Raw genomic sequence first — 56,452 nt, 5'->3', positions numbered from 1 at the left:
GGCGCCACGGGCGGCTCGGCACCGATCACCCCGGCGAACTTGTCGCCGAGCTCGGACAGCACCCGCCGGGCCTCGTCCGCCAGCGCCTGCTGCTGGGCGTCCGCGCTCTCCCTGGCCCGGATCACCCCCATCCCGACATCGATGGCGGCCATCCGGGCGTTGGCGGTGTTCTCCACCTCCTGGAAGTTCTCACCGAGTTCGAAGGCCCGCTCGGCGGCCTGGGCGGACGCCTCCGCCGCCCAGGAGAGTTGTTCGGAGATCTGTCGTGCCGCGGCCCCCGCGCCCTCGGCCCAACTGCTGGTCTCGTCGATCCGGTCGGCGAGTTCGAGCAACCCGATACCCGGTGCGTCGGCCGCCTCGGCCGCCGTGCCGGCCAGCGCGCCGCTCTCCTCACCGGCCGCCCGTACCAGGGCGGACCAGGCGTCGGCAGCGGCCCGCATGGCGATGTAGTTGGGGCTGATGATCTTGTCGACCACGGCCCTGAACGGGGTATAGGTGTCCGGCATCCGCGATCACCCCACCCGGCCGACGTTGTCGGGGCTCCGACTCACCGCGGACCTCCCGCGCTCTCGTAATCCGGTCCCATCCACTGGTCGAACCCCTTGGAGTCGACCGCCGGCCTCAGCAGTTCACGCCGTGCCGCGTCGTCCGACTCCAGCGCGATGGCCGTGGTGTTCTCCGCGCTGGCCCGGATGTCCTCCACGGTGACCCCGGCCCGCTCCAGCTCGCGCAGCATCGCCCACGCCGCTCCGCGCAGCGCGGCGGACGCCGCCGCGGCGTTCGGCACATCGCCGAACATCCGCTCGTCCGAGGCGATCGCCGCGAAGGACCGCCGCATCGTGGCGAGGCCCACGCGCTTGCCGGTGCCGCCGGCGGCCTTCTCCAGGCCATCGACGTTCATGATCCCCATGGACCGTCTTCCCTTCCTTGGCCGATGTGCCGGACGGACGGTCAGCGGCCACCCATGGCGGCACGGACCATGGCCTGGCCACCGTCGATGCCGATGTTCTGCACATTGCGCATCGCGGTGTTCTGCGCGGTGACGTCCTCGTCGAAACCGGCGCTCTCCCGACGGAACTGCTCGTCGCGTATCCGCAGCGCCTCGCTGATCTGGGCGTCCACGAGCTGCTGGTCGATCAGATTCTGGAGCTGGGTGCGGACGTTGTTCCAGATCTCCTCGTACTGCTCCTTCTGACCGGCGGTCTGCGACTGGATGGTGGTCAGACCCTCGTTGCCGAACCGGATCATTCCGTCGTTCATGGCTCCTGTGTCCTTTCCTGCTGTTCTGCTGGGGAGTCGGGGGATCGGGGGATCGGGGGTGAGAAGTGCGGGGCCTCAGATGGCGGCGGCGATGCCCTGGTCGGGTGCCACGCCGGAGGAGGCACCGGCGTTCACCGCGCGGAGGGCGGCGTCGTCGGTCTCGCGGCCGGTGTCGGAGGTCAGCCCGAGGTCCTGGGACAGGCCCTCCAGCACATTCGCCAGCGCCTGACCGGACTTGCCCAGCGTCTCGTACGTCTCCATGGCGGTGGCGGTACCGGCACCGTTGTACGCGGTGGAGACGTTGCCGCCGTGGGCACCGATGCCGCGGGCGACCTCCTCCATGTCGGTGTACGCCTCGTTGATAATGCCCATCACCCGGTCGACCTCGGCGGGCGAAAGCTTGATCTCGTTCTGGTCCATGACCTGGTCAGCTCCTTCTCGGCTCACTGTGGCGGCGCCAGGGGCACCACCCAAGTCTTCGTGTGCGCCTGTCAATACTCCGACACATCTGCGGCCACTCGGGTGGCATCTCGTACCAGTTTTGTCCCAAGGATTCGATCGGACGGTCTCAAGAGGCCAGTTCGCGGTCGCAATCCACCGATACGCCCGCTCTGCACCCGAGTTCAAGAAGATCGCGAGCGCAAAAACTGGCAAGAAATTGTCAGGGCGCGAAGGGGCGCACGGCCCGGTTCGTCAGGGGTGCGCGCGGGACGGCGGCGCGTGTGGTCAGCACAGCGGTAGGGCCGGTGGCGCGGGAGCGCCACCGGCCCTGGTGTCCGTCAAGAGGGAGCGAGCCGCGACCGGCGGGGAACGACTCCCCCGATCGTTACGAGCGTTGCCCGTTTGCTTTCGCAGCGGTGCACTCGTCGCAGGTGCCGAAGATTTCCACCGTGTGGCCGACATCCGTGAAGCCGTGGTCGCGGGCCACCGCCTCGGCCCATTTCTCCACCGCCGGGCCCTCGACCTCCACGGCCTTCCCGCACAGCCGGCACACCAGGTGGTGATGGTGGTCATCGGTGCTGCACCGGCGGTAGACGGCCTCGCCGTCGCTGGTGCGCAGCACATCGACCTCGCCGGCGTCCGCCAGCGATTGCAGAGTGCGGTAGACGGTGGTCAGACCGACCGAGTCGCCGCGGTGCTTGAGCATGTCGTGCAGCTCCTGAGCGCTGCGGAACTCGTCCACCTCGGCCAGCGCCGCCGCCACCGCCGCGCGCTGGCGGGTCGACCGGCCACGGACCGGCGGTCCTGGCGTGTCCACGTCTACCACTGCTCCCTGCTGATGCTGCCGCGTCCCTGTGCAAGCTCGTGTGCGCCCCAAGGGTAGCCGCTCCGCTACGGCCGGGCCGCCAGCGCGCTCTCGGTCGCCGGGGACGGTCGCGCGGCCCGCCGGGCGCGCCTGCGGGCCAGCGGCAGCGCCAGCAGCGACACCACCACAAACAGGCCGAGCGCGATCAGCACGATCGTCGCACCGGGCGGTACGTCCGCGTGGTACGAGGTCACCGTCCCCGAGACCGACACCAGGACGCCCGCCCCCATCGACAGGCTCAGCGTCGCCGCGAAGCCACGGGTGACCGCCTGCGCCGTCACCACCGGGATCACCATCAGCGCGCTCACCAGCAGCAGCCCCACCACCCGCATCGCGACCGTCACGGTGGCCGCCGCCGTCACCGCGAGCAGCAGATTCAGGGCCCGCACCGGCAGCCCGGTGACCCGCGCGAACTCCTCGTCCTGGCAGACCGCGAACAGCTGCCTGCGCAGCCCCAGCGCCACGCACAGCACGAACGCCGACAGCACACAGATCGCCGTGATGTCGGACGGCGAGACCGTGGTGATCGAGCCCCACAGATAGCTGGTCAGATTGGCCGTCGAGCCGCCCGGCGCCAGATTGATGATCATCACGCCGCCCGCCATGCCGCCGTAGAACAGCATCGCCAGCGCGATGTCCCCGCGCGCCCGCCCCGACGAGCGCAGCAGCTCCATCGCCACCGCGCCCACCGACGACACCAGCACCGCCATCCACACCGGGTTGGTCTGGAGCAGAAACCCCAGCGCCACCCCGGTCAGCGCCACATGCCCGATGCCGTCACCCATCAGCGCCTGCCGGCGCTGCACGAGATAGATCCCCACCGCCGGCGCCGACACCCCGATCAGCAGCGCGGCCAGCAGCGCCCGCTGCATAAAGGCGTAGTCCAGAATCTCCAGCATCACAGGATCCCCGATTCCAGCTCGTGCGGATGGCAGGCGTTGGTGGCCTCCACCAGGCCCGCCGACAGGGACACCGAGCGGGTGATCAGCGACTCCAGCGGGCCCAGCTCGTGCAGCACCACCAGGGTGGACACCCCCTGCGCCAGCTGGCTGCGCAGCGTGTCGGCCAGGATTCGCTGGCTGGCCAGGTCCACCCCGGCCAGCGGCTCGTCCATGATCAGCAGCTCCGGCTCACCGGCCAGCGCCCGCGCGATCAGCACCCGCTGGTGCTGGCCCCCGGACAGCGCGTCCACCGGATCCCGCGCCCGGTCCGCCAGCCCCACCAGCTCCAGGGCCCGCTCCACCGCCGCCCGGTCCGCGCGCCCCAGCGGGCGCAGCCGGCGCCGCGCGAGCCGGCCGGCGGACACCACTTCCCGTACGGTCGCGGGCACCCCGCCCGCCGACGTCGAACGCTGCGGTACGTACCCCACCCGCCGCCAGTCGCGGAACCGGCGCACCGGGGTGCCGAACAGCGCCAGCTCGCCGGCGCCGACCGGCACCTGGCCGACGGCCGCCCGCACCGCCGTGGACTTGCCGGAGCCGTTCGCACCGAGCAGGGCGACCACCTCGCCACGGCCCACGGTCAGATCGATGCCGCGCAGCACGGGCCGGCCACCCAGCTCGGCGTGCACGCCGCGCAGGGTCAGGGGTATCGCGGAGTCCGGGTCCGATGCCATCCGGGTGCTTCCCTTCCCGTCTTCTAGGACGTCGCGCCGAGGGCCTGGCGCAGGGCCGCCAGATTGGCGCGCATGACCTCCAGGTAGTCAGCGCCGGCGGACCGGTCGGTGATTCCCTCCAGCGGATCGAGTACGGCGGTGACCAGCCCCAGATCGTCGGCGAGGGTACGGGCGGTGGTGTCGCTGGCGAGGGTCTCGAAGAAGACGGTGGAGACGTTCTCCCGCTGGGCGACGTCGTGCAGGTCGCGCAGCCGGGCGGCGCTGGGCTCCGACTCGGGGTCGATGCCGGAGATGGCCTCCTCGTGCAGGCCGTAGCGCTCGGCGAGGTAGCCGAAGGCGGCGTGGGTGGTGATGAAGGTCTTGGTCCCGGTGTCGGCCAGCCCGGCGGTGAACTCCTCGTCGAGGGTGGTGAGGTCGGCGACCAGCGCCTCGGTGTTGGCCCGGTAGTCGGCGGCGTGCTCCGGGTCGGCCTCGGCCAGCGCCGTACCGACACCCTGCGCGACCTCGGCGTACTTCACCGGGTCCAGCCAGATGTGCGGGTCCTCGGCGCCGTGGTCGTGGTCGTCGTCCGCGTGATCGTGGTCGGTGTGGTCCTCGTCGGTCCCGTGCGTCTCCAGGGAGGTGAACGAGGTGGCCTCGGCGATGTGCTCCACGCCGGACTGGGCGACGGTCTCGTCGATGGCTGGCTGGAGCCCCTTGAGATAGACGATGACGTCCGCCTCGGTCAGCCGGGCCGTCTCCTTGGGGGAGAGGTCGAAGTCGTGGGGCTCGGTGCCGGGCGGGGTGAGCGTGGTGACGGTGACGTGCTCGCCGCCGATCCGCTCGGCCAGGAATTCCATCGGATAGAACGACGCCACCACGTCCAGCGTGCCGTCCGCCCCGCCGCTCTTGCCGGTCCCGCTGTCGCTCCCGCAGGCGGTCAGGGCCAGCAGCCCGAGGGCCGCGGCACCGGCGGCCAGGGCGCGGGCGGGGGATATCCGGGGGCGGCGTCGTCTGCTCATGACAGCCATTTTCAAGTGGTATGGAAACCATTGTCAAACGTCTGGGCGGCTATGTGACCGGTACCTCCCGATACCCCGGATACCTGCCCGTGATCCGGCCATCACGATTTGCTGCTGCCCCCTCGTACGCCGGTAATCTGGGGCCACTCCATCGTCGTCCTGAAGAGAGCACCGTGGCCGCCGACAAGATCGACACTATCGTCAGCCTCAGCAAGCGCCGTGGCTTTGTCTACCCGTGCAGTGAGATTTACGGCGGGCAGCGCGCCGCCTGGGACTACGGTCCGCTGGGCGTGGAGCTGAAGGAGAACATCAAGCGCCAGTGGTGGCGCTCGATGGTCACCTCGCGCGACGACGTGGTCGGAATCGACTCCTCCGTCATCCTGGCCACCGAGGTGTGGGAGGCGTCCGGTCACGTCGCCACCTTCACCGACCCGCTCACCGAGTGCACCTCCTGCCACAAGCGGTACCGCGCCGACCACCTGGAGGAGGCGTACGAGGCCAAGCACGGCCACCTGCCCGCCAACGGCCTGACCGACCTGAACTGCCCCAACTGCGGCAACAAGGGCACCTTCACCGAGCCCAAGCAGTTCTCCGGCCTGCTCTCCACCCACCTCGGCCCGACTCAGGACTCGGGCTCGGTGGCGTACCTGCGGCCGGAGACCGCGCAGGGCATCTTCACCAACTTCGCCTCCGTGCAGCAGACCTCGCGCCGCAAGCCGCCGTTCGGCATCGCCCAGATGGGCAAGTCGTTCCGCAACGAGATCACCCCCGGCAACTTCATCTTCCGCACCCGCGAGTTCGAGCAGATGGAGATGGAGTTCTTCGTCAAGCCCGGCGAGGACGAGCAGTGGCAGATCTACTGGATGGAGCAGCGCTGGAACTGGTACCGCGGCCTCGGCATGCGCGAGGAGAACATGCGGTGGTTCGAGCACCCGAAGGAGAAGCTGTCGCACTACTCCAAGCGCACCGCCGACATCGAGTACCGCTTCAACTTCGGCGGCTCGGAGTTCGGTGAGCTGGAGGGCGTGGCCAACCGCACGGACTACGACCTGAACGCCCACTCCAAGGCGTCCGGCCAGGACCTGAGCTACTTCGACCAGGAGGCCGGCGAGCGCTGGACCCCCTACGTCATCGAGCCGGCCGCCGGTGTCGGCCGCGCGATGCTGGCGTTCATGCTCGACGCCTACGTCGAGGACGAGGCGCCCAACGCCAAGGGCAAGCTGGAGAAGCGCGTCGTCATGCGCTTCGACCCGCGCCTGGCCCCGGTGAAGGTCGCGGTGCTGCCGCTGTCCCGCAACCCGGAGCTGTCCCCGAAGGCGAAGGGGCTGGCCGCCGCGCTGCGCCAGCACTGGAACATCGAGTTCGACGACGCGGGCGCCATCGGCCGCCGTTACCGCCGCCAGGACGAGATCGGCACCCCGTTCTGCGTCACCGTCGACTTCGACACCCTGGAGGACAACGCGGTGACCGTGCGCGAGCGCGACACCATGAAGCAGGAGCGGGTCTCCCTGGACCAGATCGAGTCCTACCTGGCCAGCCGCCTGATCGGCTGCTGACCCCACACCCGCAAACCGTGGCCCGGCCCCCGTCACGGGGGCCGGGCCACGGCCGTGGTGGGCTACTTCTCCCAGCCCGAGGTGTCCAGCTTGCAGTCGAATGGCTGGGGGACGGTGAAGCTGTCGCCGAAGAGCACGGTGTTGTGCCTCCGGTACCCCGAGTCATCCGGGGAGCTGTACACCGTGACGGTGGATTCCAGCATGTCCACCAGCAGATACACCGGGACGCCCGCGCTGCCGTACGCCCTGACCTTGTCGACCCGGTCGATGTCGGCGGTGGCGGCCGAGGTCAGTTCGGCTACCAGGGAGAGCGTTTCACCGGGGAGACGGATGCTGTCGATCAGGGTCGCCGCCTCGTCCGACACATGGATGTCGGGACCGTACGCGCGGCCCTGGCCGGCGAAGGTGAACAGGTGCGGGCTGGTGTCGACGACATGACCCTCGGGCTCATGGCCGGACAACTGCTGGACGATGCTCCGCATCACCGGGCGATAGGTGCCCTTCGACCACGGCGACACGACGATCTTCCCCTCGATGATCTCGGCCTGGAAGCCGTCGGGCAGCTCCATCTGCTCCAGCATCCGGCACAGTTCGTCGAACGATGCCGGGGTGCGGGCCCCTATCGATTCCCGTCGCTCCATCACCATCGTCATGATGCACCTCTTCGCACAGTCGGGCCAGTAACCACACAAAGTGTAGAGGCGGCTACTGACAGCGTTACTTCTCGCTGTCCAGGTGGGCCATCTGTTCCGCCGGGTAGCGGTCGCCCGCCGCGGCGTCCGGTGGGATCGCCGTTTCGATGGCGGCCAGGTCAGCGGCGTCGAGCCGGATGTCCAGCGCGCCCAGCGCCTCGCTCAGCCGCTTCCTGGTGCGCGAGCCCACCAGCGGCACGATGTCCTCGCCCCGCGCCAGCACCCAGGCGATCGCCAGCTGGGCGACCGAGACGCCGCGCTCCTCGGCCACCGCCCGCAGGGTTTCCACCAGCCCGAGGTTGTGCCGCAGGTTCTCGCCCTGGAAGCGCGGGGTGGCGCCCCGGAAGTCGTGGGCGTCCAGCTTGCGGTCCGGCCGCCAGTGGCCGCTGATCAGGCCGCGCGAGAGCACCCCGTACGCCGTGACGCCGATGCCCAGCTCCCGGCACACCGGCAGGATCTCCGCCTCGATGCCGCGCGAGATGAGCGAGTACTCGATCTGGACATCGGTGATCGGCGCGGTCGCGGCGGCACGCCGGATGGTGTCGGGGCCCACCTCCGACAGACCGATGTGCCGTACGTGCCCGGCCTCGACCAGCCCGGCGATGGCCCCGACGGTCTCCTCGATGGGGACGTCCGGGTCCACGCGCGCGATGCGGTAGATGTCGATGTGGCCGGTGCCGAGCCGCTGGAGGGAGTACGCGGCGAAGTTCTGCACGGCGGCCGGCCGCCCGTCGTACCCCAGGAAGCCCCCCTCCACGCCGCGCAGGGCCCCGAACTTGACGCTGGTCAGGGCGCGCTCGCGCAGGTCCGCGGGGAGCGCCCGCAGCGCCTCGCCGATCAGCAGTTCGTTGTGGCCCATGGCGTAGAAGTCGCCGGTGTCCAGCAGGGTGACGCCGGCCTCCAGCGCGGAGCGGATCGTGGCGACGGACTCTTCGCGGTCGGTGGCGCCGTACACCGCGGACATGCCCATGCAGCCGAGACCGATGGCGGAGACCGGCACCCCGGGCGCGGTGCCGAGGGTCCGGGTGGGGATCGTGGGGGTGGTCATGGGGCGAGCGTGGCACGCGGCCCGGCGCGCCGCACGTTCCGCGAGCCGTGGGCGCGCCACGGTGCCGCGCGCACGGGCCGGGCCGGGCGGGGCGGGTGGAGCGGGACGGGTGCGGGACAATGGGCGGATGACCGCACCGCCCCTCCAGATCGGACCGCACACCGTCGACCCGCCCGTGGTGCTCGCCCCCATGGCCGGGATCACGAACGCGCCGTTCCGTACCCTGTGCCGCGAGTTCTCCGGCGGGCGCGGGCTGTTCGTCAGCGAGATGATCACCACCCGCGCCCTGGTCGAGCGCAACGAGAAGACCATGCAGCTCGTCCACTTCGACGACAGCGAGAAGCCGCGCTCCATCCAGCTGTACGGGGTCGACCCGGCCACCGTCGGCCGGGCGGTGCGCATGATCGCCGACGAGAACCTGGCCGACCACATCGACCTGAACTTCGGCTGCCCCGTCCCCAAGGTCACCCGGCGCGGCGGCGGCTCGGCGCTCCCGTACAAGCGGCCCCTGCTGCGCGCCATCCTGCGCGAGGCGGTCCGGCACGCGGGCGCGCTGCCGGTCACCATGAAGATGCGCAAGGGCATCGACGACGATCATCTGACGTACCTGGACGCGGGACGGATCGCCGTCGAGGAGGGCGTCACGGCGATCGCGCTGCACGGCCGGACGGCGGCGCAGCACTATGGCGGGCAGGCCGACTGGTCGGCGATCGCCCGGCTGAAGGAGACCGTGCCCGAGATCCCGGTACTGGGCAACGGCGACATCTGGACGGCCGACGACGCGGTACGCATGATGCGCGAGACCGGCTGCGACGGGGTGGTGGTGGGGCGCGGCTGCCTGGGGCGGCCGTGGCTGTTCGGCGACCTGGTGGCGGCCTTCGACGGGCGGGGCCCGGCGGCGTACGCGCGGCCCGCGCTGGCCGAGGTCGCCGAGGTGATGGTGCGGCACGCGCGGCTGCTGGGGGAGTGGCTGGGGGACGAGGCGCGCGGGGTGATCGACTTCCGCAAGCATGTCGCCTGGTACACCAAGGGCTTCTCGGTCGGCTCCGAGGCCCGGCGGAGGCTGGCGGTGGCCGGTTCGCTGGACGAACTGGCCGCGCTGCTCGGCGAGCTGGACCTGACCCAGGAGTGGCCCCCGGGGGCGGACGGCCCCCGGGGACGCACCTCCGGCCGCAACCGGGTCGCCCTGCCGGATGGCTGGCTGGGCGACCCCTACGACTGCGCGGGCGTCGCGGCCGACGCCGAGCTGGACACCTCGGGCGGTTAGGCCCTCTCTTTCGGATCTTCGCGGGGCCGGGCCGCCGGCTACCGGTGGCGAACCTCGCCGCGTTGCCGGACTCCCCGAAGGACAGCGTCCCAAGGGCACGTGGGCGCCTTGCGGCGCACCGCATCCGACAACGCGGCCTGATCCACGAGAATCCACAAGAGACGACCCAGCCCGCTCCGGCCGGCCGGCCGGGAAACCGGCGCCGCTGTCCTGGTCAGTCGGCCGGTACGGCGGCGGGCGCCGGTGCCGCCGGCCCGCCGGTACGGGCCCGGGCGGCCGTCGCGGCGGCCAGGGCCGCCGTCAGCAGGGCCACGGCGACCAGTGCGGCGCTCAGCCACAGCGGGGAACGCAGCCCAAGACCGGCCGCGATCGTGACCCCGCCGAGCCAGGGGCCGGCCGCCGCGCCCACGTTCAGGCAGGCGGTGGCGAAACTGCCCGCCAGCGTCGGGGCGTCGGCCGCCGCGTACAGCACCTGGGAGATCAGCGTGCTGCCCACCGCGAACGACAGCGTGCCCTGCACCAGCGCCAGCACGATCACCGCCGCCGGGTGGGCGGCGGTCAGCGCGAACACCGCCCAGCCGGCCGCCAGCGCGGCGCCGCCGCCGGTGAGCAGCGGCAGCGGGCGGGAGTCGGCGAACCGGCCGCCGATCCGTACCCCGGCGAACGAGCCGATCCCGAACAGCGCCAGCAGCCCCGGCACCGCGCCGCTGCCCAGCCCGGCGACGTCCGTGATGACCGGCGCCAGGTAGGTGAAGGAGCAGAACGTCGCCCCGTTGACCAGCGCGCCCAGCAGCAGCGTCACCAGCAGCCGGGGCCGGCGCAGCGCGCGCAGCTCGCCGCGCGCGCCGGTGTCCGGCGCCCCGGCCCCGCCGGCCCCGCCCGGCACGGACCTCAGTACCGCCACGATCGCCGGCAGCGACACCAGCGCGACCGCCCAGAACGCGGCCCGCCACCCCCACACCGCGCCGAGCAGCGCCCCGCCGGGCACCCCGGCCACGCAGGCGAGGGTGGTGCCGCCGAGCAGCACCGCCAGGGCCCGGCCCTTGGCGTCGGCCGGGACCAGCGCGGTGGCGGTGGTCAGCCCGACCGCCATGAACCCGGCGTTCGCCAGCGCCCCGACGACCCGGGTGGCCAGCAGCACCCCGAAGCTGTCGGTCAGCGCGCCGACGACATGCACCAGGACGAAGACCGCGAGAAACCCGGCGAGCGTCGCCCGGCGCGGCCAGCGCCGGCTGAGCAGCGCCATCAGCGGCGCGCCGGCCGCCATGCCGATGGCGAAGGCGGAGGTGAGCAGCCCCGCGTCGGAGAGGGTGACGCCGAGATCGGCGGCGATGTCCGGCACCAGGCCGGCCAGCATGAACTCGGATGTGCCCTGGGCGAAGACCGCCAGCGCGAGCAGATAGACCGCCAGGGGCATGGCGGCGTTCCTGGGTTTGGTGCCAGGCATGGAGAAGCTCCGTGAGTGATCGGTGGAAACCGGATGAGGTCACGGCACCGGTCGATCGGGCGCGGCACGGAACGGAAGAGCGATCAGACCGGCACGGAGCGTGCCGGAGCGCGGGAAACCGTCGAGGATGGCTCAACCAGCGCCACCGGATGACCGGTGGCTAGCTTCTGGATGCCTCGGGACTCGACATGCCCGCCAGGTTAGCAGCGGGGCGAGGCCGGCACCGCTGGTTTTCCCCCAGGGCGATGCGGTCATCGGATACCGCGCGCCGGTAGCGGCTCAGCTGCGGGGTGAGCGCGCCGAGCGCCGGGAGCGCGGCCTCCCGTTTCCGTCCCAGGTCGGGCAGCGCCGGGGCCGGGAAAGCGCTGATCTCGTCCGCCGGCTGCCCGTGCCCCGCCGCCCGTTCGGTGGTCAGCAGCGCCACGCTCGGCTCGGCCCGGCGCAGATCGCGCAGGCTGCCGGCGTACGGGATCACGGCCGCCACCCGGTGCTCACCGGCGAGTCCGGCTGCTTCCGCCTCGCCGTCGGTGGCGTCATGGGCGGAGGCCGGCTCGGAGAGCGCACGGGGGGCGTCGTCCGGACGTTCGGCGGCCGGGGCGGCCATCCGCGCCACGAAGGCGGCGGGTTCGAGGCCGTCGAAGGCGTCCCACAGCGCCGCCACGCGCCCGTCCCAGTCATCGTTCGTCATGGCGGCATGAGCGCGGACCACCGCCCCGGCCGTCATCCGGTGTGGACCGCGGCGGCCGGCTCCCGGACGTCCGACCCCGACCCCGACCCCGACCCGGCCACCGCCGCGCGCAGGGCCAGCGGGGCCGCCGCCGACCATGCCTGCGGCGAGCAGGCGTGGGGGTACGGCACCGGGCCCAGGCGGTCCTCGCGGTCGTAGCCGGCGATCACCTCCGCCAGCCGCCACCCGCTGCGCGCCGCCACATCGACGACCGCGCCCGCCACCGTACGGGCCTGGTCGTGCAGCCCGTACCGGGCGAGACCCAGCGCCGCGATGGCGTTGTCGTGCGGCCAGACGCCGCCCCGGTGGTAGGAGAGCGGGTGGTAGGCGCCCTGGCCGGCCGCCACGGTGCGGATGCCCCAGCCGGAGAAGAACGCCGGGGACAGCAGCCGGCGGGCGACGGCCTCGGCCCGGTCCTGGTCGAGGATTCCCGACCACAGCAGATGGCCCGCGTCCGAGCCGTGCGCGTCCGCGCGGCGGCCGATGCCGTCCAGGGCGAGGGCCGGGAAGCGGTCGGCGGGCAGCCAGAAGTCGTTGAGAAAACGGTTCCGCAGCTGTGCGGACAGCTCGTCCAGCCGGTCCGCGAAGCCGGCGTCGCCCCACACCGTACGGGCGAGGCGCGCGGTACGGGTCAGCGCGTCGTACGCGTACCCCTGGGCGGTGGCCGCGCTGATCACGCCCTTGGCGGGGGAGCCGTCGGCGAAGCAGATGGCGCGGGCGGAGTCCTTCCAGCTCTGGTTGGCGAGGCCGCCCTCGTCCGCGCGGTAGCGCAGATAGCCGTGCTCCTCCAGGCCGCCGTCCGTCAGCATCCAGCGCACCGCCGCCCGGGCGTGCGGCTCCAGCCGGTCGGCCAGCTCGTCGCCGTGCTCGGCGGTGTACGCGTCGAGCAGCACCAGGAAGAGCGGGGTGCTGTCCACGGAGCCGTAGTAGCGGTCGTACGGCACCTGCCGGAAGTGCGCCAGTTCGCCGTGCCGTACCTCGTGGACGATCTTGCCCGGCTGCGCGATCCGCGCGGGGTCGGCCTCGCGGGCCTGGGCGGCGGCGAGGGCGAGGAGGGTGCCACGGGCCAGCCCGGGCCGCTCCCGCAGGGCGAAGAGGGAGGTGATCAGGGCGTGCCGGCCCAGCAGGGTCAGAAACCAGGGGACCCCGGCGGCCGGTACGTGAACCGTTTCTCCATCAAGGCCGCCGGCCGCCATCCGCAGCCCGTCGAGGTCGGCCAGCCCGCGTTCGCAGGCCCGGTCCAGCTCCGGCCAGCCGGAGGCGGCGGCCGGCGCCGGTACGCTGCCGGGCCCGATGTCGGACTCGGGCTTGGGATCGGGTGCCCCGTGCGGATGGGCGGTGACCCGCAGCAGCAGTTCGGCGGTGCCGTGCGGCGGGAGCCGCAGCACCCAGCACAGCCGCCGCGCCCCGCTGCCGGTCTCCTCGACGGCGTCCGGGGCCGGCTCGGCGGTGACCACCGTACGGGCCACCCAGTCCCGCCGCCGGTAGCCGAACTCGACGCCGTCCGGCAGCAGGTGCCGGGTGCGCACCGCGTGCGGCTTCTCGTACCAGCGGTGATCGGAGCGCAGCTCGAACTGGTCGGCGAAGTCGGCGTCCACGGTGAGCGCCAGCAGCACGGTGGATTCCTCGCCCCGGTTGCTGCGCAGCCGCAGCCGTTCGGTCAGGGCGCCGCAGGTGACGGTCTGCTGCCGGAACACGGTGTGTGCCGGTGCCTCCGCCCGGCTGCCCGGGCGGGTGACCACGGTGGTGGCGGTGGCGGTCAGCTCGTCGGAGGCCGGGACTAAGACGGTCGGGGTGCTGCCGTCGATCGTCAGCTGCCAGCGGCTGAGGTGCCGGGCGTCGCGCGCGAACAGGCCGTCCGGCCAGGCCCCGCGCTCGCCGGTGATGTCCCCGGAGGGTCCCACCGCCGCGAAGGTCCCGTCATGGACGAGCTGTTTGTGGTGCGTGGTGGTGGTCACGAAGCCCCCCTGCGGCCTGTGGCTCGGTAGTTTCGGTGGTGGGTGTCACCGCTGCGGTTGTCGCGCCCTGGGCCAGCAGATCGATGGTGAGCGCGGCCGTCCAGCCGAAGTCGCGGCTGCCGCGCGCCGCGCCGGTGTACGGGTCCACGTACTCGGCGAAGTCCGACGCCGTGGCGGCCCGCAGCATGGCGGCGCGCAGGGCGGCGGCCCGGCGCGGCTGCCCGTACCGTCGCAGGCCGCGCTCCAGCAGCCAGTTGACGTTGAACCAGGCGGGACCGCGCCAGTAGCGGCTGGCGTCGAAGGCGGCGCCGGTGAGCGCGTAACTGGGCACCAGGGCGGTGGCCTCGCCGAGGCCGAAGTGCGGCCCGGTGAGGGTGTCGATGAGCGCCGCGCTGATGGCGGCGGGGAGCCCGGGCACGATCAGCGGGACGAGCCCGGCGGCGCTGCGTTCGCGCACCAGCGACCCGGCCCGTACGTCAAAGCTGAAGAACTGCCCGGCGTCCTCGTCCCACAGCCGCTTGCGCATTGCGGTGGTGCCCTGCTCGGCGCGCACCAGGTGGTCGGAGGGGTCCTCGCCGATCTCCATCGCGATCTCGGCGAGCGCGTGCTCGGAGGCGATGAGGAGCGCGTTGAAGGCCGGGTCCTCGACGGCGAACGGGTGCGGGGCGAGATCGTCGCGGTAGCCGTGGTCGCGGTAGTCCAGCGCGAGCCGTACGTACTTTCCGTAGTCGAGATCGGTCGGCCGGTCGCAGGGCGCGCCGTGCGCGAGGTCGGCGCGGGTGAAGGAGCCGGGGGCGGCGGCCGGGACGGCGGCGAGTGGCCGGTCCCAGCTGGGGCTGTTGTCCATGCCGGATTCCCAGGGATGGACGATGGAGGCCAGCCCGTGGCCGCCGAGGTCGCGGCGCTCGGTGAGGTAGCGCTGCCAGGCGACCAGCTTGGGGTGGACGCGCACCAGGAAGCCGCGCCGCCGCGAGGTGTCGGGGTCGGCCTGGTGCACCAGCCAGGCGGCGAGCGCGTGGACGGGCGGCTGGACGATGCCGGAGGTCTCGGTGCGGGCGGGTGCTCCGGCGCCCGCGCCGCGCCCGGCGGTGGTGCTGTGCCAGAAGTCCGGGCTGGGGAAGTAGGCGGCGAGCGGCACCTCGGGATTGAACACGATGTGCGGGATCCGGCCGTCCCCCCACTGGGCGGTGAGGAGGGTTTCCAGCTCCTGCTGGGCGCGCAGCGGGGACAGGTGGCGCTGACCGATGGCGATGAAGCCGGAGTCCCAGCTCCACTGGTGCGGGTAGAGGCCGCGGGAGGGCACGGTGGAGGAGCCGGTCCAGTTGTCGAGGAGTACGTGGCAGGCACCGTCGTACGCGCTGATCGCGTCGGTGGTGAGGGGGTGGAGGGTGCTGGTCTGGTCGGCTCGTTCCACGTGAACTCCGGAGCAGGTTCGGGGTCACCGTTTTTGTCGAGGACACCGTAGAGTTACGTCTACTTAACACGCAAAAGTAGCGCTGTAATATCTCCATCACAAGATGAAGTGGCGAACGTCATCAGATCGCGACTGGAGATGGAGCCCGTGTCCACACACCAGTCCCAGGCGAGCGCCGGCCATCTGCTGCGGCTGATCCGGCGGGGGCAGGCGGGCACCAGGGGCGAGCTCCAGCGGATCACGGGGCTGTCCCGTTCCACCGTCTCGGCCCGGCTCGACCAGCTCTTCCGGGCCGGCTGGGTACGCGAGCACGCCGGTGATCCGGTGGCCGATCCCACGGGTGGGCGGCCGGCGGTCAGGCTGGAGTTCGACGGGTCACACGCGGTCGTGCTGGTTGCCGACCTGGAGACCCGGCACGCGCGGGCGGCCGTCCTCGACCTGGCCGGCGAGGTGCTCGCCGAGCACTCCGGGCGGCTGCTCATCGACGACGGGCCGGCGGTGGTGCTCGACCGGCTCGGCGCCTGGTTCGCGGAACTGCTGACCAAGGCCGGCACCGGCGTGGACATGGTGGGCGGGGTCGGCCTTTCCGTGCCGGGGCCGGTCGATTTCGGCTCCGGGGAGATCGTTCAGCCGCCGATGATGCCCGGCTGGGACGGCTATCCGGTACGGGACGTGCTGCGGGCGGCGCTGCTGCGCCATATGGGCGACGCGGGGGAGCACGGGGCCGCCGCCGAGGGGCTGCCGCTGCCGGTGCTGATAGAGAACGACGCCAATGTGATGGCCTACGCCGAGCAGCGCCTGGGATACCCCGACTGTTCGGCGTTTTTGCTGGTCAAGGTGTCCACCGGGATCGGTGCCGGGGTGGTGGTGGGCGGTGAGATGTACCGGGGGATCGACGGGGGCGCGGGCGACATCGGGCACATCCGGCTGAGCGGGTTCCCGGACGCGCTGTGCCGGTGCGGTTCGTACGGCTGTCTGGCGGCGGTGGCCAGCGGGCGGGCACTGGCGGAGCAGCTGACGGCGGCCGGGGTGCCGACGGCGTCGGGGTCCGGGGTGCGCGATCAGCTGGCGATCGGGCAGCCGGACGCGGTGCGGCTGGCGCGGGCGGCGGGGCGGCAGGTGGGGGAGGTGCTGGCCACGGTGGTGACGCTGCTGAACCCCGGGGTGCTGGTGATCGCCGGGGATCTGGCGGGGGCGCCGTTTCTGACCGGGGTGCGGGAGCTGCTGTACCAGCGGGCGATGCCGCGTACGACGGCGGAGCTCCAGGTGGTGACGGGCCGGCTGGGGGACCGGGCCGGGCTGGTGGGGGCCGGGGCGATGGTCGTGGAGTACCTGTACGCGCCGGACCGCGCGGACGCGCGGCTGGCGGCCGTACCGGCGAGCTGACGCCGCCCCGCCCCGCCCTTTACCGAATCTTTCCCCTTCTTCCGGGGGCTTTTCGTACCTCTTGCCGACGGATATTCACCTTTTGTGCGCGTGCAGCGGCCCACGTATGATGGAGATGACGCTCAGATGAGCGTTTGCCGGGGTACTCTCCCGCTGTCAGGGCAGACAGCACCACCCCCCGGGTCCCGTCCGGGGGTCCCGCAGAGGAGTCGAGTCTCGTGACGCAGACCGTGGAACCACCCTCCATATCTCCACCGTCCGTCCCACCCACCCAGCCGGCGAAGCTCGTCTACGACTTCACCGAAGGCAACAAGGACTTGAAGGACCTGCTCGGCGGAAAGGGCGCCAACCTCGCCGAGATGACCCGCATCGGACTGCCCGTCCCGCCCGGATTCACCATCACCACCCAGGCATGCCGGGCCTACCTGGAGTCGGGAGCCGAGCCGGCCGGCCTGCGCGAGGAGGTGAGTGCGCACCTGGACGCGCTGGAGCGCCGGATGGGCAAGCGGCTCGGGCAGGGCGCCGATCCGCTGCTGGTGTCGGTGCGTTCGGGCGCGAAGTTCTCGATGCCCGGGATGATGGACACCGTCCTCAACATCGGCCTGTCGGACGCCTCGGTGGGCGCGCTGGCCGCGCAGGCGGGGGATGAACGTTTCGCCTGGGACTCGTACCGGCGCCTCATCCAGATGTTCGGCAAGACGGTGCTCGGTATCGACGGCGAACTCTTCGAGGAAGCCCTCGAAGCCGCCCGCCACACGGCGGGCGCGGCCACCGACGTGGAGCTGGGCGCGGCCGAACTTCAGTCCCTGGTGCGTGAGTTCAAAGAGATCGTGCAGCGGGAAACCGGCCGGGACTTCTCGCAGGACCCCCGCGAACAGATGGACCTGGCCATCCGCGCCGTCTTCGCCTCCTGGAACGGCGACCGGGCCCGCCTCTACCGCCGCCAGGAACGCATCCCCGCCGGCCTCGGCACCGCCGTCAACATCTGCGCCATGGTCTTCGGCAACCTCGGCCCCGACTCCGGCACCGGCGTCGCCTTCACCCGCGACCCGGCCACCGGCCACCAGGGCGTGTACGGCGACTACCTCCCCAACGCCCAGGGCGAGGACGTGGTGGCCGGCATCCGCAACACGGTGCCGCTCGCCGACCTCGAACGGCTCGACCCGGCCTCGTACACCGAACTGCTGCGCATCATGGAGGTCCTGGAGAACCACTATCTCGACCTGTGCGACATCGAGTTCACGATCGAGCGCGGCACCCTGTGGATGCTCCAGACCCGGGTCGGCAAGCGCACGGCGGCGGCAGCCTTCCGGATCGCCACCCAACTCCTCGACCAGGGCCTCATCGACGAGCGCGAGGCACTGCGCCGGGTGACCGGGAACCAGCTGGCCCAGCTGATGTTCCCGCGCTTCGACGCGTCCGGGGTGCACGCCGACACGCTCGGCAAGGGCCTGGCGGCCTCCCCCGGCGCGGCGGTCGGCGCGGCGGTCTTCGACTCCGCCACGGCCGTGGAGTGGGCGGCGCGCGGCGAGGCGGTCATCCTCGTGCGGCGCGAGACCAACCCCGATGACCTGGACGGCATGCTGGCGGCCCAGGGCATCCTGACCTCGCGCGGCGGCAAGACCTCGCACGCGGCGGTGGTCGCGCGCGGCATGGGCAAGACGTGCGTGTGCGGCGCCGAGGGCCTGGACGTCGACACCAAGCGGCGCCGGTTCACCACGGCGGACGGTCAGGTCATCGAGGAGGGCGAACTCCTCTCGATCGACGGCACGAGCGGCACCGTCTACCGCGGCCGGGTCCCGGTCGTACCGTCCGCCGTCGTCGACTACTTCGAGCACGGTACGGGGGCGGACGACGACGACCTGGTCCGCTCGGTGGACCGGGTGATGCGGTACGCGGACCGGGTGCGGCGGCTCGGCGTCCGCGCCAACGCCGACACCACCGACGACGCGGCCCGCGCCCGGCGATTCGGCGCGGAGGGCATCGGCCTGTGCCGTACCGAGCACATGTTCCTGGGCGACCGCAGGGAACTGGTGGAACGCCTGATCCTGGCGGAGACGGACGCGGCCCGGGAATCGGCCCTGGCCGCCCTGCTCCCCCTGCAACGGGCGGACTTCGCGGACCTCTTCGAGGCGATGGACGGCCTGCCGGTGACGGTACGGCTGCTGGACCCGCCCCTGCACGAGTTCCTGCCGGACCTGACGGAACTGTCGGTACGGGTGGCGACGGGCGACGACCCGCGCGACCGGGCCCTCCTCCCGGCGGTCCAGCGCCTGCACGAGCAGAACCCGATGCTCGGCCTGCGCGGCGTACGTCTGGGCCTGGTGGTCCCCGGCCTGTTCACGATGCAGGTCCGCGCCATCGCGGAAGCCGCCGCCGACCGCAGGGCGGCCGGCGGGGACCCGCGCGGGGAGATCATGATCCCGCTGGTGGGCACCGTCCAGGAACTGGAGATCGTGCGCGACGAGGTGGAACGCGAGATCGCGGAGGTGGAGAAGGCCACCGGCGTAAGCCTCGGGCTGTCCCTGGGCACGATGATCGAACTCCCCAGGGCGGCACTCACGGCGGGTCAGATCGCCGAATCCGCCGACTTCTTCTCCTTCGGCACCAATGATCTGACCCAGACGGTCTGGGGCTTCTCGCGCGACGACGTCGAAGCGAGCTTCTTCTCCGCCTACCTGGAGAAGGGCATCTTCGGCGTCTCGCCGTTCGAAACCATCGACAAGGACGGCGTCGGCGCACTCGTCCGCGCCGCCGCCCGCGCCGGCCGGGCTGCCCGCCCGGACCTGAAACTCGGGGTCTGCGGCGAACACGGCGGCGACCCCGAGTCGGTGCACTTCTTCGACGAGGTGGGCCTGGACTACGTGTCCTGCTCGCCCTTCCGCATCCCCGTGGCCCGGCTGGAAGCAGGCCGGGCGGCGACGGCGCGCGGCGACTAGCGCGCCCGAGCCACCGGGATTGCCGCCACCCCGACCCTCACCCGGCGGACATCCCGGCCCCACCACGGGGACCCGAGGGGGCGGCGCCTGTGCGGAGGCGCCGCCCCCACCACCAACAGCCCGTCAGCGGACGGCCCCTCCCTCCTCCCCCCCCCCGCACAGGGATTGCGTACAGGAAGGATCCGGGCCGGGTGGCTGTTCCTGTACCGCGTGCGTTCTTCGCTCGCGCCCATCCGTAACGGTCCTTCGGGCAAGGGAAGGTGACGTTGCCAAGGGTCCACTGCCCGAGCCGGCCGAGGTGCGGCGGGTGATGGTCCGGGTGACGCCCCCCTGTCCGGGTGACGCCCCTGAAGGTCACCGGGTTCTCCGTCTGAGACCGGTGGGTTTGTGAGCCCGGCGCTGTCGGGGGTTGCCGCTGAGGAAGGCGGCTTGGTCAGCAGCGGAAGCCGCTCATGGCCGTTCGCTGATCCCCCCGTCCCCCGAGGCGCCGAGCACCCCTACCTTCGCGGACGGAGCGCCGGTGCGGCCAATGATTTCGGCGTACGCTGAAAAACCATGGTCACACGCCTGGGAGGTGCTCGTTGCTGCGCATCCATGTCACGGGGGAGGACTTGGCACGGATACGCCTGGCGGACCGGCCGGATCCGATGTGGGAGACCGTGCTCAGCTCGCTGCGCTTCCGGGACCGGCGCGGTCCGGCCTCGTACGGGCGGTGGCGGAGTCAGGCGCGGGCGCGGTTACGCGCGTTGCCGCAGACGATGCGGGCGCTCATTCCGCTGGGGGGCTACTTCCCGGACTTCCTGACCCCGGTTTCCGCCGGCGGCGACTGGGAGGAGCGGGTCGATCTGCTGCGTTCCACGTCCCAGCGGCAGTTGCGCACCGAGATGCTCACCCTGGACGCCGAGTCGGCCACGGCCCTGCCCGGCTGGGTGCGCGCTCTCGCCGGTGGCGAGCGGGAGACGCTCGACAAGGTCGCCGGGGATATGGACCGTTACTACCGGGCCGCCATCGCCCCGGCCGCCGTCTGGTCGGTCATCCAGGCCCAGGTGGACGCCGACCGGGCCATCCGGATCCGGCATCTGACCTCCGGCGGCATCGAGGGGCTGCTGCACGGGCTGCGGCCCGTACTGCGCTGGGAGGCCCCCGTCCTGGAGGCCGACTACCCGGTGCCGCGCGATCTGCGGCTCAACGGGCGGGGGTTGCTGCTCATCCCGTCCTTCTTCTGCTGGCGGTACCCGGTGACCTTCTACGACGACGGGCCGAACCCGGTGCTGGTGTACCCGATCCAGCACATCGCCCCGCCGCCCCCCGGCGGCGCCGCGCTCGGGCGGCTGATCGGGGGGACCCGGGCCCGGGTGCTGCGCTGCGTCGGGCTCGGCGCCACCACCGGCGAACTGGCCCGCCGCGCCGGGATCTCCGCCGCCTCCGCCAGCGAGCACGCCGGTGTCCTGCGCGAGGCCGGTCTGCTGGTCTCGGTGCGGCGCGGCAACGAGGTGCTGCACTCACTGACCCCGCTCGGTGCCGAGCTGCTGCCCGTTCACTCGCTGGGCGTCGCCCAGTGGTAGCGGCGTTCCGGCCGGCCGGTGGCCCCGTACCGCAGCCGTACCCCCACCTGCCGGGTGGAGACGAAGTATTCGAGGTAGCGGCGTGCGCTCACCCGTGACAGGCCGCTGCGGTTGGCGCATTCGGCGGCCGACAGGTCCGCGGCCGGGTCGAGCGCGGCGAGGGTGTCGCGGATGAGCTGTGCGGTCTGTTCGGACAGCCCCTTGGGCAGCCGGGGCGGGGTACGGGGCGCCCCGCCGCCGAACACCCGGTCCACGTCGTCCTGTCCGGGTACGGCGATGGCGGCCAGTTGCTGTGCGCGCCGCGCGTAGTCGCGCAGCCGCTCGGCGAGCACCGGAGGGTCGAACGGCTTGATGATGTAGTGCACCGCCCCGCCGCGCAGCGCGCCGCGGACGGTCTCGGCCTCGCGGGCGGCGGTGATGACGAGTACGTCCACGTCGGAGCCCTCGTCGGCGCGGAGTTCGCGCAGGACGTCCAGGCCGCTCATGTCGGGCAGGTAGACGTCCAGGAGCACCAGGTCGGGGCGTAGCTCGGTGACGAGCGTGAGTGCCTGGGCGCCGGTACGGGCCTCGCCGACGACCGCGAAGCCGGGCACGCGTTCGACCAGCTTGCTGTGCAGCCGCGCCACCATGAAGTCGTCGTCGACGACCAGCACCTTGATCATGACTCCGCTCCTTCGCGGTCGGCGTCGCGGTCGGCGTCCCGCCCCTCGTCCCGCCCCTCGTCGCGCGGCAGCCGGGCGGTGAAGGTCGATCCGTCGACCGTGACGGTGCCGCCGCGCCGGGTGCACACCAGCCGGGTGATGGCCAGGCCCAGGCCACGGGTGGCGTGCTGGGCGGTGGCCTTGGTGGTGAAGCCGTGGCGGAAGATCTCCTCGGTGAGGTCGGGGGCCACACCCGGCCCCGAGTCCCGTACCGTCAGCGAGACCTCCCGCGCCGTCTCCGTCAGGGTGATCTCCACCCAGCCGGCCCGGCCCGAACCCCTCACCGCGTCCAGGGCGTTGTCCACCAGGTTGCCGACGACCGTGACCAGGTCCGAGGCGATCGTCTCGGGGACCGCGCCGAGCGCGCTGTCCGCCGTGACCCGCAGCGTGGCGCCCTGTTCGGCGGCCAGCGACGCCTTGGCGATCAGCAGCGCGGCGAGTGAGGGGTCGGCGATCTTCGAGATGACTTCGGCGGCCCGTTCGGTGTGCGCCCCGCTGACCCCGCGTACGTACCGGGCCACCTCCGGGTATTCGCGCAGTTCGACGAGTCCGGCGATGACGTGGAGGTGGTTGGAGAACTCGTGCGCCTGGGCCCGCAGGGTGTCGGTGGCGCTGCGGGTGGTCTCCAGTTGGTGCTGGAGGGCGGCTATTTCGGTCAGATCGCGCATGGTGGTCACGGAACCGGCGGACTGGCCCCGGGTGATGAGCGGCATCCGGTTGAGGGTCAGCACCCGGTCGGCAGTGAACACTACCTGGTCGTGTGCGGCGGATCGCCCGGTCAGTACGTCGTGCAGCCGCGGCTCGACCCCGAGGTCGGCGAGGGTACGGCCCGGCGCGTCGCCGGGCAGCCGCAGCAGTTCGCGGGCGGTGTCGTTGACCAGGGTGACCCTGCCCTGCCGGTCCAGGCCCAGCACGCCTTCCTTGATGCCGTGCAGCATGGCCTCGCGGTGCTCGGCGAGCGCGGTGATGGCCTCCGGCTCCATCCCCAGGGTCTGCCGTTTGATGCGGCGGGCCAGGAGGTACGAGCCGAGCGCGCCGAGTGCGCTGGCGATACCGAGGTACGCCAGCATCTGCGGGGCGGCGGCGGCGATGCGCTCGGTGAGGCTCTGGTAGTCGCGGCCCGCCGAGACGATGCCGAGGAGGCGGCCGTCCTCGCCGAACACCGGGACGTGGGCCACCAGGGAGGTGTGGCCGCCGGCCGTGGTGATGCCGATCCAGGACCGGCCGCTGAGCACCTGTGAGCCGCCGAGCGGCAGTTCGGTGCCGATCCGGCGCGGGTCGGCGGCGGTGAGGACGACCCGGTCGGTGCCGGTGATCTCCACGGTGGAGGCGCTGGAGACGCTGCGGGCGTTCTCGGCGGCGGTCTGGAGGATGCCCTGGCGGTGGGCGTCGGCCAGCCCGACCCGTACCGCGTCCTGGGCGGCGACGGTTTCGGCGACGCTCAGCAGCCGGCCGCCCTCCGCGCGCCGGAACTCGGCGTCGGCCTGGGCGACGGTGACCGCCGCGATGACGACGAGGACCACCACGATCAGGCCCAGTTGCAGCACCAGGAACTGGCCGGCGAGGGTGAGACGCGGGGTGCGCAGGCGCGGCAGGTGGGGCAGTCGGGGCCGCCAGGGCAGCCGGGACGGGTGGGGCGGCCGATCTCGTACCGGTATCACTCGCTCCGCCTCCCTTCTTCGGACATGCGCTGGTGATGCATCCTAGGTACCTCAATGGCGACGGGTGGAAGGGCGGGCGGTGAGCACCTCACGACGGACCCTGCTGACCGGCGGCACGGGCACCCTCGGCGGCCTGCTGCTTGGCTCCCTGGGTTCGGTAGGCGCCCTGGCCACCGCCGGCTGCGCGCCGAGCGGCCCGGTCCCGCACCACGAGCTGCGGCTGATGGTGCCGAACATCCCGGGCGGCGGATACGACTACACCGCCCGGACGCTCGCCGTCACCCTGAGCGACGCCGAGCTGGTGGACGCGGTGGAGGTCTTCAATCTGACCGGCGGATCCGGCACCGTCGCCCTCACCCGCCTCGTGCACGAGGCGGGCAACGACCGGCTGCTGCTCCAGATGGGCCTGGGCCTGGTGGGCAGCGTCAACACCCACGCGGCGCACAACCCGACCCGCATCGCCGACGCCACCCCGGTGGCCCGGCTGATGGACGAGGCGGAAGCGGTGATCGTCGCGCCGGATTCGCCGTACCGCTCGCTGGCCGAGCTGGTACCGGCCTGGCGGCAGGGCACCCTGCGCGCCGGGATCGGCTCGCGCCCCGGCGGCCCCGACCATCTGGCGCTCATGCTGACCGCCGAGGCGGCCGGGATCGCGCCCCAGGACGTGCGGTCCGCCGTGTACGACGGCGGCGGCGGGCTGCTGGCGGCGCTGCTCAGCCACGGGGTGGACTTCATCATGAGCGGGATCAGCGAGTACCGGCACGCGATCGCCACCGGGGAGCTGCGGGTGCTGGCGGTGACCGGGGAGCAGCCGCTGGACGGCCTGGACGCGCCGACGCTGCGCGCGTGCGGGTTCGATCTGGCGGTCACCAACTGGCGCGGGCTGCTTGCCCCGCCGGGGCTGAGCGAGGGCGAGCTGGCGGGTACGACGGCGGTGCTGGACGCGCTGCACGCCAGCCCGCAGTGGCGGCGGGCGCTGCGCGACAACGGGTGGAGCGACTCGTATCTGACGGGGGAGGGCTTCGGCCGCTTCCTGGCGGCGGAGGACACCCGGGTGGGGCGGCTCCTGGAGCGGCTGCCCTAGGCCGTCTCTTTTGGATCTTCGTGGATCAGGCCGCGTCGTCGGATGCGGTGCGTCGCAAGGCGCCGGGGTGCCCTCCCGGTGGTGTCCTTCGGGCAGTCCGGCAACGCACCGAGGCTCCCCCAGCCTTCGGCCGGGAGGTGCCGCCGGCTACCGAGGTGCCCGATCCACGGAGATCCGAAAGGGCCGGCCTAAGCGGTGCCCTCGCCGTCGTCCGCGTGCCCGCCAACCGGCGGCAGGGCCTCGTACCGTACGCCGGTCAGCTCCTCCGAGCGGCGCCACAGCCGCTCGGCCAGTTCGTCGCGGCGGGTCCACGGGGCGCGCCAGCCGGCGCCCGGGCCGCCGCGCAGCCGCCGTACGCCCATCACGTTCGGGCCGGTGAAGGAGTCCGCCGTGACATCGGGCGCGGTCGCCGCGTACAGGGTGGGGGTGGCGCCGACCTCCGGGTCGGAGGCGAACAGCCGGTTGCCGAGCCGCGCGATACGCCGGCCCGTGCCGCTGCCCGCCAGCCGGGGGCCCTTCTCCTGCAACTCGGTCTCCGCGTACCCGGGGTGGACGGCGGCGGCCAGCAGGTCGGCGCCGGACGCCCGTACCCGGCGGGCCAGTTCGTGGGTGAACAGCAGGTTCGCCGCCTTCGAGCGGCCGTAGGCGCGCCAGCGGCGGTAGTGCCGCTCCTGGCTCTGCGCCTGGCTCCGGGTCTGGACGGCGCTCTGCCGCAGCACCCCGGAGCCGGTCAGGTGCAGCAGGCTGGACACCGTCACCACCCGGGCGCCCGGAGTGGCCAGCAGCTGGTCGAGCAGCAGCCCGGTGAGCGCGAAGTGGCCCAGGTGGTTCACCCCGAACTGGGTCTCGAAGCCGTCGGCGGTCTTCGCGTACGGCACGGCCATCAGCCCGGCGTTGTTGATCAGTACGTCCAGCGGCTGGTCGCCGTAGCCGGCGGCGAAGGCCCGTACCGAGGACAGATCGGCCAGATCCAGCAGCCGCAGCTCGGCGCGCGCCTCCGGCACCTCGGCCAGCAGCCGCTCCAGCGCCTGCGCGCCGCGCCGGCGGTCGCGGCAGGCGAGGATGACGTGTGCGCCGCGCCGGGCCAGTTCACGCGCGGTGACATAGCCCAACCCGCTGTTGGCGCCGGTCACCACCATGGTGCGGCCCTTGAGATCGGGGATGTCGCGTACCGTCCAGCCCATGTCTTCAAGCCTAGGACGGTACGGGCCGGGCGGGCGAACGCCGGGGCGCGCCGTTCAGCGCCTCATCGCGGGATCACCTCCGCCGGGCAGCGCAGCCGCCGGTCGAAGCCGATGACGCGTTCGGGGCCGGTGAGGGTGAGCGGCAGCGCGTGCCGGAGGTCGCCGCTGGAGGCGCCGAGCCGCAGTTCGAGGTCGCCCGGCTCGGTGACGCGGCGGCCGGGGGCCACGGTGTACGCGGCCAGGTCGGCGTGGAAGCCGAACCGCACCCGGGCGCTCGCCCCGGCGGCCAGTTCCACCCGGGCGTAGCCGATCAGCCGGTTGACGGGGCGGACGACGGTGGCGACCGGATCGTGGAGATAGAGCTGGACCACCTCGGTGCCCGCGCGATCACCCGAATTGGTGACGGTGATCTCGATGTCGGCGGCGCCGTCGGTGCCCGTCGTCCGGGTGGACAGCGTGGGGTCGCTCCACTCGAAGGAGGTGTACGACAGTCCGTGCCCGAAGGGGTACAGCGGGGTGGGGTCGATGTTGCTGGCGTCGCCGACCAGGCCGAGCGGCGGGGCGAGGTACGTCCAGGGCTGGCCCCCGGGGTGTACCGGGACGCCGACCGGCAGCCGTCCGCTGGGGCTGATCCGGCCGGAGAGCACACCGGCCACCGCCGGGCCGCCCTCCTCGCCGGGGAAGAATGTCTGCACGACGGCGGCCAGCCGGTCCGTCCAGCGGCCCAGCGCGTACGGGCGGCCGGTGAACAGGACGAGGACCACCGGCGGGCCGCCGCCCGCCTCCGTGGCGGCCAGCAGTTCGTCGAGCAGCGCGCCCTGGCCCTCGGGGAGTTCGAGGTCGGTGGCGTCGCAGCCCTCGCCCGAGGTGCCGCGCCCGAACAGTCCGGAGCGGTCGCCCACCGCGACCACCACCACGTCCGCCCCTGCCACCGCCGCCGCGTCGCCGCCGATCGCCGCGCCCGGGAGTTCGGCGCGCAGCGACTCCAGCAGGGTGGGCACCGCCACGCCGAGCGGCAACTCGGGGTGTTCGACCCCGACATGGCGCGGGAAGCTGTAGCAGCCCAGCATGGCCGCCGCCTCGTCGGCGAACGGGCCGGTCACCGCGATCCGGGCGGTCGGTGCCAGCGGCAGCACGCCGCGCGGGTTGGCCAGCAGGATCACCGACTCCTCGGCGAGTTGCCGGGCCGCCGCGCGCAGCCGGGGCGGGTCCAGATCCACCAGGCCGTCACCGCCATCGCCACCGTCACCCCTGCCGTCACCGGCGAGGGCGGCCGGCTCCGGGGACCAGTCCGGATCCAGCAGCCCCAGTTCGGCCTTCTGCGTCAGCACCCGCAGCACCGCCCGGTCCACCAGCGACTCGGCGACCTCCCCGGACCGTACGGCCTTGAGCAGCGGAATCCCGTACGCCCGTACCGCGGGCAGTTCCACATCCACCCCGGCCGTCAGCGCCAGCACCGCCGCCTCCGCCGGGGAGCCGGCCACCGCGTGCGTGGTCTCCAGGAAGGTGACGCCGAAGTAGTCGGAGACCACGGTCCCGGTGAACCCCCACTCCTCGCGCAGCAGCCGGGTCAGCAGCCAGGTGTCGCCGTGCGCGGGCACCCCGTCCACGTCCACATAGGTGGCCATCACCGAGCGGGCACCGCCCTCGCGCAGCGCCATCTCGAACGGCGGCAGGACCACGTCCGCCAGCTCCCGGGGCCCGATCGAGACGGGCGCGTGGTTGCGGGCGCCGCGCGAGGCCGCGTATCCGGCGAAGTGCTTGAGAGTGGCCACGATGCCCGCCGACTCCAGGCCGCGTACGTACCCGGTGGCGATGGTGGACACCAGGTACGGGTCCTCGCCGATGGTTTCCTCGGTGCGCCCCCAGCGCGGGTCGCGCACCACGTCCAGCACCGGGGACAGGCCCTGGTGGATGCCGACCGCGCGCATGGACTCGCCGATCAGCCGGGCCGCCTCCTCCACCAGTTCGGGGTGGAAGGTGGCGCCCCAGGCCAGCGGGGTGGGCAGCACGGTCGCCTGCCAGGCGGTGAACCCGGTCAGGCACTCCTCGTGCGCGAGCGCCGGGATGCCGTGCCGGTTGGCGGCGGTGATCCGGCGCTGGTCGGCGGCGAGGGTACGGGCCCGGTCGGCCGGCTCCACCGGGTTGGTGCCGAACGGGCGGGTCAACTGGCCCAGGCCGTGCGGCAGCAGGGCGTCGAGATCCAGATCGGGCTCGGTGAGCAAGCCTTGCAGCGGTGCGACATCCTCCCCCTCCCCGTCCGAGCCGGGCCAGATGCTGCTGAGCTGCGCCAGCTTCTCCTCCAGGGTGAGACGGGAGAGCAGATCGGCGGCGCGTTCGGCGGCCGGGCGGGAGGGGTCCTGCCACTGCTGGTGCTGCTCCATGAGGGCTCAGGCTCCTTTACGGGGGAGGGTTCGGCGCGGTGCCGCCACGGCGGGGCCGCGGAGCGGGCCGGGCGCGGGGCGCGGGGGTCAGCGTCCGCCGACGCCCATCAGGCCGTTGATCAGCTGGCGGCGGGCAAAAAGATAGGCGGTGAAGATCGGCAGCATGGACAGCACCACGGCCGCCAGCAGGGCGGGGATGTCCACCCGGAACTCGCCGATGTAGTCGTACAGGCCGAGCGTGAGTACCCGGTTCTCCCGCGACTGGGTGAGGATCAGCGGGAAGAGGAACCCGTTCCAGGCGCCCAGCGCGGAGAACACCCCGACGGTGGAGATGCCGCCCCGGGTCATCGGCACCACCAGCTGCCACAGCACCCGGGCCGGGCCGGCGCCGTCCAGCGCCATCGACTCGTACTGCTCCTCCTCGATGTCGCGCATCGACCCCACCAGGATCAGCACGCTCACCGGGAGCGAGAACGCGGCGGTGGGCAGGATGATCGCCAGCAGCGTGTCGTACAGCTGGAGTTCGGTGATGATCAGATAGACGGGGATGATCACCGCTTGGGAGGGGATGGCCAGGCCCAGCAGGAACAGCTGGAAGATCCGCCGGGACATCCGGGACCGGGTGCGGATGATGCTGTACGCCACGGTCACCGCCAGCACGATCACGATGGCGGCGCAGCAGAGCGTGACGATCAGGGTGTTGAGGAGATAGCGCGGGAAGTCGCCCTCCAGGACCCGGCGGTAGCTGTCCAGGGTGAACTCGGTGGGCAGCGACAGCGGCCCGTTGGCGAGATAGGTGGCCCGGCTCTGCACGGTGGAGGCCACCAGGATGTACAGCGGGACCGCCACGATCACCAGCCACAGGAACGCGGCGAACCCGGCCGGGAGGTTGGCGCGGCGCCAGGCCGCCGGCCTGCGGCTCGTACCTTCGGTGCCGCTCATATCCCCTCCCGGGTGCTGCGCATCCTGCTGAAGCCGGTCAGCCGCACCAGCAGCAGCGAGACGGCGGTGGCGGTGACGACGAGGGCGGTGGCCACCGCGCTGGCGTAGCCGAGGTCGAAGACCTGGAAGCCCGTGCGGTACATCAGGAACGGCACGATCGTCGTCGCGTCGCCCGGCCCGCCCCGGGTGAGGATGAGGATGGTGTCGAAGTAGGTCAGCGCGCCGACCACCATCAACACGGTGGAGGTGACGATGGTGTTGCGCAGCTGGGGGAGGGTGATGGCGAAGAACTGGCGTACGGTGCCGGCGCCGTCGATGGCCGCGGCGTCGTAGAGGGAACGCGGGATCTGGCGGGCACCGCCCTGGTAGATGAGGGTGTGCAGCGGGATGAACTGCCAGGCGGTGACGAAGAGTACGGCGGCGAACGCCCCGTTCGGAGAGCCCAGCAGATCGGCCGAGGAGAGGTTGAGCCAGTCGGCGATCTGGGCGTTGAGCCCCAGGTTCGGGTCGAAGATCGTCTTCCAGAGCAGGGCGAGCGCCACGGAGGAGGCGAGCAGCGGAAGGAAGAAGATCGCGGACAGTACGGCGCGGGTACGCTGCCGGCCGGCCGCCCAGACCCCCAGCAGCAGGGCGATGGGGGTCTGGAACAGCCAGGTGAGCAGGGTCAGCAGCAGGCTCAGGCCGATCGCCCGGCGCATGGCCTCGTCGTTCCACAGCCGGGACCAGTTGTCGGTGCCGCTCCAGGCCGGATCGGACAGGCCGTCCCAGTCGGTGAAGGAGAGATAGCCGACGATGAGCATGGGCGCGGCGGCGAAGAAGACGAAGAACAGCAGGCCGGGGACCGCCCAGGCGATGCCTGGGCGGCCGGTGCGACGGCGCGGGGAGGCGGAGGTCACGGGGGCCGGCCCGCCTACAGATCCCGCATGGCGGCGACGAAGGCGTCGGGGCTCATCTGGCCGCCGAACAGCTTCTCGATGGCCTCGTGCAGGGCGGGCGCCTTGCCGACCGGAAGCGCCTGGTCCCAGGAGAGGGTGAAGGACGGGGCCTCGGCCACCATGTCGTACTGGAAGCGGGCGAACTCCGGGTTGGCGTGCGAGCCGAGCAGGCTCTCGGCGTCGGCGGTGGTGGGGATGTCGCCGTTGTCGATCAGGGCCTGGGCGTACTCGGGGGTCGCGGCCAGCCGCAGGAACTCCAGGGCGGCGTCCAGGCGTTCGCCCTCCACCTCGGCGCTGACCGACCAGTAGTTGGTGGGGTTGCCGACCACCGAGGCCGGGTCGCCGGTGCCGTCCGGGACGGTCGGGAAGGCGGCGAAGCCCAGGTCCTCGGCGGCGAACTCGGGCTGCTGGGCCAGCTGGTTGGCGTACTCCCAGCTGCCCATGAGGTGCATGACGCCGCCGCCCTGGGCGAAGAAGGTGGAGGCGCCGTCGGCGGTGTAGTTGACCGAGCGGAAGTTGTTGCCGAAGGTGCCGGCGTCCACCAGCTCCTTGACGGTGTCGGCCATCCACTGCACGGCCGGGTCCTCCCAGCCGGTGGCGTCGCCGTTGCGGATCCGGTCGAAGATGCCGGCTCCGCCGCGCCGGTCCAGCAGATACTCCAGCCACATCAGTTCGGTCCACGGATCGGCGCCGGCCACGACCGCCGGGACGGTGTCGCGGTCGATGAACACGTCGATGACGTGGAGGAGATCGTCCCAGGTGGCGGGGGGTTCGACGCCGGCCTCGGCGAACGCGGTCTTGTTGTAGAAGAGGATCACCGGCTGGACGCCGCGCATCGGGATGCCGTAGTAGCGGCCGTCGACGGCACCGGCGTCCAGGATGGTGGGGATGAAGGCGTCCTTGAACTCCTGGTCCTCGTCGAGGATCGGGGTGAGGTCCACCAGCATGTCCTGGGCGACGAAGTCGCTGATGCTGCCGCCGCCCCAGTTGAAGAAGATGTCGGGCGCGTTGGGGCTGCCCATGGCGGTGCGCATCCGGTCCGAGTAGTTGTCGCCGGGGACCTGGACGAGGTTGATCTTGATGTCGGAGGTCTCGTTGAACTTCTCGACGAACTCCTCCTGAATGACCGTCGAGCCGTCCTGGTAGACCCACACGGAGAGGCTGTCGCCACCACCGCGTTGGGGTCCGCCGCTGCCGCAGGCCGCCAGGGTGGTCGCGGCGACGGCGCAGGCCGCCGTCGCCGCGAGGACACGCAGGGTACGTATACGCATCGCACACCTTCCGGAAAGTCGCCGAAAATTATCGGGCCAGGTGCCGAAGAAAGCTACGACGGCAGCCGGTTGCCGTCAACGGTTTGCACACACCCGCTTCCCCGCCCGGGCCCGAGGCGGCCCGAGGCGGCCGGCCCGGCCGAGGGCGGCCGAGGGCGGCCGAGGCCCGCGTCCGCGGTAACCCCGGCGCCGCGGAGAGCCCCGGTGAGGTCCTGCTCTTCGCGCAGGGGGGCTCTCTGTCGTGGCTGGAGGTCTGCTCATGGAGCGAGGAGATCGGGGTGACCCTGGCCACCGCCCGGCGTTCCCTTCGTCCGTGGCGGGAATCCGGCGCGGCCCGCGATGTGCTCAAGCCGCCCGGCGTTCCCTCTCCCCGTGCGCCTCCGGCCGGTTACCTGGTCCGGTCCGCGGGAAGCGGGGCCGTGCTGGCGCGGACCACCAGCTCGGTGGCCAGCTCCAGGCGGGGGGAGTCGGGTTCGTCGCCCTGGGCCTGGCGCAGAACCGTCCTGGCCGCCATTTTGCCCATCTCCGCGAGCGGCTGACGCACCGTGGTCAGCGGGGGCGCGGACCAGCGCATCTCGGGCAGGTCGTCGAAGCCGACCACGCTCACGTCCTGCGGGACCCGCAGGCCCTTGCGGCGCAGGGCCTCGATCGCGCCCAGTGCCATCTGGTCGCTCGCCGCGAAAAGCGCGGTGGGCGGCTCGGGGAGGGCCATCAGCCGCTCGCAGCCGGTGAATCCGGACTCGTGGTAGAAGTCGCCGGGCACGATCAGCTCGTCGTCCACCGGCACCCCGGCGCTCTCCAGGGCGGCCCGGTAGCCGTCCAGCCGGGCCCGGCTGCACAGCAGCCGGGGCGGGCCGGCGATCAGGCCGATGCGGCGGTGGCCCAGTTCCAGCAGGTGGCCGGTGGCGGCCATGCCGCCCGCCCAGTTGGTGGCGCCGATCGTGGGCGCGTCCAGGGCGGGGGAGCCGGCCGGGTCGATCACCACCAGGGGTACGCCGAGCCGGTGGAGTTCCTTGTGCAGCACCGGCTCCAGCGCGCTGGTCACCAGGATCACGCCGTCCGAGGCGCGGGCCCGCAGGTTCTTCATCCACTGGCGGGCGGCGCCGGCCCGGTCGTGGATGGCGGAGACGACGGTGCCGACCCCGGCGGCGTGCGCGACCTCCTCCACGCCCCGGATGATCTCCACCGCCCAGGGGCTGTCGAGGTCGTTGAAGACCAGGTCGAGCAGCGCGGCCCGGTCGCCGGGGGCGACGGTGCGGCGGCGGTAGCCGTACTGCCGCAGCAGGTCCTCCACCCGGGCCCGGGTGTCGGGTGCCACGTCGGAGCGGCCGTTGACGACCCGGGAGACGGTGGGCACCGAGACGCCGGCCTCGCGGGCGATGGCGGTGATGGTGACCTTCTTGCGGCCGTCGCCCTGGTCCTTGTTCCCGCCCATGATCCCTACTTTCTGCCGACGACCGACTCCCGCCGGAAGTTTTTCAACATTATTCCGGAAGGGTTGACGTCCACCATGGTCCCCCTTACAACGGTCCCGTCAGCCTGCGGGGGCATGACAAGGGAAGGGACGGGCATGTTTTCCCTAGTGCGCGGAGCCGCGGTCGTCATCGCCACCGGAGCGTTGCTCTCCGGTGCGGCGTTGTACGGCGGCGCGCAGGCAGCTCAGAGCACGTCGGAAGAAGCGCCATCGGTTCAGCTCGCGACCTTACGCGAAGCGGCGTCAACAAGCGGTAAATTCGTCGGCACGGCGATCGCCGACAACCGGCTCGGCGACGGCACGTACAACGGCATCGCGGCGCGCGAGTTCAGCAGCGTCACCGCCGAGAACGCCATGAAGTGGGACGCCATCCAGCCGCAGCGCGGCACGTTCAACTGGGCGGCCCCCGACCGGCTGGTGCAGTTCGCGCAGGCCAACAGCCAGCAGGTGTACGGCCACACCCTGGTGTGGCACAGCCAGATGCCGGGCTGGCTGGCGAACGGCAGCTTCGGCGCAACCGAGCTGAACCAGATCATGAACACCCACATCTCCACGGTAGTGGGTCGCTACCGGGGCCAGATCAACCGCTGGGACGTGGTGAACGAGGCGTTCAACGACGACGGTTCACTGCGCAACTCCAAGTGGTACCAGGTGCTGGGCCGCGACTACATCGCCAACGCCTTCCGGGCGGCGCGGGCCGCCGACCCCAACGCCAAGCTGTTCATCAACGACTACAGCACCGACGCCATCAACGCGAAGAGCACCGGCATGTACAACCTGGTGCGCGATCTGCGCGCCCAGGGCGTGCCGATCGACGGCGTCGGCTTCCAGTCGCATCTCATCCTGGACCAGCTGCCCAGCACCTACCAGGCCAACCTCCAGCGGTTCGCCGACCTCGGCGTGGAGGTGGTGATCACCGAGCTGGACATCCGGATGCAGCTGCCCGCCGACTCGGCGAAACTCGCCCGGCAGTCACAGCAGTTCGGCCAGGTGGTGCAGTCCTGCCTGAACGTCTCGCGCTGCTCGGGCGTCACGGTGTGGGGCTTCAGCGACCGTGACTCCTGGGTGCCCGGCACCTTCCCGGGGCAGGGCGCGGCGCTGCCGTACGACGAGAACTACCAGCCGAAGCCTGCCTACAACGGGATGCTGACGGCGTTCGGCGGCACCCCTGGGGGCGGCGATCCCGGTCCGGGCCCGGACCCGGGCCCCGGGGCGGACTGCTCGGCGGTCTACCAGGTGACCAGCCGGTGGAACGCCGGTTCGGTGGTGGAGGTGCGGGTGACCGCGCGGCAGGCGCTGAACGGCTGGACGGCGACGTTCACCCTGCCGGCCGGTGAGTCGGTGACCGGCTCGTGGAACACCCAGCTCACCCAGTCGGGTACGACGGTGACCGCGCGCAACGCCGCCCACAACGGGACGGTGGCGGCGGGCGGCACGCTCAGTTTCGGCTTCCAGACCAACAGCGGGGCGGTCTACCCGGCCCCGGTGGTGAGCCTGAACGGCACCGCCTGCACGGCGGCCTCGGCCTGAGTCAGGCCGAGGTCCCGGTCCCGGTCCCGGGGAGGCCCACGTCCCTGGCCCGTGCGGTCATGGTGTGCGCAAGGAACTCCCCGGGACTGTGCAGCACGTTGTGGAAGTGCCCGAAGAGTTCGAAGCTGATCAGTCCGAAGAGCGTGTTCCAGGCGGTGATCAGGGCGGGGACGGTCTCGGGGGGGAGGTCCGGGGCGAGGCCGGCGGCGACCGTGCCGGGCGGCGGGCCCGTGGTGGGCCGGGCCAGGGTGCCGGCCGCGTGGGCGTCGGCGGCGACGGCGATCAGGGTGGCGGCGACCCGGGAGGCCGGTTCGACGGTGGAGGCCGGGGCGGCGTAGCCGGGGATGGGGGTGCCGTAGATGAGCGCGTATTCGTGCGGGTGGGCGAGTGCCCACTCGCGTACGGCACGGCAGATGGCCAGCCAGCGCGCCAGGGGAGCGGCGGCGGGGCCGGCGGCGGCGAGGGCCTGTTCGGCGGCCTCGCCGACCAGGTCGTAGGCGTCGGTGATGAGGGCGGTCAGCAGCTCGTCGCGGCTGGGGAAGTAGCGGTAGAGGGCCGATGAGGCCATGCCCAGCTCGCGGGCGACGGCGCGCAGGGAGAGCTTGGCGGCCCCCTCGGCGGCCAGTTGTGCGCGGGCCTCGTCCTTGATGGCGGCCGTCACCTCGCGCCTGGCGCGTTCCCTGGCTCCCCTGATCGCTGTCATACGAACAGTCTGCCACGGTTTCGAGAGCAGTGCTCTTGCTTGTGTGCGGTGATAGTGCAACCATTGCTCTCAACCGAGAGCGCCGCTCTCTGAAGGTTCCAGGAGCAGACCCATGAGCGAGCAGCAGCCGCCGCACAGCACCCATGTCAAGCGGCCCGGATGGCTCACCAACCATGTCTTCAACCCCGTGATGGCGGGGCTCACCCGGCGCGGCATCAGCGTCCGGGGCTCCCGGGTGCTCGCCGTGCGCGGCCGTAAGAGCGGCGAGTGGCGCCGTACCCCCGTCAACCCGCTGCGCCACGAAGGACAGCTCTACCTCGTCGCCCCGCGCGGCCACGTCCAGTGGACCCGCAACATGCGGGTGGTCGGCGGCGGCGAACTGCGCGTCGGCAAGAAGGTCGAGGTGTTCACCGCCACCGAGGTCGCCGACGACGACAAGCCCGAGGTGCTGCGCGCCTATCTCAAGCGCTGGAAGGCCGAAACCGGGGCGTTCTTCGACGGCGTCGGCCCCGGCTCGACCACCGAGGAACTGCGCCGGGTGGCCCCCGATCACCCCGTGTTCGCCCTCACCGTCACCGAAACCCGCAACGGCTGACGTGCACCGGCGGCGGTGCCGTACCGTTCGCCCCATGAGCGAACCCGAGCTGCTGGCGAAGATAGCCGAACGGCCCGAGCTGTTCCGCTACTTCGAGTGGCCCTGCGACTTCGATGTGACCCGCCTCGACCCGGTGGAGCCCGGCCTGACGCTGCGCTCCGGCGCCACCCTCGAACCCGTCGCCGGCTGCGGCGCCGGCGGCAGCTACTTCCTGGTCGACGGCGAGGCGGTCCTCTACGCCTCCTCCGAGGGCGAGTGCGCGCTGATCGCCGACTCGCTGCGCGCCGCCCTGGAGCTGATGGCCGGGGTGCCGTTCTGGAAGGAGTACCTCCATCTGAGCCGGGCCGGCCGGGCCCGGCCGGTCGCCGAGGTGCTGGCCGAACTGGACCAGGAGCTGGCCGAGATCCCCGAGTTCGCCCCCGCCGGCGGCCAGGCCGCCGCCCGCGCGCTGGGCCTGAGAACCGGCGACCGGGTCGCCCTGCTGACCGCCCTGCACGCCGCGATCGACCGCACCGCCCCCGACCACCTGCTGATCAACGCGGACGGCGACCCGTACGAGGAGTTCTGACCGCCCGCCCCCGCCCCCGGCCCGGCCCAGCCCAGCCCGCCCCGCACCGTGATCGACGAGCGGCCCGGACGCCCCGGGGCGATGCTGGACGGTGAGTGAGGGAGGTGGTCGCGCATGGGAAAACCACGGCAAAGCCATCCATCGCGCCCGCACCAGTCGTCGCACCACGGCAGCGACATCGGCCGCCGCGTCGTCCTGCTGCGCGAACGGCTCGGGCTCAGCCGCGAGGACGTCGCCGACCGGGCCGGCGTGGCGCCCGAATACCTGGCCTACCTGGAGGAACACCCGGCCTCGCCCAGCGTCAGCTCACTGACCCGGGTGGCCCGCGCCCTGGAGACCACCGTGGCCGGGCTGACCGGCTCCGACGTGTCCTCCGGCGGCGGACACGCCAACCGCGAGGCGCGCCTGGTGGCCCTGGACGCCACCGAGTCCAGGGCCCGGATCCCGCAGTACGGGGTGGGCCGGATCGGCGTCGAGAGCGAGCGCGGCCCAGGTATTTACCCCGTCAACTACTCCATCGTCGGCGACAGCGTCGTGCTGCGTACCTCCGCCGACTCCCCGGTCGCCGCCGCCGCCGGCCACGAGGTCGCCTTCGAGGTCGATCACATCGACGAGGCGGTGAGCGAGGCATGGAGCGTGCTCATCGTCGGCCACGCCTCCCTGGTCACCGACGAGGAGACCCGCCGGCAACTGGACGAGGCCGCGCACACCGAGTCCTGGGCCGGCAGCGACCGGCAGCTGTGGGTACGCATCCGGGCCGAACGGATCTCCGGGAGCGAGATCCAGACCCGGCGCTGAGCCCACGGGCAGATTCCGCTGCCGTTGCCGACCTGGCGAACAGGGGTTCCCATGGAAAACATGAGTGCCATCACCGTTCCGGAGCTGGAAGCGTGCCAGGCCGTCGTCTTCGACACCGACGGGGTCATCACCGACTCCGCCCCCGCGCACGCCACCGCCTGGAAGGCCGCCTTCGACCCGGTGCTGCGCGAACACGGCCAGACCCCGTTCGACGCCGCCGAGGACTACCGGCGCCACGTCGACGGCAAGTCCCGCCTCGACGGCGCGGCCTCCTTCCTCACCCAGCGCGGCATCGGGCTGCCCTTCGGCGACCCCGACGACCCGCCCGGCACCGGCAGCGTCTGCGCGGTCGCCGCCCGCAAGGAGGAAGAGTTCATGCGCCGCCTCACCGACGGCTCCGTGGACGCCTGGCCCGGCACCGTACGCCTGCTGCACGCCCTCTACGAGGAACACGTGCCCTGCGCCGCCGTCTCCTCCTCCCGGCACGCCCGCGACCTCCTCGCCCACACCGGGGTCCGCACCCTCTTCCAGACCGTCGTCGACGGCAACGACGCCGCCCACCTCGCGCTGCGCGGCAAGCCCGACCCCGCGCTCTTCCTGGAGGGCGCCCGCCGCCTCGGCGTACCGCCCGACTCCTCCGCCGTCATCGAGGACGCGCTCGCCGGCGTCGAGGCCGGCCGGCGCGGCGACTTCTCCCTCGTCATCGGCGTGGACCGGGCCGCCACCACCACCAGCGCCGGCGACCTGCGCGAACACGGCGCCGACCTGGTGGTACGGGACCTCGGCGAACTGCTGACCCCCGAGGGGAAGTGACCGGGTGACCGCCATCGAGCTGTCCGGGCTGACCGACGAGTGGACCTGGGCGTACGAGGACTACGACCCGCGCGCCGAACGGCTGCGCGAAGCCCTGTGCACCCTCGGCAACGGCTACTTCGCCACCCGGGGCGCCGCCCCCGAGGTGACCGCCGGCGCCGCCCACTACCCGGGTACGTACGTGGCCGGCCTCTACAACCGGCTCACCTCCCACGTGGCCGGGCGCGACGTCGGCAACGAGGACATCGTCAACCTCCCCAACTGGCTGCCGCTGCGCTTCCGCATCCACCCGGACGGCGGCCCGGCCGGCCGCTGGTTCTCCCCCGACAAGGAACGCGACGGGCTGCTCCTGTACCGGCAGTGGCTCGACCTGCGGCAGGGCACCCTCAACCGCTCGCTGCGGTTCCGCGACCCGCACGGCCGCCACCTGGGCGTCGACCAGACCCGCCTCGTCCACATGGGAGACCCCCATCTCGCCGCGCTGCGCACCACCTTCACCGCCGAGGACTGGACCGGCACCGTGGAGATCGACTCGGCCATCGACGGCACCGTCGCCAACACCGGCGTGCAGCGCTACCGCGACCTGGCCAGCGCACACCTCACCCGGGTGCGGACCGGCGCGGTCGAGGACGCCCCCGACACGGTGTGGCTGCACTGCCGCACCACCAGCTCAGCCACCCACATCGCGCTCGCCGCCCGCACCCGCGTGGTGGCCGGCCGCAAGCCGGAGGACGTCGTCACCAAGCTGGCCGGCCGCCGCGCCGCCCAGCGCCTCACCGTCCCCATCCGCCCCGGGAAGCCGGTCACCGTCGAGAAGACCGTGGCCCTGCACACCTCCCGCGACCGGGCGATCAGCGCCCCGCTGGAGGCGGCCGTCGAACGCGTCGGCCAGGCCGGTGACTTCGCCACCCTGCTCGGTACGCACGCCGCCGCCTGGGACCAGCTGTGGCGGCGCGCCGACGTCGAGGCGCCCGGTGAGGCCGGGCACATCCTGCGGCTGCACCTCTTCCACGTGCTCCAGACGCTCTCCCCGCACACCGCCGACCTGGATGTGGGGGTACCCGCGCGCGGGCTGCACGGGGAGGCGTACCGGGGGCATGTCTTCTGGGACGAGCTGTTCGTCCTGCCCTATCTGAACCTGCACTTCCCCGAGGTGTCCCGGGCGCTGCTGATGTACCGTCACCGGCGGCTGCCGCAGGCGCTGCGCGCCGCGCGGGCGATCGGCCGGGACGGCGCCCGCTACCCGTGGCAGAGCGGCAGCGACGGCCGCGAGGAGACCCCCGAGGTGCATCTCAACCCGCGTTCTGGGCGCTGGCTGCCCGACCACTCGCGGCTCCAGCACCATGTGGGATCGGCCGTCGCGTACAACGTGTGGCGGTACGGGCAGGCCAGCGGCGACACCGAGTTCCTGCACACCAAGGGCGCCGAGATGCTGGTGCAGATCGCCCGGTTCTGGGCGGACTCGGCGGTCTTCGACGAGGCCATGGGCCGGTACCGGATCAAGCAAGTGGTGGGCCCCGACGAGTACCACGAGGGGTATCCGGGCGCGGACCGCCCCGGCCTGGACGACAACGCCTACACGAATGTCACCGCCGCCTGGGTGCTGGCCAGGGCGCTGGAGCTGACCCGGGAACTGCCCGCGTCCCGCCGGGACGAGCTGTACGACCGCATCGACATGCGGCCCGGGGAGACCGAGTTGTGGGACGACGTGTCGCGGCGGCTGTATGTGCCCTTCCACCGGGGCGTGGTCAGCCAGTTCGAGGGGTACGGGGAGCTGGCCGAGCTGGACTGGGCCGCACTGCGCGAACGGTACGGGGACATCCGCCGGCTGGACCGGATCCTGGAGGCGGAGGGCGACAGCGTCAACCGCTACCAGGCCGCCAAGCAGGCCGATGTCCTCATGCTCGGCTACCTGTTCACCCCCGGCGATCTGGGGCGGCTCTTCGGCCGGCTCGGCTACGACCTGGACGAGCGGGCCTGGCGGCGGACGGTCGACTACTACCTGGCCCGTACCAGCCACGGCTCCACGCTCAGCGGCCTGGTGCACGCCTGGGTGCTGGCGCGGGCCCGGCACCGGGACGCCTGGGGGCAGTTGCAGGAGGCGCTGGCCAGTGATGTGGCCGACATCCAGGGCGGGACCACCGCCGAGGGCATCCATCTGGGCGCCATGGCGGGCACGCTGGACCTGTTGCAGCGCGGGCTGACCGGCCTGGAGACCCGGAACGGCGTGCTGTGGCTGGACCCGTCGCCGCTGCCCGAGCTGTCGGAGTACGGGTTCTCGCTGCGCTATCACAGCGACGGCGGGATTCATGTGCGGCTGAAGCCGGGGCAGTTGTGGGTCGGGGTGCCGCCGTGGGAGGAGGAGCCGGTACGGGTGCAGCTGGCCGACGGCCATGTGGACGGGATCGGCTTCGAGATCCCGCCGGGGGAGGAGCGGCTGATGCCGCTGCGCGAGCACACCGGCACCTGAGCGCCGGCCGCCTCGGCTACCCCGGTGCCGCCGGAGCCGCCGGTTCGCGGCGCCGGGCCGGGTACACCGGTACGGCGCGGGCCTCGTCATCGTCGTCCAGGCAGCGCCCGGTGCGCAGGTCGAAGCGCTGCTTCAGCAGCGGCGAGGCCACGAACGCGCCGCCCGCGCCGCCCGCCGCCGACCCGAGCAGCCCGCGCGACAGCACGTACGCCCCGGTGAACGGGTCACGGTTGCCGATCGCGTACGCCGTACCCGTACGGTCCAGGAAGACCGCGATCTGCCGCCCGTCGGGAAGCAGCGCCGCCACCCCGCGCCCGGGCACCAGCTCGGCCGCCGCGCAGACCGGCACCCAGCGCGTACCGCACCGCACCTCGACCACCTCCACCCCATCCACCCCCATCCCGACCTCCGCCGCCGCCGTCATGCCCGCACCCCCACCGGGATCTCCGGGCCGGACAGCAGCACCAGATCGGGCTTGGACTGCCCGCGCTCGGGCACGAACCGCACGCTGGGATCCGGCACCCCGGGCGCGTTGACGAAGGACACGAACCGCCGCAGCGTCTCCGGGTCGTTGATCGCCGCCGCCCACTCATCGCGGTAACCCGCCACATGCGCCGCCATCAGGGCCTCCAACTCCGCGCAGATGCCGAGGGAGTCGTGCACCACGACGTCCCGTACATGGTCCAGGCCGCCCTCGATCCGCTCCAGCCACACCGAGGTGCGCTCAAGCCGGTCCGCCGTGCGGATGTAGAACATCAGGAACCGGTCAATGAGCCGCACGAGTTCGGCGTCCGACAGATCCTGCGCCAGCAGATCGGCGTGCCGGGGCGTCGCGCCGCCGTTGCCGCCCACATACAGATTCCAGCCGTGGGCGGTGGCGATCACCCCGAAGTCCTTGCTCATCGCCTCCGCGCACTCGCGCGCGCAGCCGGAGACCGCCGACTTGAGCTTGTGCGGGGAGCGCAGCCCCCGGTAGCGCAGCTCCAGATCGATGGCCATCCGCACGCTGTCCCGCACGCCGTAGCGGCACCAGGTGGACCCCACACAGGACTTGACGGTGCGCAGCGACTTTCCGTACGCGTGCCCCGACTCGAAGCCGGCCGCCACCAGCCGGGACCAGATGGCGGGCAGCTGGTCGACGCGGGCACCGAACATGTCGATCCGCTGCCCGCCGGTGATCTTGGTGTAGAGGCCGAAGTCGCGGGCGACCTCGCCGATCACGATGAGCTTTTCCGGGGTGATCTCGCCGCCCGGGATGCGCGGCACGATCGAATAGGAGCCGTTGCGCTGGATGTTGGCGAGGAAGTGGTCGTTGGTGTCCTGGAGGGCGGCCTGTTCGCCCGCCAGCACGTGCGTGGCGGCACCGATGGCCGGCGCGAGGGAGGCGATGATCGAGGCCACGGCGGGCTTGCAGATCTCGCAGCCGTCGCCGCCGCGCGCCGACTCCCGCCCGTACTGGTCCAGGAGCCGCTGATAGCCGGTGATGCGCAGGGCGAGCACGATCTCGTACAGCTCCTGGCGGGTCTGCGGGAAGCAGCCGCACAGGCCGGTGTCGATGACGGCGCCGCCGGCCGCCAGCTCCTCGTTGACGAGCTGGCCCAGTACCTTGACGCAACTGCCGCAGCCGGTGCCCGCCCTGGTGCACTTCCTCACCTCGGGGAGCGAGGCGCAGGAGTGTTCGGTGACGGCGGCCCTGATGGTGCCCTTGGTGACGTTGTGGCAGCTACAGATCACCGCCTCGTCGGGCAGCGCGCCCGGGCCCAGCGCGGTGGGCGGGGCGAGCCCGGCGGGCAGCACGAGCTGCTCGGGCGGCGCGGGCGGCACGGTGCCGGTGAGCGGGCGCAGCAGACCGTACGCGTCGGCGTCGCCCACCAGCACCCCGCCGAGCAGGGTGCCGTCGCCGCCGATGACCAGCTTCTTGTACACCCCGGAGCGGGAGTCGGCGTAGACCACGTCGAGCGCGCCGTCGGCGGTGCCGTGCGCGTCGCCGAAGGACGCCACATCCACGCCGAGCAGCTTCAGCTTGGTGGACAGGTCGGCGCCGGTGAACCCGGTCACCGGCTGCTCGGCGATGGCGCAGGCGGCGGTGGCGGCCATCTCGTAGCCGGGCGCCACCAGCCCGTACACCCGGCCGTCCACCGCCAGGGCGCACTCGCCGATCGCGTACACGGCCGGGTCGGTGACGGAGGCGCAGCGCTCGTCGACGGTGACGCCGCCGCGTTCGCCGACCGCGAGCCCCGCCGCGCGGGCGAGGGCGTCCCGGGGGCGTACCCCGGCGGAGAAGATCACCAGCTCGGCGTCGACGGCGGAGCCGTCGGACAGGGTCATGCCGGTGACGGTGCCGTCCTCGGGTCGGGTGTGGACGCGCTGCCCGCCGACCCCGGTGTGCACCACGAGCCCCAGCTCCTCGACGGTGCGGCGCAGCGCCGCACCGCCGCCCTCGTCCACCTGGACGGGCATCAGCCGGGGGTTGAACTCCACGATGTGGGTGGCGAGTCCGAGCCCGCGCAGCGCGCCCGCCGCCTCCAGCCCGAGCAGCCCGCCGCCGACCACGATGCCGGTGGTGGTGCGGTCGGCCCTGGCCCACTCCTCGATGGCCAGCAGGTCCTCGATGGTGCGGTAGACGAAGCAGCCGGCGGCGTCCCGGCCCTCGACGGGGGGCACGAACGGGGCGGAGCCGGTGGCCAGCACGAGCGTGTCGTAGCGGATGACGCGCCCGGAGCGGGCGGTGACCGTACGGGCGGCCCGGTCGATGGCGACGGCCGGGTCGGCCAGGCACAGCTCGATGCCGTGCCGCTGCGCGAACCCGGGCGGGGTGAGGGAGAGTTCGTCCGGGGTGACGCCCGAGAAGTAGGAGGTGAGCCTGACCCGGTCGTAGGCGGGGCGCGGCTCCTCGGCGAGCACGATCACCCGGGAGCGGGCGGTGACGCCGCGTTCGGCCAGCTCCTCAAGGAAGCGCTGGCCGACCATGCCGTGCCCGATGAGCACGATGGTGCCGGTGTCCGTGCCCGTGCCCGTGCCCGTGCCGGTGTCCTTACCCGTGTCCGTGCAGGTGGACATCAGTTTCCTCCGTCGTGGGTGAGCAGATGCAACAGGGGAGCGGCCGGGAGCGGTTCGTCGGACTCCCAGGCGCGGGTGAGCGTGCCGACCGCGCCGAGATCGCCGACCAGGACGCCGCCGCGCAGCCGGTCGCCGCGCACCACGAGCCGGCGGTAGGTGCCGCGGGTGGCGTCGGCGAGCCGGACGGTGTCGTCGCCGGGGGCGGGGCAGGGCGCGCCGAAGGCGGCGAGGTCGATGGGCCCCGGGAGGGACAGCCGGTAGAGGGGACGGGAGCCGTGATAGCGGGCGTGGTCCCGGCCGTTGAGCAGTTCCCCCAGCGCATCGGCCTGTTCGAGGGCGGCGCCGGCCAGCCCGTAGCTGACGCCGGCGTGTTCGGCGCAGTCGCCGACGGCGTGGATGCGCGGGTCGGAGCTGCGCAGCCGGTCGTCCACGACGACGCCGCCGGTCGGGCCGATCCGCAGCCCGGCGTCCCGGGCCAGGCCGGTCAGCGGCAGCACCCCGCAGGCGAGCAGGACGGTGTCGGCGGCGAGTTCACCGCCGCCCCCAGCCGTCCGCCGGGTGGACCCGGTGGCGAGCAGCACCCCGCCGCCGGTGCGCAGCCGCCGTACCCGGCACCCGGTGCGCACCTCCACCCCGAGCGCGGTGAGCCGTTCCCGCAGCAGCCCGGACGCCCGCTCATCCAGCTGACGTTCCATCAGCCGCGGTCCCCGCTGCACCAGTACGGTCGCCACGCCGCGCACCGCGAGCGCCGCCGCCGCGGACACCCCGAGCAGTCCGCCGCCGACCACCACCGCGCGCTCGCCCGGGGCCGCGAGGGCATCGTCGAGGGTCCGGAAGGCCCGTACCCCTTCCGGGAGTTCCCCGCCGCTGCCGCCGTGCGGCGGCGGCAGCCGTGGCAGCACCGGCGCGGCGCCGGTCGCCAGCACCAGCGTGCCGTACGGCTCCCGGGACCCGTCGTCGCACACCACCTCGCGGGCGGCCGTGTCGACGGCGGTGGCCCGTACCCCCGCGCGCCAGCGCACCCCGGCGCCGGGCGCCGGCAGCGCGATCACCTCAGGGCCGTACTGCCCCGCCAGCACCCCCGCGAGCAGCACCCGGTTGTAGGGCGGATACGGTTCCCCGGCGATGACGGTGACGGGCCCGTCCAGCCGGCGCGCCAGCCGGGCGGCGGCCATCCCGCCGCCGACGATCACCACATCTGCCATGCCACGAGCCTGCGGGGCGCCCGTTACCCGCCCGCATCGCCGCCGTTTCCCCCGGGCAACGCTGCCCTCAGCGCGCGGCGAGCAGCGCTGTGAGCCCGGACCGCCCGGATTAAGGTCCGCTCAGCGCACCCTTATACGACCCTTAACGACCGCGTGGAACCTCGCGCGCGCCCGTACGCTCCCGTCATGACAGCGACCTGGCCAGCACCTTTGCGGCTGGCCCCGCGCACCGTGCGCCGGGGCATCTGCGGCGGCGGCCTGCTGGTGACCGGCCTGTGGGCGCTCTCGCTGCGCCCGGGTGAGGTGGCGGCGCTGCTGCCCGAGGCGCTGTTCGCCACCGCCGCCCAGCTCACCGGGCTGCTCGCCGGCTACGGCGTGGTCGTCATGCTGCTGCTGATGACCCGGATTCCGGCCGTCGAGCACGGGGTCGGCGCGGACCGGCTGGCCCGCTGGCACGCGTGGGCCGGCCGCTATGTGCTGACGCTGTGCGGCACGCACGCCGTCCTCGCGCTCCTGGCGTACGCCACGGCGCGCGACGTCTCGCTGGTGGCGGCGGGCCGGGAGTTCGCCCGCCACCCCGCGCTGCTCGCGGCAACGGCCGGACTTGTCCTCCTGCTGGCCGCCGGCGCCATGTCGGCGCGCCGGATCCGCACCCGGATCCGGCACGAGACCTGGCGCGCCACCCACCTCCTCATGTACGTGGCGGCCGGGGCCGCCTTCTGGCACCAGCTGGCCGGCCCCGACGTCGCCGGCAACCAAGCAGCGGCATGGGTGTGGTCGATGCTGCACACCTCGGCCGCCGTGCTGCTCGTGTGGTACCGGCTGGTGGTGCCGGTACGGCAGGCCCTGCGGCACGCGCTGCGGGTGGTGGCCGTCGTACCCGAGGGACTTGAGGCGGTCTCCGTGACCATGCGCGGCCGGGACCTGGCGGCGCTGCGCGCCGAGCCCGGGCAGTTCTTCCGGTGGCGGTTCCTGACCCGGCGGCTGTGGCGTACCTCGCTGCCGTTCTCGCTGTCGGCGCCGGTGCGCGGCGACGAGGTGCGGATCACGGTCAAGGCGCTCGGCGACCACACGCGGCGGATGCGGCGGCTGCGGCCGGGGGTACGGGTGCTGGCGGCCGGCCCGTTCGGCGCGCTCACCGCGCACCGGCGCACCCGGCGGCGGGTGCTGCTGCTGGCCGGCGGGGTCGGCATCACGCCGCTGCGGGCGCTGTTCGAGACGCTGCCCGGCAAGGGCAAGGAGATCACCCTGCTCTACCGGGCGGACGAGGCCGAGGACCTGGTCCTGCGGGAGGAACTTGAAGCGATCGCGGCGGAGCGCGGGGCGGGCCTGTTCTACCTGCTCGGGGCGCCGGACGGACCGTACGATCCGCTGGCACCCGAGGTACTGCGCGGCCTGGTGCCCGATCTGGCGCAGCGCGACGTGTACGTGTGCGGGCCGCCCGGGATGGCGGACGCGGCGCGCTCCTCGCTGAACCGGGCCGGGGTGCCCGCCTCCCGTGTCCACACCGAGCAGTTCGCGTTCTGATGCCACGCCATCGCCTGGTGCGGCGACACCCCCGCAGGACGAAGGCCCTGCTGCTGTTCGGCGCGAGCGCCGCCCTGGCCACGCTCGTGACGCTGGCCCCGACCCCGTCCGCACCGGAGTCCGCACCCGTGGAGGAACCGCATGACTCATCAAGTACGCACCGCCCACACCGCGGAACTGTCGACGGCGACCCTGCGGGCGATCCGGGGCCTGCTGGGGCTGATCGAACATGACTGGGACCACGCGCTGGGCGGCATGCACACCATGGTGTGGGACGGCGACTCGCTCATCGCGCACGGCGCCGTGGTGCAGCGCCGGCTGATCCACGGCGGCCGGGCGCTGCGCACCGGGTACGTGGAGGCGCTGGGCGTCCACCCCGACCACCGGGGCCAGGGCCACGGCGGCACGGTGGCCGCCGTACTGGAACGCGTGATCGCGGCGGCGTACGACCTGGGCGCGCTCTCCACACCCCCGCAGTCGGCCGCGTACTGGCCGGCCCGCGGCTGGCAGCCGTGGCAGGGCCGCACCTGGGCCCTGACCCCGATGGGTATCGCCCGCACCGAGGAATCCGACGGCACCGTCCACGTCCTGGCGGGCCCCGTCCCGCTCGATGTGACGGGCGAGCTGATCTGCGACTGGCGCGACGGCGACATCTGGTAGTCGCCGTGGACGGACTACGCCGTCACATGGACGGACAGGTAGTCCTCCCAGGTGCGTTCGCCCCGGACCGCGCCCGGGCGGGCCAGATTGGCGCCCGTGCGGTAGGCACGGCCCGTTCTGCCCGGAAGGGGGAGGGGGAGGCGGGGGCGGCGTCCGGCGGTGGCGTGGAGGTAGGAGTGGATCAGCTCGTCCGTGGTGTACACCCTGGGGCCCGGCAGGTCCGGGACCAGGCCGGCCGGTTCGCCCAGGGCCAGCTCCGCCAGCCGGGCCGCCACATCGCGCGAGTCGACCGGCTCCAGCCGGACCGGGCGCGGGGCGGGGACCACCGGCAGCCGCACCAGCTTCGCCAGCACCAGGTGCGCCAGTTCGTGGAACTGGGCGGCGCGCAGCGTGGTCCAGGGGATTCCGGATTCGGCCACCGCCACCTCGGTGCCCAGCTTCATCCGGAAGTAGCCGACCGGAACCCGGTCCGCGCCGATGACGGAGATCAGCACCAGATGCCGTACCCCTTCCTCCGCCGCCGCCCGGACCAGGTTCCGGGTCGCCTCGTCGTCGCCCTTGGGACCGCCCGCCAGGTGGACGACGGTGCCGGCGCCGGACACGGCCGCCTCGACGCCCTCGTTCCTGAGCAGATCACCGGTCACGTACGTGACGCCCTCGGCGGCCGGCCGCTCGTGCCGGCTCAGCACCCGCACCGGGCGGCCCGCCTCCCGCAGCAGGGGGACGACATGCCGGCCGAGCGTGCCCGTGCCGCCGGTGACCAGAAAAGGGGATGTCATGGCAGTCATGGCATCCCTTCTGCCACGACTTCGCCCCCGGCACCAATGAGCCGCGCCGCACCCGCCTACCCTCGGTCGCATGGACAGCCTCGCCAGCCTGCTGGAAGGCCCGCGCGCGCACCGGGCCTTCCTGCTGCGCGCGGTCTTCGACCCGCCCTGGTGCGTACGGGTCCAGGACCGCGCCCCGCTGACCGTTCTGTGTGCCCTGCGCGACACCACCCGGGTCATGTACGACGACGCGGCACCGGTACGGATCGACGCCGGTGACATCGCCGTGGTCCGCGGACCCGACCCGTACCTCGTGGGCAGTGGCACAGACATCCCCGTGCAGGCCGTCGTCCATCCCGGGGACATCACCACCACCCCCGAGGGCGAAGGACTGTGCGAGCAACTCGATCTCGGCGTCCGCACCTGGGGCACCGGGCGGGCCGGCGCCGCCGCCGAACTCCTCGTCGGTACGTACCACGTCGACGGCGAGATCAGCGGCCGGCTGCTGCACGCCCTGCCACGCCTGCTCGTGCTGCGCGCCGCAGACTGGGACTGCCCCCTGCTGCCGCTCGTCACCCAGGAGATCGGCAAGGACCGGCCCGGCCAGAGTGTCGTCCTGGACCGGCTGCTCGACCTGCTCCTCATCGCCGTGCTGCGCGCCTGGTTCGCCCGCCCCGAGGCCCACGCCCCCGCCTGGTACCGGGCCCAGGCCGACCCCGTGGTCGGCCGCGCGCTGCGCCTGCTGCACGAGGACCCCGCCCACCCCTGGACCGTCGCCGCACTCGCCGCCCGGTCCGGCGCCTCCCGGGCGGCGCTCGCCCAGCGCTTCGCCACCCTCGTCGGCCGGCCACCCATGGCGTACCTCACCGACTGGCGGCTCTCCCTCGCCGCCGACCTGCTGCGCGAACCCACCGCCACCCTCGACGCCGTCGCCCGCCGCGTCGGCTACGGCAGCGGCTTCGCCCTCAGCACCGCCTTCAAGCGGGAACGCGGCATCAGCCCCAGTTCGCACCGGGCGCGAGTGCGTCCGGCACCGCCGTCACCGAGGTGAGCACCAGCACCGCGTCCTCCAGCGCCACCACCGAGTGCCGCACGTGCGGGATCTTCAGGATCTCGCCCGCCGTCAGCGGAATGTCGGCCCCCTGCCCGCCGGCCGGCACCACCCGTACGGACCCCCGTACCAGATAGAGGCTGGCGGCCGGCGGGGTGTTGTGCTCCTCCAGCTGCGCGCCCGCCGTCAGCGCGATCACGCTCTGCCGCAGCGGCCCGTCGTGCAGGAACAGATGGGCGCTGCGGCCGTGCTCCGCCTCGCGGGCCCGGCCCAGATGGTGCTCGGCGAGCGCGGTCAGATGTGTGGTGTGCTGCGTGGTGTCGGTCACCCCTCCATGCTCCGGGGTACGGGCGGCGCCGCAACCCGGTTCACCGCAAAGCGCCCCCCTCTTCACCCCGCTCACTCCTGCTCCGCGCGCTCCACCCGCTCCACCCGTACCGCGCAGATCTTGAACTCCGGCATCCGGGAGGTGGGATCCAGCGCCGGATTGGTGAGCGTGTTGGCCCGCCCCTCACCCGGCCAGTGGAACGGCATGAACACCGTGTCCGGCCGGATCGCCGCGGTGATCCGGGCCGGCGCCACCGCCCGCCCGCGCCGCGACACCACCGCCAGCCGGTCACCCTCCGCCGCCCCGATCCGCTCCGCCAGCCGCGGATGCAACTGCACGAACGGGCCCGGCGCCGCCGCGTTCAGCTCCGCCACCCGCCGGGTCTGCGCCCCCGACTGGTACTGCGCCAGCACCCGCCCCGTCGTCAGCAGCACCGGATACTCGGCGTCCGGCTCCTCCGCCGCCGGCCGGTGCCCCACCGGCACGAACCTGGCCCGGCCGTCCGGCGTCGCGAACCGGTCCAGGAACAGCCGCGGCGTCCCCGGGTGGTCCTCGGCCGGGCAGGGCCAGAACACGCCGCCCTCCGCCGTGATCCGCTCGTACGTGATCCCCGCGTAGTCCGCCTTCCCGCCGGCCGAGGCCCGCCGCAGCTCCGCGAAGACCAGCTCCGGCTCCGCCGGGAAGCCCCGCTCCCACCCCGCCCAGCCCAGCCGCTGGGCGAGCGCGCGCAGCACCTCCAGATCGCTGCGCACCCCGGCCGGCGCCGCGACCGCCCGCCGCCGCAGCTGCACCCGCCCCTCCAGATTCGTCAGCGTGCCGGTCTCCTCCGCCCACTGGGTGACCGGCAGCACCACATCCGCGAGCGCCGCGCTCTCCGACAGCACCACGTCACACACCGCCAGAAAGTCCAGCGACCGCATCCGTTGCTCGATGTGCGCGGCGCGCGGCGCCGAGACCACCGGGTTGGAGCCCATCAGCAGCAGCGCCCGGATCCCGCCGGGGTCCTGGCCGCCGAGCGCGTCGAGCAGCTCGTACGCGCTGCGCCCCGGTCCCGGCAGCACCGCAGGGTCCACGCCCCACACCCCCGCCACATGCGCGCGGGCCGCCGGGTCGGTGAGCATCCGGTAGCCGGGCAGCTGATCGGCCTTCTGCCCGTGCTCGCGCCCGCCCTGACCGTTGCCCTGCCCGGTCAGACAGCCGTAGCCGGAGTACGGGCGCCCGGCCCGCCCCGTCGCCAGGCACAGATTGATCCAGGCCGAGACGGTGTCGGTGCCCTTCGACTGCTGCTCTGGGCCGCGCGCGGTGAGCACCATCGCCGCCTCGGGCGCGCAGAACAGCTCCACCGCCGCCCGCAGCTGGGGCACCGGTATCCCGGTGATGCGCTCCACCAGCTCCGGCCAGTGCGCCATCGCCTCCGCCCGCGCCGCCGCCCAGCCGCTGGTCCGCTCCGCGACGAACGCCTCGTCCACCCGGCCCTGCGTCACCACCAGATGCAGCAGGCCCAGCGCGAGCGCCAGATCGGTCCCGGGGCGGGGCGCGAGGTGCAGATCGGCCTGCTCGGCGGTACGGGTACGGCGCGGGTCGACCACGATCAGCGTGCCGCCGTTCGCGCGCAGCTCCGTGAAGTGGCGCAGCGCGGGTGGCATCGTCTCGGCGAGGTTCGAGCCCACCAGGATCACGCAGCCGGTGCGCGGGATGTCGGCCAGCGGGAACGGCATCCCCCGGTCCAGGCCGAACGCCCGGTTCCCGGCCGCCGCCGCCGAGGACATGCAGAACCGGCCGTTGTAGTCGAGCTGCGAGGTGCCGAGCACCAGCCGGGCGAACTTGCCCAGCGCGTACGCCTTCTCGTTCGTCAGCCCGCCGCCGCCGAACACCCCGACCGCGTCCGCCCCGTACCGCTCCCGTACCCCCGACAGCCCCCGCGCCACCCGGGCCAGCGCCTCCTCCCAGCCGGCCGGGGCCAGCTCCCCGTCCGCGCCGCGCACCAGCGGGCGGGTCAGCCGGGCCCCCGGATTGAGTACGGCGGCGGCCGTGGCACCCTTCCCGCACAGCGCGCCCCGCTCGACCACCCGCAGCCCACCCCCGGCACCCTCCGACGGCACGCGGCGCAGGCCCATCGCGCACTGAAGCGCGCAGTACGGGCAATGGGTGTCCGTGATGTCTGCCATATTGGGGGTCATGCGCGCCATGATGCGTCGGCGGTATTACGCCGACCCCGCCCAGGAGTTACGGCCCCGGCGCGCCCTGCTCACCCCCGGCGCGCGGGGTGGCGTGAGCGCCGGGCGCGACATTGGTGACACCCTCGCAACACAACGGCAACGCGCCGGGCGCAGGCTGGCCGAATGAGCGCCCGCACGATTCCCACCCCCACCCTGGTGGCCGTCGCCCACGGCTCTCCCGACCCCCGCGCCGCGCGGAGCATCGCCGCCCTCATCCGCCTGGTGCGCGCCCTGCGGCCGGGGCTGCGGGTCGAACCCGGCTATCTGGAGAACGACACCCCGCGGCTCGCCGACACCCTCGCCGCGCTGCGCGCCGGCGCCGGCGGTGGCGCGGCGGTACTGGTACCCCTGCTGTTCAGCCGCGGATACCACGTCAAGCACGACATACCCGGCGTGGTGGAGGCGGTGCGGGAGGACCTGAACGTCACCACCGCCGCCTGCCTCGGGCCACACCCGCTGCTGGTCGACGCCCTGTACAGCCGCCTGGTGGAGGCCGGCTACCGGCGCGACCAGGACCCGCACGCCGACGCGGTCGTCCTGGCGGCGGCCGGATCGCTGGACCCCGAATCGGCCGCCGGGACCGAGTACACCGCGCACATGCTCGCCGACCGGCTGGGCGGGGTGCCGGTCCTCCCGGCATACGCCTCGGCCGCCCGCCCCACGGTGGCCGACGCCATCGCGGAGCTGCGCGGACACGGTCACACCAAGATCGCCGTCGCCTCCTGCTTCACCGCGCCCGGCCGGTTCGCCACCCGCTGCGCCGAGGCCGCCCCCGGCGTGGCCGCCGCCCCACTGGGCGCGCACCCCGCGCTGGCCAGACTGCTGCTGCACCGCTACGACCAGGCCCGCGGCGCCATCCCGACCCGGCCGCCCACCCCCGCCCCCGCCACCCGGCGGCCGGCGCTGGTGGCGGCGGTAGCGGTAGCGGGGGCCGGGGCCGCGGCGGTAGCGGCGAGCAAAGCCTGACCGTCGCCGTCAGCCCAGCGCTTCGGCCGGCCGGGACAGCGCCCCGCCCGCGTTCCCCGTGTTGAGCGTCCCGGCCGGCTCGACCAGCAGGATCGCCGTCTCCTCCGCCGCCACCGGGCAGTGCTCGACCCCGCGCGGCACGACATACAGCTCGCCCGGCCCGAGCACCACATCGTCGGCGCCGCGCAGCTGGATGGTGAGCCGGCCACTGATCACCAGGAAGAACTCATCGGTGTCCGGGTGGCTGTGCCACACGAACTCACCCTCGACCTTGGCCAGTTTGATCTCAAAATCATTGAGATCGGCAATCTTCTTCTGCGCCCACTGATCGCTGAACCGGGACAGCCGCTCGGCGATGCTGACAGCGGCGGGTACGGTGCTGTTGTCCATGGAGCGAGCGTCCCCCGTACGGCCGCCACCCGTCTTGTACGTTTCTCACATGGCCGGCGCGCAGGGTACCCGAGCACGCGTCCGGGCGTGGCGACCGCGCCTCGACGGCATCACCGAGGTCCTCCACGCCCGCTTCGCCGACCACGCCTACCCCATGCACACCCATGACACCTGGGATCTGATGATCCTCGACGACGGCTCCGTCGACTTCGCCGTCGACCGCCCCCGCGAACGGCACGGCGCAGCCGCCCACGGCCAGGTGATCCTGCTGCCGCCCGGCGTCCCGCACGACGGCCGCACCGTCCGGCCGGCCGGCTTCCGCAAACGCGTGCTCTACCTCGACACCACCCTCCTCCCCGAACGGCTCACCGGCGCCGCCGTCGACCAGCCCGTGCACCTCGACCCGGAACTGCACCACCGGCTGCACCTGCTGCACCAGGCACTGGGCCAAGGCCCCGGGGACGAGTTCGAGGCCGAGGCGCGACTGACATGCGTCCGCGAACGGCTGCTCGACCACCTCCGCGCGCACCGCACCACCCGCCCCGTACGCCGGCCCGCCGCCGCCGACCGCCCGCTGGCCGTCGCCCTGCGCGAACTGCTGGACGCCCGCCTCAACACCGGCATCACCCTCAAGGAAGCCGCCGCCGTCCTGCACGCCCACCCCGGCCACCTGGTGCGCTGCTTCAGCGCGGCGTTCGGTCTGCCCCCGCACACCTATCTCACCGGTCGGCGCATCGACCGGGCCCGCCGCCAACTCCTCGCCGGCCGGCCGCCCGCCGAGGTCGCCACCGCCGTCGGCTTCTACGACCAAGCACACTTCCACCGCCACTTCACCCGGCATGTCGGCACCACACCGGGCAGGTACACCACATGACACACGACACGCCGATGAGCACCCCGGAGAGCAGCCGTCCCCCCATCGCCCTCTCGGCGGCCGGCTTCGTCAGCTGCTTCGACCGGTTCGCCATCAGCCCCCTGCTGATCCTCATCGCCACCGGGCTCGGCATCCCGCTCGGCACCGCCGTGTTCACCGCCAGCGCCTACTTCCTCGCCTACGGACTCTCCCAACCCCTGTGGGGCATCCTCTCCGACCGCGTCGGCCGGGTCCGCGTCATGCGCTGGACCCTGCTGGTCGCGGCCCTCGCCGGAGCGCTCTCCGCGCTCGCCCCCAACGCCCACGTCCTGATCGCCGCCCGGATCATCGCCGGCGCCTGCTACGGCGCCGTCGTCCCCACCTCCCTCACCTACCTCGGCGACACCATCCCGGCCGCCCGCCGCCAGCGCGCCCTGTCCGACCTGATGGCCGTCATGGCGGTCGGCACCGCACTGGCCACCGCCGTCGCCGGCGCACTCGCCCAGGCCGTGGACTGGCGGCTGGTCTTCGCCGCGCCCGCCGTGTGCGCGGTGGCCTGCTCGTACGCGCTGCGCACCCTCCCCGAACCCCCGCGCGCCGCCACGACGGCCGGCGGCATCACCGGCCACCTGGGCGCGGTGCTCCGCAACCGCTGGGCGCTCACCGTCTTCGGCCTGGCCTTCGTGGAGGGCGCGGTACTGCTCGGCACCATGACCCTGCTGGCCACCGCACTCCAGTCCCACGACGTGAGCGCGGCCGTCGCCGGCCTCGCCACCGCGATGTACGGGGTCGGGGTGGTGGTCTTCTCCCGGCTGGTACGGGTGCTCACCGGGCGGCTGCCGGTATGGGTACTGATCGCGGTGGGCGGGGCGCAGATGTGCGCCGGGTACGGCATCGTCACCGCCTGGGTGAACCTGCCCGCCGTCTTCACCACCGCCCTGCTGCTGGGCGGCGGCTGGTCCTTCATGCACTCCTCGCTCCAGGCATGGGCCACCTCCGTGGTGCCGCAGGCCCGTGGCACGGCGGTGGCGTTCTTCGCCGGCGCCCTGTTCATCGGCTCCTCGGCCGCCGCCACCGCGGCCGGCCCCCTGGCCGAACGCGGTCAGTACGCCCTGCTGTTCGGCCTCGCCTGCGCCCTGACCATCCCCCTCACCCTGACCGCCACCCTGACCCGCCACCGCTGGCACCCGACCCCGGAGGGGCCGAAGGCGGGGGAGTCGCCGGGGCCGGAGGAGCGGTCGGCGCAGGCGACGGGAGTGAGGGGAGTGACGGCGGTGACCGAACGACAGAAGGACGTGGATTCCCCGGCCGGCCGCTGACGGGCTGTTGGTGGTGGGGGTGGGGATGGTTGTCTCGTTTTCGGGCGGGCGCCCCACCCCCACCCCCACCCCCACCCTCACCCCCGCCCCCTGACCCCTGTCACTCCCGCCGGTTAATGTCGGGATATGCAACACAGCGCCGCGTACGCCCCAGCCGATGCCGAGCGGTGGGATCCCGAGCCGGACAAACGGGCCGGGCGGACCGCCTTCCAGCGCGATCGGGCGCGGGTGCAGCATTCCGCCGCGCTGCGCCGGCTGGCCGGGAAGACCCAGGTGGTGACCCCGGACACCGGTCACAGCCGTCAGTTCGCGGCCGAAGGGGAGGCCGAGGCCGAGCACGCGTGGGACGCCAGCCCCCGTACCCGGCTCACCCATTCGCTGGAGTGCGCGCAGGTGGGGCGGGATCTGGGGACGGCGTTCGGCTGCGACTCCGATGTCGTCGAGGCGGCCTGTCTCGCGCACGATCTGGGCCATCCGCCCTTCGGGCACAACGGGGAGCGGGTCCTGGACGAGATCGCCGCGCCCTGTGGCGGCTTCGAGGGGAACGCGCAGTCGTTGCGGCTGCTGACCCGGCTTGAGCCGAAACGTTTCTCCGAACCCCTGCACCGCCCCGTCGGCCTCAACCTCACCCGCGCCACCCTCGACGCCGCCACCAAGTACCCCTGGCCGCGCGGCGGCCACCCCACCGATCCCGGCTCGCCGAAGTTCGGCGCGTACGAGGACGATCTGCCGGTCTTCGAATGGCTCCGGCAGGGCGCCCCGGCGGCCCGCCGCTGCTTCGAGGCGCAGGTCATGGACTGGTCGGACGATGTCGCGTACTCCGTCCACGATGTCGAGGACGGCCTGCACGCCGGGCATCTGGACCCCGGTCTCCTTCTCGCCGAGCCCGAACGCGCGGAGATCTTCCGCGTGGTCCGGGCCCGCTACGCCCCGCCCGGCACCGGCGATGCCGAGCTGGCCGCCGCCCTCGACCGATTGCTCGATCAGCACTGGTGGCCGCACGGCTACGACGGCTCCGCCACCGCCCAGGCCCGCCTCAAGGACGCGACCAGTCAGCTCATCGGCCGGTTCTGTGCCGCCGCCGAACATGCCACCCGTGAGCGCTACGGCCCCGGCCCGCTGCACCGTTACTCCGCCGAGCTGATCGTCCCGCCCGGAATCCGCCTGGAGTGCGCGGTCCTCAAGGCGGTCGCCGACGTGTACGTCATGCAGCGCCCCGACCAGGAGCTGCGGCGCGGCCGGCAGCGCGAGCTGCTCGCCGAACTGGGCGACGCGCTGATCCGCCGCGCCCCGCACGGCCTTGACCCGCAGCACCGTGCCCTCTACGCGTCCGCCGCCGATGACGCAGCCGCCCTCCGGGTGATCGTGGATCAGATCGCCGCGCTCACGGACGCATCGGCACGCTCCCTGCACGCCCGCCTCACCTCGCCGTCCCCGGGGTATGTCTGGGGGTGAACCGCCCCCCGCACAACCGGGGGCACCTGCGGCAAGGAGGCAGCGCGTGGACAGTGTGGACAGCGTGGTCGCTGTGGACGGCATGGACGGTGCGCACCGTACGTTCGTGATCATCGGGGGTGGGCTGGCCGGCGCGAAGGCCGCCCAGGCCCTGCGGGATGAGGGCTTCGGCGGCCGGGTCATCCTCATCGGTGACGAACACGAGCAGCCCTATGAGCGTCCCCCGCTGTCCAAGGGCTACCTGATCGGCAGCGCGGCCAAGGAGAGCGTCTACGTCCACGAGCCGTCCTGGTACGCCACCCACCGCATCGAGCTGCATCTGGGCCAGCAGGCGGTGCACATCGACCGGGAGGGCCGG

Annotated in this window: 50 protein-coding genes (2 of these 50 running past the window's edge); 20 read left to right on the top strand and 30 right to left on the bottom strand. The window is 72.9% G+C overall.

What is annotated here, in order from left to right:
* The 8 genes from AC5WRL_RS07450 to AC5WRL_RS07415 all read right to left on the bottom strand — a co-directional run.
* Window positions 1-506, bottom strand: the start of a protein-coding gene (locus AC5WRL_RS07450) for a hypothetical protein (protein ID WP_496087503.1). 988 nt of this gene lie to the left of the window's left edge; 506 of the gene's 1,494 nt are visible here — the first part of the coding sequence; its start codon is at window positions 504-506; the stop codon falls past the left edge of the window.
* A gap of 41 nt (window positions 507-547) precedes the next feature.
* Window positions 548-910, bottom strand: a complete 363-nt coding sequence (locus AC5WRL_RS07445) for a hypothetical protein (protein ID WP_496087502.1) — start codon at window positions 908-910, stop codon at window positions 548-550.
* A 41-nt stretch (window positions 911-951) separates the two neighbouring features.
* On the bottom strand, window positions 952-1,260 hold the full coding sequence (locus tag AC5WRL_RS07440) for a hypothetical protein (RefSeq protein ID WP_496087501.1): 309 nt from the start codon (window positions 1,258-1,260) through the stop codon (window positions 952-954).
* A gap of 75 nt (window positions 1,261-1,335) precedes the next feature.
* Window positions 1,336-1,680, bottom strand: a complete 345-nt coding sequence (locus tag AC5WRL_RS07435) for a hypothetical protein (protein WP_496087500.1) — start codon at window positions 1,678-1,680, stop codon at window positions 1,336-1,338.
* Between the two features lie 406 nt (window positions 1,681-2,086).
* Window positions 2,087-2,518 carry a Fur family transcriptional regulator gene (locus AC5WRL_RS07430; protein WP_496087499.1) on the bottom strand — a complete coding sequence of 144 codons (432 nt, stop codon included), beginning with the start codon at window positions 2,516-2,518 and terminating at the stop codon, window positions 2,087-2,089.
* Between the two features lie 74 nt (window positions 2,519-2,592).
* On the bottom strand, window positions 2,593-3,465 hold the full coding sequence (locus AC5WRL_RS07425) for a metal ABC transporter permease (protein ID WP_496087498.1): 873 nt from the start codon (window positions 3,463-3,465) through the stop codon (window positions 2,593-2,595).
* Complete coding sequence (locus AC5WRL_RS07420; protein ID WP_496087497.1) at window positions 3,465-4,181, bottom strand: metal ABC transporter ATP-binding protein; 717 nt, start codon at window positions 4,179-4,181, stop codon at window positions 3,465-3,467. Before AC5WRL_RS07420 ends, AC5WRL_RS07425 begins: the two co-directional genes overlap by 1 nt.
* Window positions 4,182-4,204: 23 nt before the next feature.
* Complete coding sequence (locus tag AC5WRL_RS07415) at window positions 4,205-5,191, bottom strand: metal ABC transporter substrate-binding protein (RefSeq protein WP_496087496.1); 987 nt, start codon at window positions 5,189-5,191, stop codon at window positions 4,205-4,207.
* 164 nt (window positions 5,192-5,355) lie between these two features.
* Between AC5WRL_RS07415 and AC5WRL_RS07410 the strand changes: the two genes are divergently transcribed.
* Window positions 5,356-6,738, top strand: a complete 1,383-nt coding sequence (locus AC5WRL_RS07410; RefSeq protein WP_496087495.1) for a glycine--tRNA ligase — start codon at window positions 5,356-5,358, stop codon at window positions 6,736-6,738.
* A 62-nt stretch (window positions 6,739-6,800) separates the two neighbouring features.
* On the opposite strand, the gene AC5WRL_RS07405 is transcribed toward AC5WRL_RS07410, so the two are convergent.
* Together AC5WRL_RS07405 and AC5WRL_RS07400 are read right to left on the bottom strand one after the other, a co-directional pair.
* The gene (locus AC5WRL_RS07405) at window positions 6,801-7,391 is read right to left on the bottom strand and encodes a Uma2 family endonuclease (protein ID WP_496087494.1); all 591 of its coding nucleotides are present in this window, start codon (window positions 7,389-7,391) and stop codon (window positions 6,801-6,803) included.
* A gap of 64 nt (window positions 7,392-7,455) precedes the next feature.
* Window positions 7,456-8,478, bottom strand: a complete 1,023-nt coding sequence (locus tag AC5WRL_RS07400) for an aldo/keto reductase (protein ID WP_496087493.1) — start codon at window positions 8,476-8,478, stop codon at window positions 7,456-7,458.
* Between the two features lie 127 nt (window positions 8,479-8,605).
* On the opposite strand from AC5WRL_RS07400, the gene dusB reads away from it, so the two are divergent.
* Entirely contained in the window at window positions 8,606-9,745 is a 1,140-nt protein-coding gene (dusB, locus tag AC5WRL_RS07395; protein WP_496087492.1) for a tRNA dihydrouridine synthase DusB, read from the top strand.
* Window positions 9,746-9,959: 214 nt separating this feature from the next.
* Here the strand turns inward: dusB and AC5WRL_RS07390 are convergent, their stop codons facing one another.
* From AC5WRL_RS07390 to AC5WRL_RS07375, 4 genes are all read right to left on the bottom strand, one after another.
* A complete protein-coding gene (locus AC5WRL_RS07390; RefSeq protein WP_496087547.1) occupies window positions 9,960-11,162 on the bottom strand; it encodes a Cmx/CmrA family chloramphenicol efflux MFS transporter in 1,203 nt (400 codons plus the stop codon).
* Window positions 11,163-11,352: 190 nt separating this feature from the next.
* On the bottom strand, window positions 11,353-11,880 hold the full coding sequence (locus AC5WRL_RS07385) for a tetratricopeptide repeat protein (protein ID WP_496087491.1): 528 nt from the start codon (window positions 11,878-11,880) through the stop codon (window positions 11,353-11,355).
* Between the two features lie 32 nt (window positions 11,881-11,912).
* Entirely contained in the window at window positions 11,913-13,877 is a 1,965-nt protein-coding gene (locus AC5WRL_RS07380) for an amylo-alpha-1,6-glucosidase (RefSeq protein ID WP_496087490.1), read from the bottom strand.
* A complete protein-coding gene (locus tag AC5WRL_RS07375; protein ID WP_496087489.1) occupies window positions 13,840-15,291 on the bottom strand; it encodes an MGH1-like glycoside hydrolase domain-containing protein in 1,452 nt (483 codons plus the stop codon). Before AC5WRL_RS07375 ends, AC5WRL_RS07380 begins: the two co-directional genes overlap by 38 nt.
* 138 nt (window positions 15,292-15,429) lie before the next feature.
* Here AC5WRL_RS07375 and AC5WRL_RS07370 point away from each other — a divergent pair, with 138 nt between their 5' ends.
* The 3 genes from AC5WRL_RS07370 to AC5WRL_RS07360 all read left to right on the top strand — a co-directional run bounded on the left by AC5WRL_RS07370 (window position 15,430) and on the right by AC5WRL_RS07360 (window position 21,181).
* Window positions 15,430-16,677 (top strand): ROK family transcriptional regulator, encoded by a 1,248-nt coding sequence (locus tag AC5WRL_RS07370; RefSeq protein WP_496087488.1) that lies wholly within the window; start codon window positions 15,430-15,432, stop codon window positions 16,675-16,677.
* A gap of 245 nt (window positions 16,678-16,922) precedes the next feature.
* Window positions 16,923-19,616, top strand: coding sequence for a pyruvate, phosphate dikinase (gene ppdK, locus AC5WRL_RS07365; RefSeq protein ID WP_496087546.1), 2,694 nt, complete (start codon window positions 16,923-16,925; stop codon window positions 19,614-19,616).
* Window positions 19,617-20,227: 611 nt separating this feature from the next.
* Window positions 20,228-21,181, top strand: coding sequence for an ArsR/SmtB family transcription factor (locus AC5WRL_RS07360; protein WP_496087487.1), 954 nt, complete (start codon window positions 20,228-20,230; stop codon window positions 21,179-21,181).
* Here AC5WRL_RS07360 and AC5WRL_RS07355 read toward each other — a convergent pair.
* Complete coding sequence (locus tag AC5WRL_RS07355; protein WP_496087486.1) at window positions 21,154-21,843, bottom strand: response regulator; 690 nt, start codon at window positions 21,841-21,843, stop codon at window positions 21,154-21,156. The two genes, AC5WRL_RS07360 and AC5WRL_RS07355, sit on opposite strands and share 28 nt — an antisense overlap.
* The gene (locus AC5WRL_RS07350) at window positions 21,840-23,543 is read right to left on the bottom strand and encodes a sensor histidine kinase (protein WP_496087485.1); all 1,704 of its coding nucleotides are present in this window, start codon (window positions 23,541-23,543) and stop codon (window positions 21,840-21,842) included. The genes AC5WRL_RS07355 and AC5WRL_RS07350 overlap by 4 nt, the downstream gene beginning before the upstream one ends.
* Before the next feature lie 79 nt (window positions 23,544-23,622).
* Here AC5WRL_RS07350 and AC5WRL_RS07345 point away from each other — a divergent pair, with 79 nt between their 5' ends.
* Window positions 23,623-24,627, top strand: a complete 1,005-nt coding sequence (locus AC5WRL_RS07345; RefSeq protein ID WP_496087484.1) for a Bug family tripartite tricarboxylate transporter substrate binding protein — start codon at window positions 23,623-23,625, stop codon at window positions 24,625-24,627.
* 188 nt (window positions 24,628-24,815) lie between these two features.
* Here the strand turns inward: AC5WRL_RS07345 and AC5WRL_RS07340 are convergent, their stop codons facing one another.
* From AC5WRL_RS07340 to AC5WRL_RS07315, 6 genes are all read right to left on the bottom strand, one after another.
* On the bottom strand, window positions 24,816-25,811 hold the full coding sequence (locus tag AC5WRL_RS07340) for an oxidoreductase (protein ID WP_496087483.1): 996 nt from the start codon (window positions 25,809-25,811) through the stop codon (window positions 24,816-24,818).
* A gap of 62 nt (window positions 25,812-25,873) precedes the next feature.
* On the bottom strand, window positions 25,874-28,195 hold the full coding sequence (locus tag AC5WRL_RS07335; protein WP_496087482.1) for a beta-xylosidase/alpha-l-arabinosidase: 2,322 nt from the start codon (window positions 28,193-28,195) through the stop codon (window positions 25,874-25,876).
* Window positions 28,196-28,282: 87 nt separating this feature from the next.
* The gene (locus tag AC5WRL_RS07330) at window positions 28,283-29,137 is read right to left on the bottom strand and encodes a carbohydrate ABC transporter permease (RefSeq protein WP_496087481.1); all 855 of its coding nucleotides are present in this window, start codon (window positions 29,135-29,137) and stop codon (window positions 28,283-28,285) included.
* Window positions 29,134-30,033, bottom strand: a complete 900-nt coding sequence (locus AC5WRL_RS07325) for a carbohydrate ABC transporter permease (RefSeq protein ID WP_496087480.1) — start codon at window positions 30,031-30,033, stop codon at window positions 29,134-29,136. The genes AC5WRL_RS07330 and AC5WRL_RS07325 overlap by 4 nt, the downstream gene beginning before the upstream one ends.
* Window positions 30,034-30,047: 14 nt before the next feature.
* A complete protein-coding gene (locus AC5WRL_RS07320; RefSeq protein WP_496087479.1) occupies window positions 30,048-31,343 on the bottom strand; it encodes an extracellular solute-binding protein in 1,296 nt (431 codons plus the stop codon).
* A 388-nt stretch (window positions 31,344-31,731) separates the two neighbouring features.
* A complete protein-coding gene (locus tag AC5WRL_RS07315) occupies window positions 31,732-32,778 on the bottom strand; it encodes a LacI family DNA-binding transcriptional regulator (protein WP_496087478.1) in 1,047 nt (348 codons plus the stop codon).
* Between the two features lie 135 nt (window positions 32,779-32,913).
* Between AC5WRL_RS07315 and AC5WRL_RS07310 the strand changes: the two genes are divergently transcribed.
* Window positions 32,914-34,347 (top strand): endo-1,4-beta-xylanase, encoded by a 1,434-nt coding sequence (locus AC5WRL_RS07310; protein WP_496087477.1) that lies wholly within the window; start codon window positions 32,914-32,916, stop codon window positions 34,345-34,347.
* A gap of 1 nt (window position 34,348) precedes the next feature.
* On the opposite strand, the gene AC5WRL_RS07305 is transcribed toward AC5WRL_RS07310, so the two are convergent.
* Window positions 34,349-35,050 carry a TetR/AcrR family transcriptional regulator gene (locus AC5WRL_RS07305; protein WP_496087476.1) on the bottom strand — a complete coding sequence of 234 codons (702 nt, stop codon included), beginning with the start codon at window positions 35,048-35,050 and terminating at the stop codon, window positions 34,349-34,351.
* 112 nt (window positions 35,051-35,162) lie between these two features.
* Between AC5WRL_RS07305 and AC5WRL_RS07300 the strand changes: the two genes are divergently transcribed.
* The 5 genes from AC5WRL_RS07300 to AC5WRL_RS07280 all read left to right on the top strand — a co-directional run bounded on the left by AC5WRL_RS07300 (window position 35,163) and on the right by AC5WRL_RS07280 (window position 40,294).
* Window positions 35,163-35,645, top strand: coding sequence for a nitroreductase family deazaflavin-dependent oxidoreductase (locus AC5WRL_RS07300; protein WP_496087475.1), 483 nt, complete (start codon window positions 35,163-35,165; stop codon window positions 35,643-35,645).
* 34 nt (window positions 35,646-35,679) lie between these two features.
* Entirely contained in the window at window positions 35,680-36,213 is a 534-nt protein-coding gene (locus AC5WRL_RS07295; RefSeq protein ID WP_496087474.1) for a hypothetical protein, read from the top strand.
* Window positions 36,214-36,327: 114 nt separating this feature from the next.
* A complete protein-coding gene (locus AC5WRL_RS07290; protein ID WP_496087473.1) occupies window positions 36,328-37,011 on the top strand; it encodes a helix-turn-helix domain-containing protein in 684 nt (227 codons plus the stop codon).
* A 60-nt stretch (window positions 37,012-37,071) separates the two neighbouring features.
* Entirely contained in the window at window positions 37,072-37,824 is a 753-nt protein-coding gene (locus tag AC5WRL_RS07285; protein WP_496087472.1) for an HAD family hydrolase, read from the top strand.
* 4 nt (window positions 37,825-37,828) lie between these two features.
* A complete protein-coding gene (locus AC5WRL_RS07280; protein ID WP_496087471.1) occupies window positions 37,829-40,294 on the top strand; it encodes a glycoside hydrolase family 65 protein in 2,466 nt (821 codons plus the stop codon).
* Between the two features lie 16 nt (window positions 40,295-40,310).
* On the opposite strand, the gene AC5WRL_RS07275 is transcribed toward AC5WRL_RS07280, so the two are convergent.
* From AC5WRL_RS07275 to AC5WRL_RS07265, 3 genes are all read right to left on the bottom strand, one after another.
* Window positions 40,311-40,694 carry a nitrite reductase small subunit NirD gene (locus tag AC5WRL_RS07275; protein WP_496087545.1) on the bottom strand — a complete coding sequence of 128 codons (384 nt, stop codon included), beginning with the start codon at window positions 40,692-40,694 and terminating at the stop codon, window positions 40,311-40,313.
* 20 nt (window positions 40,695-40,714) lie between these two features.
* Window positions 40,715-43,264: a nitrite reductase large subunit NirB gene (gene nirB / locus AC5WRL_RS07270; RefSeq protein WP_496087544.1), complete on the bottom strand. Its 2,550-nt coding sequence runs from the start codon at window positions 43,262-43,264 to the stop codon at window positions 40,715-40,717.
* 89 nt (window positions 43,265-43,353) lie between these two features.
* Window positions 43,354-44,559 carry an NAD(P)/FAD-dependent oxidoreductase gene (locus AC5WRL_RS07265; RefSeq protein WP_496087470.1) on the bottom strand — a complete coding sequence of 402 codons (1,206 nt, stop codon included), beginning with the start codon at window positions 44,557-44,559 and terminating at the stop codon, window positions 43,354-43,356.
* A gap of 186 nt (window positions 44,560-44,745) precedes the next feature.
* On the opposite strand from AC5WRL_RS07265, the gene AC5WRL_RS07260 reads away from it, so the two are divergent.
* On the top strand, window positions 44,746-46,086 hold the full coding sequence (locus AC5WRL_RS07260) for a ferredoxin reductase family protein (protein WP_496087469.1): 1,341 nt from the start codon (window positions 44,746-44,748) through the stop codon (window positions 46,084-46,086).
* Window positions 46,087-46,227: 141 nt separating this feature from the next.
* Window positions 46,228-46,746: a GNAT family N-acetyltransferase gene (locus AC5WRL_RS07255; protein WP_496087468.1), complete on the top strand. Its 519-nt coding sequence runs from the start codon at window positions 46,228-46,230 to the stop codon at window positions 46,744-46,746.
* Window positions 46,747-46,760: 14 nt separating this feature from the next.
* Here the strand turns inward: AC5WRL_RS07255 and AC5WRL_RS07250 are convergent, their stop codons facing one another.
* Window positions 46,761-47,525 (bottom strand): SDR family oxidoreductase, encoded by a 765-nt coding sequence (locus AC5WRL_RS07250; RefSeq protein WP_496087467.1) that lies wholly within the window; start codon window positions 47,523-47,525, stop codon window positions 46,761-46,763.
* 79 nt (window positions 47,526-47,604) lie between these two features.
* Between AC5WRL_RS07250 and AC5WRL_RS07245 the strand changes: the two genes are divergently transcribed.
* A complete protein-coding gene (locus AC5WRL_RS07245; protein WP_496087466.1) occupies window positions 47,605-48,564 on the top strand; it encodes an AraC family transcriptional regulator in 960 nt (319 codons plus the stop codon).
* Here AC5WRL_RS07245 and AC5WRL_RS07240 read toward each other — a convergent pair.
* The gene (locus AC5WRL_RS07240; RefSeq protein WP_496087465.1) at window positions 48,509-48,892 is read right to left on the bottom strand and encodes a cupin domain-containing protein; all 384 of its coding nucleotides are present in this window, start codon (window positions 48,890-48,892) and stop codon (window positions 48,509-48,511) included. The two genes, AC5WRL_RS07245 and AC5WRL_RS07240, sit on opposite strands and share 56 nt — an antisense overlap.
* Window positions 48,893-48,963: 71 nt before the next feature.
* Window positions 48,964-51,072, bottom strand: coding sequence for a molybdopterin oxidoreductase family protein (locus AC5WRL_RS07235; RefSeq protein ID WP_496087464.1), 2,109 nt, complete (start codon window positions 51,070-51,072; stop codon window positions 48,964-48,966).
* Window positions 51,073-51,234: 162 nt separating this feature from the next.
* On the opposite strand from AC5WRL_RS07235, the gene AC5WRL_RS07230 reads away from it, so the two are divergent.
* Entirely contained in the window at window positions 51,235-52,077 is an 843-nt protein-coding gene (locus tag AC5WRL_RS07230) for a sirohydrochlorin chelatase (RefSeq protein WP_496087463.1), read from the top strand.
* Between the two features lie 9 nt (window positions 52,078-52,086).
* On the opposite strand, the gene AC5WRL_RS07225 is transcribed toward AC5WRL_RS07230, so the two are convergent.
* Complete coding sequence (locus tag AC5WRL_RS07225) at window positions 52,087-52,467, bottom strand: cupin domain-containing protein (protein WP_496087462.1); 381 nt, start codon at window positions 52,465-52,467, stop codon at window positions 52,087-52,089.
* Between the two features lie 49 nt (window positions 52,468-52,516).
* On the opposite strand from AC5WRL_RS07225, the gene AC5WRL_RS07220 reads away from it, so the two are divergent.
* The 4 genes from AC5WRL_RS07220 to AC5WRL_RS07205 form a co-directional block, all read left to right on the top strand.
* Window positions 52,517-53,341 (top strand): helix-turn-helix transcriptional regulator, encoded by an 825-nt coding sequence (locus AC5WRL_RS07220; protein ID WP_496087461.1) that lies wholly within the window; start codon window positions 52,517-52,519, stop codon window positions 53,339-53,341.
* Complete coding sequence (locus tag AC5WRL_RS07215; RefSeq protein ID WP_496087460.1) at window positions 53,338-54,639, top strand: MFS transporter; 1,302 nt, start codon at window positions 53,338-53,340, stop codon at window positions 54,637-54,639. The genes AC5WRL_RS07220 and AC5WRL_RS07215 overlap by 4 nt, the downstream gene beginning before the upstream one ends.
* A gap of 126 nt (window positions 54,640-54,765) precedes the next feature.
* Entirely contained in the window at window positions 54,766-56,094 is a 1,329-nt protein-coding gene (locus AC5WRL_RS07210; RefSeq protein ID WP_496087459.1) for a deoxyguanosinetriphosphate triphosphohydrolase, read from the top strand.
* A gap of 82 nt (window positions 56,095-56,176) precedes the next feature.
* On the top strand, window positions 56,177-56,452 hold the beginning of the coding sequence (locus AC5WRL_RS07205; RefSeq protein ID WP_496087543.1) for an NAD(P)/FAD-dependent oxidoreductase. Its footprint extends 978 nt past the window's final position; the window shows 276 of its 1,254 coding nt (coding positions 1-276); the start codon lies at window positions 56,177-56,179; the stop codon falls past the right edge of the window.

The organism is Streptomyces sp. NTD107 (assembly GCF_059510435.1).
This window is presented reverse-complemented; position numbering and strand designations above follow the sequence as displayed.

Coding starts and splice junctions, on each gene's coding strand:
- AC5WRL_RS07355 (WP_496087486.1), bottom strand. CDS start 21,843: ATGATCAAGGTGCTGGTCGTCGACGACGACTTCATGGTGGCGCGGCTG.
- AC5WRL_RS07445 (WP_496087502.1), bottom strand. CDS start 910: ATGGGGATCATGAACGTCGATGGCCTGGAGAAGGCCGCCGGCGGCACC.
- AC5WRL_RS07285 (WP_496087472.1), top strand. CDS start 37,072: ATGAGTGCCATCACCGTTCCGGAGCTGGAAGCGTGCCAGGCCGTCGTC.
- AC5WRL_RS07415 (WP_496087496.1), bottom strand. CDS start 5,191: ATGGCTGTCATGAGCAGACGACGCCGCCCCCGGATATCCCCCGCCCGC.
- dusB (WP_496087492.1), top strand. CDS start 8,606: ATGACCGCACCGCCCCTCCAGATCGGACCGCACACCGTCGACCCGCCC.
- AC5WRL_RS07245 (WP_496087466.1), top strand. CDS start 47,605: ATGGACAGCCTCGCCAGCCTGCTGGAAGGCCCGCGCGCGCACCGGGCC.
- AC5WRL_RS07385 (WP_496087491.1), bottom strand. CDS start 11,880: ATGACGAACGATGACTGGGACGGGCGCGTGGCGGCGCTGTGGGACGCC.
- AC5WRL_RS07295 (WP_496087474.1), top strand. CDS start 35,680: ATGAGCGAACCCGAGCTGCTGGCGAAGATAGCCGAACGGCCCGAGCTG.
- AC5WRL_RS07315 (WP_496087478.1), bottom strand. CDS start 32,778: ATGGGCGGGAACAAGGACCAGGGCGACGGCCGCAAGAAGGTCACCATC.
- AC5WRL_RS07425 (WP_496087498.1), bottom strand. CDS start 3,465: ATGCTGGAGATTCTGGACTACGCCTTTATGCAGCGGGCGCTGCTGGCC.
- AC5WRL_RS07210 (WP_496087459.1), top strand. CDS start 54,766: ATGCAACACAGCGCCGCGTACGCCCCAGCCGATGCCGAGCGGTGGGAT.
- AC5WRL_RS07290 (WP_496087473.1), top strand. CDS start 36,328: ATGGGAAAACCACGGCAAAGCCATCCATCGCGCCCGCACCAGTCGTCG.
- AC5WRL_RS07305 (WP_496087476.1), bottom strand. CDS start 35,050: ATGACAGCGATCAGGGGAGCCAGGGAACGCGCCAGGCGCGAGGTGACG.
- AC5WRL_RS07250 (WP_496087467.1), bottom strand. CDS start 47,525: ATGACATCCCCTTTTCTGGTCACCGGCGGCACGGGCACGCTCGGCCGG.
- AC5WRL_RS07400 (WP_496087493.1), bottom strand. CDS start 8,478: ATGACCACCCCCACGATCCCCACCCGGACCCTCGGCACCGCGCCCGGG.
- AC5WRL_RS07370 (WP_496087488.1), top strand. CDS start 15,430: ATGGAGCCCGTGTCCACACACCAGTCCCAGGCGAGCGCCGGCCATCTG.
- AC5WRL_RS07320 (WP_496087479.1), bottom strand. CDS start 31,343: ATGCGTATACGTACCCTGCGTGTCCTCGCGGCGACGGCGGCCTGCGCC.
- AC5WRL_RS07220 (WP_496087461.1), top strand. CDS start 52,517: ATGGCCGGCGCGCAGGGTACCCGAGCACGCGTCCGGGCGTGGCGACCG.
- AC5WRL_RS07260 (WP_496087469.1), top strand. CDS start 44,746: ATGACAGCGACCTGGCCAGCACCTTTGCGGCTGGCCCCGCGCACCGTG.
- AC5WRL_RS07275 (WP_496087545.1), bottom strand. CDS start 40,694: ATGGGGGTGGATGGGGTGGAGGTGGTCGAGGTGCGGTGCGGTACGCGC.
- AC5WRL_RS07390 (WP_496087547.1), bottom strand. CDS start 11,162: ATGCCCCTGGCGGTCTATCTGCTCGCGCTGGCGGTCTTCGCCCAGGGC.
- AC5WRL_RS07300 (WP_496087475.1), top strand. CDS start 35,163: ATGAGCGAGCAGCAGCCGCCGCACAGCACCCATGTCAAGCGGCCCGGA.
- AC5WRL_RS07340 (WP_496087483.1), bottom strand. CDS start 25,811: ATGGGCTGGACGGTACGCGACATCCCCGATCTCAAGGGCCGCACCATG.
- AC5WRL_RS07235 (WP_496087464.1), bottom strand. CDS start 51,072: ATGACCCCCAATATGGCAGACATCACGGACACCCATTGCCCGTACTGC.
- AC5WRL_RS07310 (WP_496087477.1), top strand. CDS start 32,914: ATGTTTTCCCTAGTGCGCGGAGCCGCGGTCGTCATCGCCACCGGAGCG.
- AC5WRL_RS07265 (WP_496087470.1), bottom strand. CDS start 44,559: ATGGCAGATGTGGTGATCGTCGGCGGCGGGATGGCCGCCGCCCGGCTG.
- AC5WRL_RS07440 (WP_496087501.1), bottom strand. CDS start 1,260: ATGAACGACGGAATGATCCGGTTCGGCAACGAGGGTCTGACCACCATC.
- AC5WRL_RS07405 (WP_496087494.1), bottom strand. CDS start 7,391: ATGACGATGGTGATGGAGCGACGGGAATCGATAGGGGCCCGCACCCCG.
- AC5WRL_RS07215 (WP_496087460.1), top strand. CDS start 53,338: ATGACACACGACACGCCGATGAGCACCCCGGAGAGCAGCCGTCCCCCC.
- AC5WRL_RS07420 (WP_496087497.1), bottom strand. CDS start 4,181: ATGGCATCGGACCCGGACTCCGCGATACCCCTGACCCTGCGCGGCGTG.
- AC5WRL_RS07225 (WP_496087462.1), bottom strand. CDS start 52,467: ATGGACAACAGCACCGTACCCGCCGCTGTCAGCATCGCCGAGCGGCTG.
- nirB (WP_496087544.1), bottom strand. CDS start 43,264: ATGGTCGGCCAGCGCTTCCTTGAGGAGCTGGCCGAACGCGGCGTCACC.
- AC5WRL_RS07230 (WP_496087463.1), top strand. CDS start 51,235: ATGAGCGCCCGCACGATTCCCACCCCCACCCTGGTGGCCGTCGCCCAC.
- AC5WRL_RS07255 (WP_496087468.1), top strand. CDS start 46,228: ATGACTCATCAAGTACGCACCGCCCACACCGCGGAACTGTCGACGGCG.
- AC5WRL_RS07335 (WP_496087482.1), bottom strand. CDS start 28,195: ATGGAGCAGCACCAGCAGTGGCAGGACCCCTCCCGCCCGGCCGCCGAA.
- AC5WRL_RS07435 (WP_496087500.1), bottom strand. CDS start 1,680: ATGGACCAGAACGAGATCAAGCTTTCGCCCGCCGAGGTCGACCGGGTG.
- AC5WRL_RS07330 (WP_496087481.1), bottom strand. CDS start 29,137: ATGAGCGGCACCGAAGGTACGAGCCGCAGGCCGGCGGCCTGGCGCCGC.